This is a genomic window from Collimonas sp. (assembly GCF_035566375.1).
In the GTDB taxonomy this organism is placed as follows: Bacteria; Pseudomonadota; Gammaproteobacteria; order Burkholderiales; family Burkholderiaceae_D; genus Collimonas.
The window spans coordinates 1-57,671 of record NZ_DATMRK010000039.1; the positions used below are offsets into that span (position 1 = coordinate 1).

Annotated in this window: 47 protein-coding genes, 1 tRNA gene and 1 pseudogene (1 of these 49 running past the window's edge); 30 read left to right on the top strand and 19 right to left on the bottom strand. The window is 56.9% G+C overall.

What is annotated here, in order from left to right; translation table 11 throughout:
* From VNZ60_RS12510 to VNZ60_RS12520, 3 genes and pseudogenes are all read left to right on the top strand, one after another.
* Positions 1 to 172: pseudogene (locus VNZ60_RS12510) on the top strand (phosphomannomutase/phosphoglucomutase); the annotation flags it as partial.
* 197 nt (positions 173 to 369) lie between these two features.
* Entirely contained in the window at positions 370 to 1,380 is a 1,011-nt protein-coding gene (gene waaC / locus VNZ60_RS12515; protein WP_325659595.1) for a lipopolysaccharide heptosyltransferase I, read from the top strand.
* A 169-nt stretch (positions 1,381 to 1,549) separates the two neighbouring features.
* A complete protein-coding gene (locus VNZ60_RS12520; RefSeq protein WP_325659597.1) occupies positions 1,550 to 2,353 on the top strand; it encodes a sterol desaturase family protein in 804 nt (267 codons plus the stop codon).
* A gap of 140 nt (positions 2,354 to 2,493) precedes the next feature.
* Here VNZ60_RS12520 and VNZ60_RS12525 read toward each other — a convergent pair.
* From VNZ60_RS12525 to fdnG, 7 genes are all read right to left on the bottom strand, one after another.
* Positions 2,494 to 2,589, bottom strand: a tRNA-Sec gene (locus VNZ60_RS12525).
* 70 nt (positions 2,590 to 2,659) lie between these two features.
* Complete coding sequence (gene selB, locus VNZ60_RS12530; protein WP_325659599.1) at positions 2,660 to 4,618, bottom strand: selenocysteine-specific translation elongation factor; 1,959 nt, start codon at positions 4,616 to 4,618, stop codon at positions 2,660 to 2,662.
* A complete protein-coding gene (gene selA / locus VNZ60_RS12535; protein WP_325659601.1) occupies positions 4,615 to 6,090 on the bottom strand; it encodes an L-seryl-tRNA(Sec) selenium transferase in 1,476 nt (491 codons plus the stop codon). The genes selB and selA overlap by 4 nt, the downstream gene beginning before the upstream one ends.
* Positions 6,091 to 7,035 carry a formate dehydrogenase accessory protein FdhE gene (gene fdhE, locus VNZ60_RS12540; protein ID WP_325659603.1) on the bottom strand — a complete coding sequence of 315 codons (945 nt, stop codon included), beginning with the start codon at positions 7,033 to 7,035 and terminating at the stop codon, positions 6,091 to 6,093.
* Between the two features lie 21 nt (positions 7,036 to 7,056).
* Positions 7,057 to 7,698: a formate dehydrogenase subunit gamma gene (locus tag VNZ60_RS12545; protein ID WP_325659605.1), complete on the bottom strand. Its 642-nt coding sequence runs from the start codon at positions 7,696 to 7,698 to the stop codon at positions 7,057 to 7,059.
* Positions 7,695 to 8,657 (bottom strand): formate dehydrogenase subunit beta, encoded by a 963-nt coding sequence (fdxH, locus tag VNZ60_RS12550; RefSeq protein WP_325659607.1) that lies wholly within the window; start codon positions 8,655 to 8,657, stop codon positions 7,695 to 7,697. Before fdxH ends, VNZ60_RS12545 begins: the two co-directional genes overlap by 4 nt.
* A gap of 8 nt (positions 8,658 to 8,665) precedes the next feature.
* The gene (gene fdnG / locus VNZ60_RS12555) at positions 8,666 to 11,734 is read right to left on the bottom strand and encodes a formate dehydrogenase-N subunit alpha (protein WP_325659609.1); all 3,069 of its coding nucleotides are present in this window, start codon (positions 11,732 to 11,734) and stop codon (positions 8,666 to 8,668) included.
* 240 nt (positions 11,735 to 11,974) lie between these two features.
* On the opposite strand from fdnG, the gene VNZ60_RS12560 reads away from it, so the two are divergent.
* From VNZ60_RS12560 to VNZ60_RS12570, 3 genes are read left to right on the top strand one after another with little or no spacing between them, the layout of a single operon-like run.
* The gene (locus VNZ60_RS12560; protein ID WP_325659610.1) at positions 11,975 to 12,856 is read left to right on the top strand and encodes a Kdo hydroxylase KdoO; all 882 of its coding nucleotides are present in this window, start codon (positions 11,975 to 11,977) and stop codon (positions 12,854 to 12,856) included.
* Complete coding sequence (gene waaA, locus VNZ60_RS12565) at positions 12,853 to 14,175, top strand: lipid IV(A) 3-deoxy-D-manno-octulosonic acid transferase (RefSeq protein ID WP_325659612.1); 1,323 nt, start codon at positions 12,853 to 12,855, stop codon at positions 14,173 to 14,175. Before VNZ60_RS12560 ends, waaA begins: the two co-directional genes overlap by 4 nt.
* Before the next feature lie 11 nt (positions 14,176 to 14,186).
* A complete protein-coding gene (locus tag VNZ60_RS12570; protein ID WP_325659614.1) occupies positions 14,187 to 14,987 on the top strand; it encodes a YdcF family protein in 801 nt (266 codons plus the stop codon).
* An 87-nt stretch (positions 14,988 to 15,074) separates the two neighbouring features.
* On the opposite strand, the gene VNZ60_RS12575 is transcribed toward VNZ60_RS12570, so the two are convergent.
* The 3 genes from VNZ60_RS12575 to VNZ60_RS12585 are packed head-to-tail and all read right to left on the bottom strand — an operon-like array spanning position 15,075 to position 20,897.
* A complete protein-coding gene (locus VNZ60_RS12575; protein WP_325659615.1) occupies positions 15,075 to 16,529 on the bottom strand; it encodes an efflux transporter outer membrane subunit in 1,455 nt (484 codons plus the stop codon).
* Entirely contained in the window at positions 16,522 to 19,674 is a 3,153-nt protein-coding gene (locus VNZ60_RS12580) for an efflux RND transporter permease subunit (protein ID WP_325659617.1), read from the bottom strand. Before VNZ60_RS12580 ends, VNZ60_RS12575 begins: the two co-directional genes overlap by 8 nt.
* 11 nt (positions 19,675 to 19,685) lie before the next feature.
* Entirely contained in the window at positions 19,686 to 20,897 is a 1,212-nt protein-coding gene (locus VNZ60_RS12585; protein ID WP_325659619.1) for an efflux RND transporter periplasmic adaptor subunit, read from the bottom strand.
* Positions 20,898 to 21,133: 236 nt separating this feature from the next.
* On the opposite strand from VNZ60_RS12585, the gene VNZ60_RS12590 reads away from it, so the two are divergent.
* Complete coding sequence (locus tag VNZ60_RS12590; protein WP_325659620.1) at positions 21,134 to 21,778, top strand: TetR family transcriptional regulator; 645 nt, start codon at positions 21,134 to 21,136, stop codon at positions 21,776 to 21,778.
* A gap of 65 nt (positions 21,779 to 21,843) precedes the next feature.
* Here VNZ60_RS12590 and VNZ60_RS12595 read toward each other — a convergent pair whose 3' ends face one another.
* The 4 genes from VNZ60_RS12595 to VNZ60_RS12610 are packed head-to-tail and all read right to left on the bottom strand — an operon-like array spanning position 21,844 to position 24,907.
* Positions 21,844 to 23,145, bottom strand: a complete 1,302-nt coding sequence (locus VNZ60_RS12595) for a TolC family outer membrane protein (protein ID WP_325659621.1) — start codon at positions 23,143 to 23,145, stop codon at positions 21,844 to 21,846.
* 52 nt (positions 23,146 to 23,197) lie between these two features.
* On the bottom strand, positions 23,198 to 23,521 hold the full coding sequence (locus tag VNZ60_RS12600; protein ID WP_325659623.1) for a rhodanese-like domain-containing protein: 324 nt from the start codon (positions 23,519 to 23,521) through the stop codon (positions 23,198 to 23,200).
* A 7-nt stretch (positions 23,522 to 23,528) separates the two neighbouring features.
* Positions 23,529 to 24,194, bottom strand: coding sequence for a protein-L-isoaspartate O-methyltransferase family protein (locus tag VNZ60_RS12605; protein WP_325659625.1), 666 nt, complete (start codon positions 24,192 to 24,194; stop codon positions 23,529 to 23,531).
* A gap of 59 nt (positions 24,195 to 24,253) precedes the next feature.
* Complete coding sequence (locus tag VNZ60_RS12610; protein ID WP_325659626.1) at positions 24,254 to 24,907, bottom strand: TetR/AcrR family transcriptional regulator; 654 nt, start codon at positions 24,905 to 24,907, stop codon at positions 24,254 to 24,256.
* 253 nt (positions 24,908 to 25,160) lie between these two features.
* Here VNZ60_RS12610 and VNZ60_RS12615 point away from each other — a divergent pair, with 253 nt between their 5' ends.
* From VNZ60_RS12615 to recQ, 5 genes are all read left to right on the top strand, one after another.
* Positions 25,161 to 25,415 carry a YkgJ family cysteine cluster protein gene (locus VNZ60_RS12615; protein ID WP_325659709.1) on the top strand — a complete coding sequence of 85 codons (255 nt, stop codon included), beginning with the start codon at positions 25,161 to 25,163 and terminating at the stop codon, positions 25,413 to 25,415.
* A gap of 33 nt (positions 25,416 to 25,448) precedes the next feature.
* Entirely contained in the window at positions 25,449 to 26,021 is a 573-nt protein-coding gene (locus tag VNZ60_RS12620) for a DUF1439 domain-containing protein (RefSeq protein ID WP_325659628.1), read from the top strand.
* Between the two features lie 117 nt (positions 26,022 to 26,138).
* Positions 26,139 to 26,984: an undecaprenyl-diphosphate phosphatase gene (locus VNZ60_RS12625; protein ID WP_325659630.1), complete on the top strand. Its 846-nt coding sequence runs from the start codon at positions 26,139 to 26,141 to the stop codon at positions 26,982 to 26,984.
* A 97-nt stretch (positions 26,985 to 27,081) separates the two neighbouring features.
* The gene (locus VNZ60_RS12630; RefSeq protein ID WP_325659632.1) at positions 27,082 to 27,954 is read left to right on the top strand and encodes an undecaprenyl-diphosphate phosphatase; all 873 of its coding nucleotides are present in this window, start codon (positions 27,082 to 27,084) and stop codon (positions 27,952 to 27,954) included.
* A 24-nt stretch (positions 27,955 to 27,978) separates the two neighbouring features.
* Complete coding sequence (gene recQ / locus VNZ60_RS12635) at positions 27,979 to 29,811, top strand: DNA helicase RecQ (RefSeq protein WP_325659634.1); 1,833 nt, start codon at positions 27,979 to 27,981, stop codon at positions 29,809 to 29,811.
* Positions 29,812 to 29,879: 68 nt separating this feature from the next.
* Here recQ and VNZ60_RS12640 read toward each other — a convergent pair whose 3' ends face one another.
* The gene (locus VNZ60_RS12640) at positions 29,880 to 31,058 is read right to left on the bottom strand and encodes an FAD-dependent oxidoreductase (RefSeq protein ID WP_325659635.1); all 1,179 of its coding nucleotides are present in this window, start codon (positions 31,056 to 31,058) and stop codon (positions 29,880 to 29,882) included.
* Between the two features lie 294 nt (positions 31,059 to 31,352).
* Between VNZ60_RS12640 and VNZ60_RS12645 the strand changes: the two genes are divergently transcribed.
* Both VNZ60_RS12645 and VNZ60_RS12650 read left to right on the top strand, forming a co-directional pair.
* Positions 31,353 to 33,665, top strand: a complete 2,313-nt coding sequence (locus VNZ60_RS12645; RefSeq protein WP_325659637.1) for an NADP-dependent malic enzyme — start codon at positions 31,353 to 31,355, stop codon at positions 33,663 to 33,665.
* Between the two features lie 162 nt (positions 33,666 to 33,827).
* Positions 33,828 to 35,480 carry a 3-(methylthio)propionyl-CoA ligase gene (locus VNZ60_RS12650; RefSeq protein ID WP_325659639.1) on the top strand — a complete coding sequence of 551 codons (1,653 nt, stop codon included), beginning with the start codon at positions 33,828 to 33,830 and terminating at the stop codon, positions 35,478 to 35,480.
* 44 nt (positions 35,481 to 35,524) lie between these two features.
* On the opposite strand, the gene VNZ60_RS12655 is transcribed toward VNZ60_RS12650, so the two are convergent.
* Positions 35,525 to 36,439 (bottom strand): 5'-nucleotidase, encoded by a 915-nt coding sequence (locus VNZ60_RS12655; protein WP_325659641.1) that lies wholly within the window; start codon positions 36,437 to 36,439, stop codon positions 35,525 to 35,527.
* A 369-nt stretch (positions 36,440 to 36,808) separates the two neighbouring features.
* Here VNZ60_RS12655 and VNZ60_RS12660 point away from each other — a divergent pair, with 369 nt between their 5' ends.
* Positions 36,809 to 38,206, top strand: coding sequence for a collagen-like triple helix repeat-containing protein (locus VNZ60_RS12660; RefSeq protein WP_325659643.1), 1,398 nt, complete (start codon positions 36,809 to 36,811; stop codon positions 38,204 to 38,206).
* A 172-nt stretch (positions 38,207 to 38,378) separates the two neighbouring features.
* Here VNZ60_RS12660 and VNZ60_RS12665 read toward each other — a convergent pair whose 3' ends face one another.
* Positions 38,379 to 38,507, bottom strand: a complete 129-nt coding sequence (locus tag VNZ60_RS12665) for a hypothetical protein (protein WP_325659645.1) — start codon at positions 38,505 to 38,507, stop codon at positions 38,379 to 38,381.
* Between VNZ60_RS12665 and VNZ60_RS12670 the strand changes: the two genes are divergently transcribed.
* The 15 genes from VNZ60_RS12670 to VNZ60_RS12740 all read left to right on the top strand — a co-directional run bounded on the left by VNZ60_RS12670 (position 38,506) and on the right by VNZ60_RS12740 (position 54,786).
* On the top strand, positions 38,506 to 40,155 hold the full coding sequence (locus VNZ60_RS12670; RefSeq protein ID WP_325659647.1) for a ShlB/FhaC/HecB family hemolysin secretion/activation protein: 1,650 nt from the start codon (positions 38,506 to 38,508) through the stop codon (positions 40,153 to 40,155). The genes VNZ60_RS12665 and VNZ60_RS12670 overlap by 2 nt on opposite strands.
* A gap of 507 nt (positions 40,156 to 40,662) precedes the next feature.
* Positions 40,663 to 40,863, top strand: a complete 201-nt coding sequence (locus VNZ60_RS12675; RefSeq protein WP_325659649.1) for a Flp family type IVb pilin — start codon at positions 40,663 to 40,665, stop codon at positions 40,861 to 40,863.
* Between the two features lie 68 nt (positions 40,864 to 40,931).
* The gene (locus VNZ60_RS12680; protein ID WP_325659651.1) at positions 40,932 to 41,474 is read left to right on the top strand and encodes an A24 family peptidase; all 543 of its coding nucleotides are present in this window, start codon (positions 40,932 to 40,934) and stop codon (positions 41,472 to 41,474) included.
* Between the two features lie 79 nt (positions 41,475 to 41,553).
* Positions 41,554 to 42,033 carry a TadE/TadG family type IV pilus assembly protein gene (locus VNZ60_RS12685; RefSeq protein WP_325659653.1) on the top strand — a complete coding sequence of 160 codons (480 nt, stop codon included), beginning with the start codon at positions 41,554 to 41,556 and terminating at the stop codon, positions 42,031 to 42,033.
* A gap of 162 nt (positions 42,034 to 42,195) precedes the next feature.
* Positions 42,196 to 43,209, top strand: a complete 1,014-nt coding sequence (cpaB, locus tag VNZ60_RS12690; protein WP_325659655.1) for a Flp pilus assembly protein CpaB — start codon at positions 42,196 to 42,198, stop codon at positions 43,207 to 43,209.
* A 118-nt stretch (positions 43,210 to 43,327) separates the two neighbouring features.
* Entirely contained in the window at positions 43,328 to 44,572 is a 1,245-nt protein-coding gene (locus VNZ60_RS12695) for a type II and III secretion system protein family protein (RefSeq protein ID WP_325659657.1), read from the top strand.
* Positions 44,573 to 44,595: 23 nt separating this feature from the next.
* Entirely contained in the window at positions 44,596 to 45,897 is a 1,302-nt protein-coding gene (locus VNZ60_RS12700) for a CpaE/TadZ family protein (RefSeq protein WP_325659659.1), read from the top strand.
* Positions 45,898 to 46,022: 125 nt separating this feature from the next.
* Positions 46,023 to 47,378, top strand: a complete 1,356-nt coding sequence (locus VNZ60_RS12705; RefSeq protein WP_325659661.1) for a TadA family conjugal transfer-associated ATPase — start codon at positions 46,023 to 46,025, stop codon at positions 47,376 to 47,378.
* A 2-nt stretch (positions 47,379 to 47,380) separates the two neighbouring features.
* Positions 47,381 to 48,310 (top strand): type II secretion system F family protein, encoded by a 930-nt coding sequence (locus VNZ60_RS12710; RefSeq protein ID WP_325659663.1) that lies wholly within the window; start codon positions 47,381 to 47,383, stop codon positions 48,308 to 48,310.
* A 50-nt stretch (positions 48,311 to 48,360) separates the two neighbouring features.
* Positions 48,361 to 49,317: a type II secretion system F family protein gene (locus VNZ60_RS12715; RefSeq protein WP_325659665.1), complete on the top strand. Its 957-nt coding sequence runs from the start codon at positions 48,361 to 48,363 to the stop codon at positions 49,315 to 49,317.
* Positions 49,314 to 50,219, top strand: a complete 906-nt coding sequence (locus VNZ60_RS12720) for a tetratricopeptide repeat protein (RefSeq protein ID WP_325659667.1) — start codon at positions 49,314 to 49,316, stop codon at positions 50,217 to 50,219. Before VNZ60_RS12715 ends, VNZ60_RS12720 begins: the two co-directional genes overlap by 4 nt.
* A gap of 47 nt (positions 50,220 to 50,266) precedes the next feature.
* A complete protein-coding gene (locus VNZ60_RS12725) occupies positions 50,267 to 50,674 on the top strand; it encodes a DUF3613 domain-containing protein (RefSeq protein ID WP_325659669.1) in 408 nt (135 codons plus the stop codon).
* 67 nt (positions 50,675 to 50,741) lie between these two features.
* A complete protein-coding gene (locus tag VNZ60_RS12730) occupies positions 50,742 to 52,463 on the top strand; it encodes a pilus assembly protein TadG-related protein (RefSeq protein WP_325659671.1) in 1,722 nt (573 codons plus the stop codon).
* Between the two features lie 96 nt (positions 52,464 to 52,559).
* Entirely contained in the window at positions 52,560 to 53,927 is a 1,368-nt protein-coding gene (locus VNZ60_RS12735) for a sigma-54 dependent transcriptional regulator (protein WP_325659673.1), read from the top strand.
* A gap of 139 nt (positions 53,928 to 54,066) precedes the next feature.
* A complete protein-coding gene (locus VNZ60_RS12740) occupies positions 54,067 to 54,786 on the top strand; it encodes a DUF2968 domain-containing protein (protein WP_325659675.1) in 720 nt (239 codons plus the stop codon).
* A gap of 457 nt (positions 54,787 to 55,243) precedes the next feature.
* On the opposite strand, the gene VNZ60_RS12745 is transcribed toward VNZ60_RS12740, so the two are convergent.
* Positions 55,244 to 56,467: an SO2930 family diheme c-type cytochrome gene (locus tag VNZ60_RS12745; RefSeq protein ID WP_325659677.1), complete on the bottom strand. Its 1,224-nt coding sequence runs from the start codon at positions 56,465 to 56,467 to the stop codon at positions 55,244 to 55,246.
* 135 nt (positions 56,468 to 56,602) lie between these two features.
* Positions 56,603 to 57,671: the 3' portion of a parallel beta-helix domain-containing protein gene (locus VNZ60_RS12750; RefSeq protein ID WP_325659679.1), read on the bottom strand. Its footprint extends 497 nt past the window's final position; only the last 1,069 of its 1,566 coding nucleotides appear in the window; the start codon falls outside the window, past its right edge — the gene reads right to left on this strand; the stop codon is at positions 56,603 to 56,605.

Genomic DNA, 57,671 nt, shown 5'->3' on the forward strand with positions numbered 1-57,671 from the left:
CGGCTTGCGTGTCGAATATCCGGATGGATTTGGGCTGGCGCGCTCGTCGAATACAACGCCGGTTGTGGTGATGCGCTTTGAGGCTGAATCGGAAGCGGCGTTGGCGCGTATACAGGCAGAGTTCAAGCGCGTGATCCTGGCGGCGAAGCCGGACGCAAGCTTGCCGTTCTAGGCCTACGCAAACAAGAACAATATCGCATTACGATTGCCTTGAGTTTGGTAGGCTGTGATGCAATCCCGGCCTAGCGCGCTGGATTTATGAAAATAAATACCAACCGTTCCGACTGAATAGGCGCACAGTGCCGTATTGAGGGGCGCCGAAGTCCGCATACATCCTATTTTCTAACTATCTATTGAACTGAAATCAGCTTGAACATCCTTATCGTCCGCGTTTCGTCCCTAGGGGACGTGGTGCATAACATGCCGATGGTGTCCGATATTCGGCGTCATTATCCTGACGCCAATATCGACTGGGTGGTGGAGGAGGGCTACACCAGTTTGGTGCGACTCAATCCGGAGGTGCGCAGGATCATTCCAATCGCACTGCGACGATGGCGTGAAGACTTGTTCTCGATTGTGACCCGGCATGAATTTTCTCATTTCCGTCGCCAGCTTAAGCAGGATGCTTATGACATTATTTTTGATACCCAGGGCTTGTTGAAAACCAGCGTCGTCATGCGTATGGCACGTCTGGCACCGAATGGTAAACGGGTCGGTCTGGCAAACGCTACCGAGGGCTCCGGTTACGAGCCGCTATCGCGGATCTTTCATACGGTGAGTGTGGCGGTTGGCTTGCGCACGCCTGCGGTCTTGCGCGCGCGTCAGGTTGCCGCGCGCGCTTTGGGTTACAGCGTTGATGGTCCGGTTGATTTCAATTTGCAGATGCCGGAGATGGCTCACGAGCTGTCACCATCATGGTTGCCCTGCCAGCAATACGCGGTCTTTTTCCATGGCAGTGCTCGCGCAGAAAAACAGTGGCCATTTGAAAACTGGATCAGGATTGCGCAACAGTTAGCGGCGAATGGCATGCCCATATTGTTGCCATGGGGCAGTGCGGCCGAAAAACAGACCGCTGAAAAGCTGGCGGCGCAGATGAGCAATGCCCGGGTATTGCCTAAATTACCTTTGATGGAGGCGGTGATGCTGGCCCAGCGGGCATCGCTGGTGGTAGGCGTCGATACCGGTCTGACTCATATCGCCGCCGCCTTTAATCGACCAACCATTGAGTTGTACTGCGATTCGCCACGCTGGAAAACAGAAGGAGACTGGTCGGACCAAATTATCAATTTGGGTAATGAGGGGAGTTCGCCGACGGTCGAGGAGGTTGCGGTTGCGGTTGACGTGCTTCAGGGGCGACTAAGTCAAAGTAATATCGCCTAGTTTTTGCGAACCGATACCGTCGGCCGGGCGGGACTTTCTCCAGAAATGGATGCAGCTGTTAAGTAATTAATTATGGAGTCGGAAAGTGCCGCCGCCACGGGGGGGCTGAAGGTTTTTATCAAGGCGATAAATTGGGTTTCAACCTCCTTCGTAGATTAGCAGTCACAACATGTTTAGTGTTGAGTATGTTTCCGAGAGACTTCATTTGCTTTATGCGAATGCGAAGACGCAGGTTTGGATAAGTCTCGCTGCGGTACTCTGTATTTTGATTGCCGAAATCGTCATACTGGGTTACCGGAAATCGTCGACTGCAAACATCCTTAGCCAGGATAGATCGGCCAGAAAAGACTTGTTAAGCTACATTTTGGATGTGTCCGGAGTGCTTCGGATTATCGGGCACGTCATGACCCTCGGCGGTGGGTACTTGTTTGGGCAGTTAATTAACAAGAGTTTATTAAACATCAACCTCGCTGGCAGTCTTGCAAACCCGGCGGTTCAAATTGCTTTCTTTTTAATCGGTAAGAGTTTTTTCGATTACTGGCTGCACCGGTTCATGCACACGATCCCGGTGCTTTGGGAAATTCATAAGTACCATCACTCGACGGCAGAGATGAATATCGTTCCGGCCCACCGCGAAAGCGTGCTGGTCGCCCCGTGGTCGTCTCTGTATTTCGCAATACCGTTGGGTATTCTTGGCGCCCCGACCACCACCTTCCTGCTCCTTGGGTTCTTGATTGAGCTACATGCTTTACTGATCCATTCTCAGCTGAAGTTTACCTGGGGAAGAGTAGGAGAATATTTTCTCATTTCTCCGCTAGCGCACAGAACACACTACTCCATCGCCTTGGAGCACTGGGACAAAATTATGGATTCCTGTTTTCGTTTTGGGATCATTTCTTTGGCACTTATCACATGGATAATGTGCGCAAACCGATTAAGGTCGGTGTTGACGACGCCACCTATAACAACGTAAGTTGGGCAAGGGAGATGGTCTACTGCGTTAAATCGTTCGCATCGCAGCATCTAAAGCTGCTGAAGGCAACCGTTTAGGCTCACTCTCGGAAGAATCCATAGGTAAGTTCTGCGATTGAAGAACCTGTAGAGCAAATCGATTGGCGGAAGGCAGCAGGAGTCGAACCTACCCGGGAGTGACTGGCACCCCCCACCGGGTTTGAAGCCCGGCCGCATCACCGGATACGTATGCCTTCCTTGGTGCTGCCGTATTGTACCGTTCGCCGTGCTTTTTAAAAGTGCCAGTCTATCGTTCCTGTTTTTCGTCTCAGAATGAGACTACGTTACCGGCGCGTACTACGTGCGTGTCGCGAACGCGGCGGGTATAGCCCACCCGGTCGAAAAATTCCAGGATCTGAATTGCCCGCTTGCGCCCGAGTCCGGTAGCATCGCGCCAGCGTGCTGCGCTTATTCCGCTTGTTCCGCTTGCTCCAGAGGGCGCCGTGGCCTCATGTTCCCGCGTTTGTCCGGCCGCCAGGCTGGCAACCAGTTCGGCTAATTCACGCACGCAGTCACGGTGGTAAAACAGATCAGGCTCAATCTGGTATAGCAGACCTTGCCGCACCATCTTGCGCAATACTTGCCGTACCTGTTCTTCAGGCGCCGCCAGTGTTTGCGCCAGTTCGCGAACCCAGGGCGGATCGAAGCGTGCCGCGACCAGCACAGGCAGCAGCTGCTGCGCCAGTAGCTGCTCGCGGTCGGACAAGGTCACCACATGCCCGGCCAGGTGCAACCATGGTCCGCTGCGCAGGATCGCGCCGTCGCGGAGCAAAGAGTCGATGACCGCCAGCCACAAAGCCGCATCCAGCGTTGGCAGCGTCATGCGCCGCAGCCTTGCGGCGTCCACACCCTGTTCGTCCGGAAAGCGGGCATGGAAATCGCTCAGCGCAGTTGTCGCGCGTGCGCGAAGCGACTGCCATTGGGTGGACAGCATGACGAAGTTGTCTTGTTCCTGCGTACCGGTTGCAATCAATTGCACCTTATCGGGCAATTGCAATGCGGCCGCTGGCAATCCAGCCAATTGCGTCAATGCCGACAGTCGCAATCCGCCTGGCGTTGCGGCTTGCAGCAGCGCTGTGACGCCATGACCGTCCGCCATCTGCCCCAATGCATCAAGCCAGATTTTGCGCTCCGGAGTGCGGCGCTTGCGTGCCGGCGCGAATGGATCGAGTATGCGGCCGCCGCCGATCGTCATGTTGGCCTGGGCGTTACGGACGATAAAACGATCGCCGGGAATCGCGCAGAGCGGTGCATCAAACTGTAGCTGCACTCTGGCGCGGCCACCGGGAGCCAGTGTATTCCCCTCCAGCAGCGTGACATGTGCGAGCTGGTGCAAGCTGCCAAGATGCATATGCAAGGGTGAGCGGTTGCGCAACAATACTCCGGCATTGGCCGACAACTGCAGTTCCGCATCGAGCCGCGTCGTCGGCGTCATCGCACGTGGGTCTGCAGCCCAGTCGCCGCGCTGGATGGCGTCCTTGTCGATGCCGCTCAGGTTGAGCGCGCAACGTTGTCCGGCGTGGCCGCTGGCAGCCTGGCGGTTTTGCACATGCAAGCTGCGCACCCGTGCGATGGCGCCGGACGGCATCAATGCGACATGGTCACCGACCTCGACCCGGCCGGAGAACACGGTGCCGGTGACCACGGTGCCATGTCCCGCCAGCGTGAATACCCGGTCAATCGCCAGCCTGAACCAGCCGTCGCCGCGGTGCGCTGGATGGCGCTGTGCAACTTCATGCAGATAGCGTTGCAGCGCCGCGGTTCCGGCATCTTGCGGAACATGCGCCGCCACCGGGAAAACCGGTATGCCGGCCAACGTCGAGGAGGCCAGCAATTGCCGGATCTGGTCGTCGACTTCAGCGATACGCGCTGCGTCAACCCGGTCGATCTTGGTCAGCGCGACGGCGCCGGCGCTGATCCCCAGCCATTGCAGTATCTCCAGATGCTCGCGCGTCTGTGGCATGACGCCATCGTCGGCGGCGATCACCAGCAACGCAAAGTCGATGCCGGAGGCGCCCGCCACCATCGTATGCACCAGGCGCTCATGGCCGGGTACATCGATGAATCCCAGCACGTCGCCATTCTCCAGCGGCGTGTAGGCATAACCAAGTTCAATCGAAATGCCGCGCTCCTGCTCTTCCTTGAGGCGATCGGTATTGACGCCGGTCAGCGCTTTGATGAGCGTGGTCTTGCCGTGATCGATATGTCCAGCGGTGCCGACGATCATAGGATTATGGCGCGCAACTGCGCGCTGAACAGGGCTTCGTCGCGTTGCTCCAGGCAGCGGCAATCCAGCCATAGCGTGTCGTTGCCGATGCGTCCGATCACCGGACGCGGCAACTGGCGCAGAGCTTTTTCGAGTTTGTCCAGCGCGCGCCCATGACGTTTGCCGCCATTGGCAGCGTTGGTGACATTCGCGGCACTGCGGGTACGCACTGCCAGACCGTAGCTGGGCAACTGGTCAACAGGCAAGGCGCCGCTGCCGATCTGGCTGAACATGACCTCAGCCGTGACCGTATAGTGGCTACCCAGCACGCTTTGCAAGATGGGTAGCAGGCGTTCGGCCTGGCTGCGTATGGCGCGCTGATGACGGGTGAGCAGGCGCAATGTGGTCAGGCGCTCGCTCAGGAATTCCGGCGCCAGATAGAGTCGCAGCACCGGCTCCAGCGCTGCCAGGGTGAGCTTGCCGACACGCAGTGCGCGCTTCAGTGGATTTTTCTTGATGCGGCGTATCAGGTCGGCGCGGCCAACGATGAGGCCGGCTTGCGGACCGCCCAGCAGCTTGTCGCCGCTGAAGGTGACCAGGTCGGCGCCTTGCTCGATGGTTTGGCGCACCGTAGTCTCGCTCGGCAAACCCCACTGTGCCAGGTCAAGCAGCGTGCCGCTACCGAGATCGACCGTGACCGGGAGCCCATGCGGCCGCGCCAGCTGCGCCAATGTCTCGACGTCGACGCTGCTGGTGAAACCGCTGATGGCGTAATTGCTGCAATGAACCTTCATCAGCATCGCGCTGCGTGCCGTGATGGCATTGGCGTAATCGGCCGGATGAGTACGGTTGGTGCTGCCGACTTCCACCAGTTTTGCGCCGGCCCGCTGCATGATGTCGGGAATCCGGAAGGCGCCGCCGATTTCGACCAGCTCACCGCGCGAAACGATGACTTCCTTTTTCTGCGCCAGCGCATTCAACATCAGCAACACTGCCGCCGCGTTGTTGTTGACCACGGTCGCGGCTTCGGCGCCGGTCAGTTCGCACAGCACATCCTCGATCAGCTCGTCACGGTCGCCGCGACCGCCGCTGTCGAGGTCGAATTCGAGATTAGCGGGAGTGGTCAACGCACTGACTACCGCCTGCACCGCTTCATCCGGCAGCAAAGCGCGCCCGAGATTGGTGTGCAGGACGGTGCCGGTAAGGTTGAACAATGCACGCAAGTGCAGTCGGTTGGCGGCTGCCAGTTGCTTGTCAAGAATGGCGGCAAGCTGCGAATCATCGACATCTGCCAGTACCAATTTTCCGGCCACGGCATCGACTCTAAGCTGGTCCAGATGCTTGCGTAGCGCGCCGGTCAGCTGAGTGCGGCCGTACTGCGCGAGTAGAGGCTTGATTTCCTCCAGGTTCAGAACCCGGTCAACTGAGGGAATGTCACTGGCAGCAGCCATCGAGCTAGTGGGCGTCCCGGTCGGCGTGATTGCAGCAGCCATTCAATTCTCCATGGATTGCCAGAGCAGTGGATTACAGTGCCGGCGCAGGTAACTGGTTTCCCCCATCAGCAGGTCCAGGGTTACGCTGGCAAGGTCATCGGCTAGCGGTTCGACATAGGGATCTTTTTCCTGGTAGAAGATTTTCAGCCAGCTATGGCACTCGTCGCAGGTCTCTGCCTTGATGGCTGCCGAACCGCCTTCTATGGCCTGGTAAGCAATGCCTTTGGTGGAATCGCAATGGCTGCATTTGATGCGCACCATATGCCATTCGGCGGCGCACATGCTGCATTGCAAGTAACGATGCCCTTGCGATTGTCCATCCATCCGTACCACGCTGGCCACCGGCAGCGAACCGCAGCAGGGGCACAGGCCGGGCGTATCGAGCAGCGGCACGTCGCGTTCGCTGAAGCGGGTCACAAGATCGCAGCACACCACCTGCAAGGCCGCGCTGTAAATCGGCGCAGTGGCTGGATCGACGATCTCGTGATTGCCCCGCAGGATGGCTTCGGCCTGGCTGTCACGCTGATTCGCGCTGCTTTGCTGGATACGCGCTATCAGTTCGGTTACGGCTGCCGGCAGGTTGAGGCCGCCGCCGGCTGTTGCGATGTGTTCGAGCAATTGATCCAGCACAGAAGGCCAGTGCGGATTGCGCACCTGGTCTGTTGCCAGAATCAGCGGCATCAAATGCGCGTGCGCGAGGTTGATGCGGGCCTGGTCCTGGGCGTGGTCGTTTGGCGCGTCGGCAAGTTTGTTCAAGGCTTGCTGTTGCGCCTCTGCCAGCACCGCCATCAGTTTCAGGTATGCGCCGATCGCGTTGCCTGCCGCGAGTTGTTTCAGGCGTCGCGCGCGATTGATGAATACGCTGGCGCGCTCTGGCAGGCGAATCCGCGGAATCGCGTTGTGATCGAGTGCTTCGATTTCACCGGGTTCGAGAATGCGTTGCAAAGTAGCCCCTTCATTCGCCTGTCATTCGCCTGTCATTTTCCTGTACCACGCCGGGTGATGCTTGCGCGCCCAGGCGCGGCTGACCGTGCCGCGGGTCATGGCGCCCACCGTTCCCTTGATCCAGAGGGCGGCATAAATATGCACGATGATGCCAACGATAAGCAGGAAACCGCATAGCGCATGCAGCACTGCCGCCGCCCGGATCACGAATATCGGGAACATCCAGGAAAACCAGGCGCGCCAGATAACGATGCCGGATAGCAGTAATCCAATCATACAGGCGATCATCATCCAGAACAGCAACTTCTGGCCGCCGTTGTAGCGGCCCACCGGCGGCAGGTTTTGTTCGCGGTTGTTGACGACATCGCGCATCCCCTTTAGCCAGGCAATGTCATTTTTTTCGATCAGGTTATAGCGCCAGAAACCCAGCGCCAGCACCGCAAAACTGATAAACATCAGCAGGCCGATGAACGGATGCAGGATGCGTGTCCAGGTGCCGCCGCCCAGCACCAAGCTGAGCCAGAACATGGCCGGGTGGAACAGCGCCAGCCCGGACAGCGCCAACACCACGAAGGTGATGGCAACGATCCAGTGGTTGATGCGTTCCTTGGCGTTGTAACGTTCGATAGTGTCGTTCTTTGCGTCTGCTTCGGCGTGGTTCATGGCGGCAGGTCCTGCGAGTTGGTGTTGCGATCGGGCGACGTTACCGGCTCTGTAGCGCGCCGTTTGACGTCGGTCTCTTCCCGTTCCGCGGCCTCGTCTTCTGCCGAGACCTGGTTCGGGCCGACCTTGATGTAGTGGAAAAATCCCGCCAGCGCAGTCAAGGCGATGCCCGCCAGCGCCAGCGGCTTGGCGGCGCCTTTCCACAAACCGACCAGCGGGCTGATGCGTGGATTGTTCGGCAAACCATGATACAGCGACGGCTGGTCGGCATGGTGCAGCACATACATGACATGGGTGCCGCCGACGCCTTGCGGATCGTACAGGCCGGCCTTGTCGAAACCGCGTTCCTTGAGGTCGACGATACGCTCTTCTGCGTGCGCCTTCATGTCTTCCTTGGTGCCGAATACGATGGCGCCGGTAGGGCAGGTTTTTACGCAGGCCGGTTCCTGGCCCACCGCGACGCGATCCGAGCAGAGCGTGCATTTGTAGGCTTTGTTGTCCTTCTTGGAAATACGCGGTACGTCGAACGGGCAGCCGGTCACGCAATAGCCGCAGCCGATGCAGTTTTCCTCATGAAAATCGACGATACCGTTGTTGTATTGGACAATTGCGCCGGGCGAAGGGCAGGCCTTGAGGCAACCCGGGTCTGCGCAGTGCATGCAGCCGTCCTTACGGATCAGCCACTCGAGATTGCCGTTCGGATTTTCATATTCCGAAAAACGCATCACGGTCCACGAATGTTCGGTCAGGTTGGGCGGGTTATCCAGTACGCCGACATTGACGCCGACTTCGTCGCGCAGGTCGTTCCACTCCATGCAGGCGGTTTGACAGGCTTTGCAGCCGATGCATTTGGTGACGTCGATCAGCTTGGCAACGGTGCCGGTCACTGGCTCACGCACGCCAGGCGGCGGCGTGGTGGTGGCGGACACCCGCTTGATATCTAATGATTGCAGTGCCATGGCTGCTCCTATGCTTTCTCGACCTTGACCAGGAACGACTTGAATTCCGGGGTTTGCGAATTGCCGTCGCCGACACCAGGCGTTAGTGTGTTGGCCAGGTAGCCCGGTTTCGCCAGGCCTTTGAAACCCCAGTGGATCGGGATGCCGACGTGGTGCACAGGTTTACCCTCAATCATCATTTTCTTGAGGCGCTTGGTCACCACGGCCACGGCGACGATATAACCGCGCTTGGAGCTGACCCGGACGCGCTGGCCGGCGACTACGCCGATTTCCTTCGCCAGATCCTCGCCGATTTCAACAAACTGCTCGGGTTGGAGAATCGCGTTGAGGCGCGCATGCTTGGTCCAGTAATGGAAATGTTCGGTGAGCCGATAAGAGGTGCCGACATGCGGGAAGGCGTAGGCCTTGCCGAACATGGCGCGGTCGTAGGGAAACACGCGCGCACCCGGATTGCTGGTTGCCGCCGGATTCTTTGGAAACAGCGGGTTGTAGCCGAGCGGCGTTTCGAAAGGCTCGTAATGCACCGGGAACGGTCCTTCGGCCATGCCGGCGCGGGCAAAGAAACGCGCCACGCCTTCCGGGTTCATGATGAACGGCCCCATGCCGCCCTCTGGTGCTTCGTCCAGCTTGAAGTCGGGCACATCGACGCCGCTCCATTTCTGGCCGTTCCAGCCGATCACCTTGCGTTTTGCATCGAACGGTTTGCCGTTGAGGTCGCACGATGCACGGTTATACAGGATGCGGCGGTTGGCCGGCCACGCCCATGACCAGTTCAGGGTCTGGCCGATGCCGGTCGGATCCGAGTTGTCGCGGCGCGCCATCTGGTTGCCGGCTTCGGTCCAGCAGCCGGCGAAAATCCAGCAGCCGCAAGCGGTGCTGCCGTCATCGCGCAACTCGGCAAAACCGGCCACCTGCTCGTTTTTCTTGCGCACGATCTTGCTGGCGTCCTTGGGGTCGGCCAGGTCGCTCAGTGCGCGGCCGTTGTATTCCTTGGCCAGTTCGTCTGCGGTGGGGCTTTCCGGATTGGCGTAAGGCCATGCCAGGTTGATGATCGGATCGGGATATTTGCCGCCGTCCTTGGCGTACATCTTACGAATCTTCAGGAACAGCGTCGACATGATTTCCAGATCGCTGCGCGCTTCGCCCGGCGGCTCCGCGCCTTTCCAGTGCCATTGCAGCCAGCGGCCGGAATTGACCAACGAGCCGTCTTCTTCAGCAAAGCAGCTGGTCGGCAGGCGGAACACCTCGGTCTGTATCTGGCTCGGATCGACGTTGTTGAATTCACCGTGGTTCTGCCAGAACTCGGAGGTTTCGGTGGCCAGCGGATCCATGATGACCAGGAACTTCAGCTTGGCCAGGCTGGCGCCGATTTTTCGCTTGTCCGGCGCTGCCGCCAGCGGGTTGAAGCCCTGCGCGATGTAACCGTTGACCTTGCCCTGGTTCATCAGCTCGAACACCTGCAGCATGTCGTAAGGTTTGTCCAGCTTGGGCAGGTAATCGTAGCCCCAGTTGTTGTCTGCCTTGGCGGCGTCACCCCACCATGACTTCATCAGGCTGACATGGAATTTGCCGTAGTTCTGCCAGTAACTCAGCTGGTTCGGGCGCAACGGCTTGCTAGCGCGCGCGGCAATGTATTTGCCATAATCCTGTTCGGATTCCGAGGGCAGCGTCATGTAGCCCGGCAGCAGGTTGGTCATCAAGCCCAGATCGGTCAAGCCCTGGATGTTCGAGTGGCCGCGCAGCGCATTCATGCCACCGCCGGCGATACCGATATTGCCGAGCAGCAGCTGCACCATGGCGCCGGTGCGGATGATTTGCGAGCCGATCGAATGCTGGGTCCAGCCGAGTGCGTACAGGATGGTGCCGGCACGCGTCGGCGAGGCGGTGGACGCCAGCATCTCGCACACTTTCAGGAATTTTTCCTTGGGTGTGCCGCACACGCTCTCCACCATTTCCGGCGTATAGCGCTCGTAGTGCGTTTTCATCAGGTTGAAGACGCAACGCGGATGGGCCAGGGTAGGATCGGTTTTCACAAAGCCGTCGTCGCCCAGTTCGTAATCCCAGGTGGTCTTGCTGTAGTTGCGCTTGTCCGCGTTGTAACCCGAGAAAATCCCGTCGTCGAAGGTGAAATCCTCGCGCACGATGAAGCTGAAGTCGGTGTAGTTCTTGACGTACTCATGCTGGATCTGATCCTTTTCCAGCAGGTAACGGATTACACCGCCGAGGAAAATGATGTCGGTGCCGGTGCGGATCGGTGCGTAGAAATCCGCGACCGAGGCCGAACGTGTAAAGCGCGGATCGACCACGATCAGCTTTGCCTTGTTATGCGCCTTGGCTTCCGTCACCCACTTGAAGCCGCAGGGATGCGCTTCGGCAGCATTGCCGCCCATGATCAGTATCACGTCCGCGTTCTTGATGTCGACCCAATGGTTCGTCATCGCTCCACGGCCAAACGTCGGGGCAAGACCTGCCACCGTCGGGCCGTGTCAGACACGCGCCTGGTTGTCGAACGCCAGCAGCCCGAGGCTGCGCATGGTTTTGTGGGTCAGGTAGCCGACTTCATTGCTGCTGGCCGATGCTGCCAGCATGCCGGTCGTCAGCCAGCGGTTGACGGTCAGGCCCTCAGGCGTCTGTTCGACAAAATTGGCGTCCCGATCCTGTTTCATCAGGGTCGCAATACGGTTTAGCGCATCCTCCCACGACATGCGTTTCCATTCCTTGGCGCCGGGCGCCCGGTATTCGGGGAACTGGAGACGGCTGGGGCTGTGAATGAAATCCAGCAGCGCCGCGCCTTTAGGGCAAAGCGTGCCACGATTAACCGGATGATCCGGATCGCCCTCGATATGAATGATGCTGGCCTTGGCGTTTTTTGCGCCATCGCCGAGGCTGTACATCAGGACGCCGCAGCTGACCGAGCAGTAGGGGCAGGTGTTGCGGGTTTCAGTAGTGCGCGCCAGTTTATAACTGCGCACTTCCGCCAACGCCGGCGCCGGAGAAAATCCCATCAGCGCCAGGCTCGAACCTGCCAGGGTAGCGCCAGTCGTTTTAAGGAACTGGCGTCTTGACATGTGAACCATGGGTAGACCTCTCTTTGTGCATTAATGCCAAATCGTGTCGAAGCATGCCAATTTATTATAGGATGGATTATTGTTTGTCAACAGAGGGAAATGCCGCGGCCCGGGTGTGATCGGAGCTCTCTGAATCCTTGCCGATAGGATGCTTTTTAAATTGCTTAATTGGCAACTGCAATTCAGGCTGAATTCATCGCGATTGATGCTGAGGTTCACGCCGTCATTGCAACGCGGCATAATACGGCCATGGAACAACAAATTCTCGAAATCGATATTGCCGACTGGCAGATAAACACGCCGAATTCGGCCTGGATTTCCGCGCTTGAAGCCGGAAAAGTCCTGTATTTCCCACATCTCAGCTTTACCTTTAGCGCCGATGAAAAGCGCTTTCTGACGCCGGCAATCCGCGATCCCAAGAGCCGCAATATAAGCTTGGACGCCAATGGCAGATTGAAAGGTGCGCTAGGCGATGCGGCTGACCAGCTTGCTTTGGCAAACATGATCGGGCGCTTTCGTAAGCAAGCACAGCAACTGATCTATTCCTTGTTGCCTGCTTATGCCGACACGCGCAGCGAATTGCGCATGGCGCCGACCAGCTATCGGCCGATGCAGGTGGAAACCCGGTCCCAATCCTGGCGCGCCGATGATCGCCGCATGCACGTCGATGCTTTCCCTTCGCGTCCCAATTACGGCGAACGCATCTTGCGTGTGTTTGCCAATGTCAATCCGGACGGCGTGCCGCGCGTATGGCGGGTCGGTGAACCATTCGAAGATGTCGCGCAACGTTTCCTGCCTAGGGTAAAAGCGTATTCGCGCTGGCAGGCGCAGGCCTTGAACGCCTTGCATGTCACTAAGTCCCTGCGTAGCGAATACGACCATCTGATGCTGCAATTGCATGACGCCATGAAGTCTGATCTGGCCTATCAAAAAGACGGCCCGCAAGTGACGCAGCCATTTGCCGCCGGATCGGTATGGGTATGCTTTTCTGATCAGACGCCGCATGCGGTCATGTCGGGCCAGTACATGATGGAGCAAACCTTGCATCTGCCGGCCGCCAAGCAATACGATCCCGACGCCAGCCCGCTGGCGATTTTACGGCGTCTGACTGGCCGTGCGCTGACCGAATGAAGGCTGGATCGGGTTTTGATGCAGGGCGGGCCTGGCGCATCCGCTTGTTGTATTCCGCAGTATGGTGGCTGGCGATGCCCTTGGTATTGCTGCGCTTGTGGCGCCGTGGCAGTAAAGAGCCGGGTTACCGGCAGCATGTGCTGGAACGGATTGGTTTTTATGCGCCGCTAGCGCCGCCGCTGGCAGCGGGAAAATTCCTGTGGGTACATGCGGTCTCGGTCGGCGAAACGCGCGCTGCCGAGCCCCTGATCGCAGCCATGCTCGACGCCTACCCGGACCATGCCATCCTGTTGACGCATATGACCGCCACTGGCCGCGCCACCGGGCAAGCCTTGTTCGGTAAATCGCCGCGCGTGTTGCAGTGTTTTCTGCCCTACGATACCGGCTGGATGGTGGGGCGTTTCCTGCGTCATTTTTCACCTCGCCTGTGCGTGCTGATGGAAACCGAGGTATGGCCGAACCTGATCGTCCAGTGCGGACGCTACAAGGTGCCGGTGGCCTTGGTCAATGCGCGCCTATCAGAACGTTCGCTGCGTCGCGGCAAGCGTTTTTCTACGCTGATGACCGAGGCCGCCGGCGGCATGTCCTGTGTCGGCGCACAGACCGCAGCAGACGCCGGCCGTTTGCAGCAGCTCGGCGGCAGCAACGTGCAGGTTACCGGCAACCTTAAATTCGATGTCACGCCGGCCGCGGCTTTATTGGCTGTCGGCGCTGCAATGCGAGCGCAGATCGGTAAGCGCCCGGTGCTGCTCTGCGCCAGCACTCGTGATGGCGAAGAACAACTGATTCTTGAAGCTTGGTCGAAGCGTGGCGAGGCTCCGGCATATGCCAATTTGCTGATGATTATCGTGCCGCGCCATCCGCAACGCTTCGATCAAGTGGCGGAGTTGGCGGCAGCCAAGGGCTTGCCATCGTTGCGTCGTAGTCGTCTGGGCGGCGAGCCGGTGCCGCCGCAAGTGAAGATCTTGGTCGGCGATTCGATGGGCGAGATGTTCGCCTATTACGCTGCCTGCGACGTGGCGTTTATCGGCGGCAGCCTGCTACCGATGGGCGGACAAAACCTGATCGAAGCGTTTGCGGTCGGCAAGCCGGTATTGATCGGTCCTCATACTTTCAATTTTTCAGACATTACCGAGCAAGCCATTGCCGCCGGTGCGGCGCAACGGGTAAGTGACGTCGATAATATGCTGGATACCGCCCTGCAATTGTTGCAGGCCGATCAGCAACGCCAGACGATGGGCGAGCAAGCCAGCCAATTCGCGCAACAGCATCGTGGCGCTACCGCGCGCACCATGGCGCTGTTGGCGCCGTTTATCTAATCCTGTTGATCATGCATGCAACTTTTATCGTCACCAAACTGGTCAGTACGCTATTTCTTCTGCCGACCAATCTGATCTTGTTGTGCATCGCCGGCATGCTGCTGCGGCGTGTTTATCCACGCGTCGGCATGGCCGTCAGCCTGGCGTCGCTTCTGTTGCTGGCGGTCCTAAGCAGCAAGGCCGGCGCTCTGTTGCTGGTGACGCCGCTGGAGCAACGCGCACTGCCATTGGCGGCAGGCGCTGCCAACGGTGCACAGGCGATTGTCATATTGGGCGGCGGCAGATTGGAAAATGCGCCTGAATATAGCGACGACGACATTCCAAACTATTGGACTTTCGCGCGTTTGCGCTACGGCGCCAAATTACAGCGCCAGACCGGGTTGCCGATATTGGTGTCGGGCGGAATGCCTGAGGGTTCGAAAGTATCCGAAGCAGCAGTGATGGCAAACAGCTTGCGCGACGATTTTGCGACACCGGCAAAATGGCTCGAAGGGGCATCCGACGATACGGAACAGAATGCAAAATTCTCAGCCAGGATTCTGGTGCAAGCGGGCGTGAAAAAAATCATACTGGTGACCGATACCCTGCAGATGCCGCGAGCCCAGATGATGTTTGCTCATACTGGTCTGGATGTGGTGATTGCACCGACCATATTTTTTAGCCGGGACCGGATAACCTTTCTCAGTTTTCTGCCGTCGGGCGAGGGCTTGCGCCGTAGCGAGTATGCGCTGCATGAGTGGCTGGGCATACTTTGGTACAAAGCTCGCCATGGTGATTCGCGGCCAGCTGGCAATGCGCGGGTTGGTAGCTGATTCGCAGTTTGTTCTTGAAATAAAAACGCCGCACAAGTGCGGCGTTTTTTCATTTCACTGCGCAATTGAAACGCAGTCAAACTCAGGCTACGATTTTGCCGCCACGGTATTTTCATTCAAACCGCCACCCAGCGAACGATACAGATCGATCGCATTGTTCAGGCGCAATTGCCGCGTCTGAATCAATGATTGCTGCGCCGAGAACAAATCACGTTCTGCGTTCAAGCGGTCGGTCGAACTGGCGATGCCGTTCTTGTAACGCAGATCGGTCAATTTCACCCGTTGTTCCTGCGCTTTGACGAACGCATCCTGCGCTGACAGCTCCTCTTCTAGCGTGCTGCGAGCAACCAATGCATCGGCAACTTCCCTGAATGCGCTCTGTATGGTCTTTTCGTAGCTGGCAATCGCCAGATTCTTGCGGATTTCACTCAGCGACAGATTGGCGCGGTTGCGGCCACCCTCAAAAATCGGCAACGTCAGTTGCGGCACAAACGACCAGGTGCGGCTGCCTGCCGAGAACAGGCTGCCCAGCGATGTGCTGGCATTGCCGATCCCGGCCGTCAGCGAGATGGTAGGGAAGAAGGCAGCGCGGGCCGCACCGATGTTGGCGTTGGCAGAACGCAGTTGCTGTTCCGCTTCACGAATATCCGGGCGGCGATTCAACAGATCGGAAGGCAGGCCGGCCGGGATGTCGCTGACGATTTGCTCATCCGACAGCGATTGCGACGCCGGCAGCTCGCCCAACGGCTTGCCGACCAGCAGCGTCAAGGCATTGGTCGCCTGGCCGCGCTGGCGTACCAGCGACGCCAGCGATACCCGAGCCGATTGCACTAGCGTTTCGGAGTTGCGCAGATCGAGCTCCGACGATGCGCCGACATCAAAGCGCATCTTGTCCAGCTTGTAGCTGTCCAGCCGGCTATCCAGGGTTTGCTGCGCCAGACTTTGCTGCTCGGCGAGCGACTGTTCGGTCAGATAAGCTTGCGCAACTTGCGAAATCAGACTGATTTGCGCTGCCTGGCGTGCTTCTTCGGTCGCCAGGTAACTAGCTAGCGCAGCATCTTTCAAGCTGCGGACACGGCCGAAGAAATCCAGTTCGAACGATGTCATGTTCAAACCGACCTGGTAGGCCGTGCCGACAGCGGGTTGACCCGGAACCAATTGATCGGCAGCGGTGCGACCGCGCGTACGGCTGAAGTTGCCATTGAAATGCGGCAACGCATCGGACGCGGTGATGTCGTATTGCGCGCGCGCCTGCTCGATGTTCAAGGCGGCGGTGCGCAGATCGCGGTTGTTTTCAAGCGCCGAGGCAATCAGCGCCTGCAGCCGTTGATCCGGGAAAAACTGGCGCCAGCCGAGCGCCACTGCATCCAGTTGCGCCTGGCCATCGGCGGCAGCCGGGTAGCTGCCGGCCACCGGTGCTTCCGGCCGTACATAGGTCGGCGCCATGGAGCAACCCGACAGGACCCCTGCCAGCAGCAGGGCGCTGGTCAAGTGCTTGGGTAATAACGCCGTAATTGCCTTCGAATTTGCCAGGTTAAACATGCTGATTCTCCACATCTATTTTGTGACCGGCCGCATGCAGCTTGCGTTGGCGTTCGCTGCCCTTGAAGAGTCTGCGCACCACCACGAAGAACACCGGCACCAGGAATACCGCCAAGGCTGTCGCTGTGATCATGCCGCCCATCACACCGGTACCGATCGCACGCTGGCTGCCTGAGCCAGCGCCGGTCTTGATCGCCAGCGGCAGCACGCCCAGGATGAACGCGAACGAGGTCATCAGAATCGGACGGAACCGCAGATGCACCGCTTCCAGCGTCGCTTCGATCAGGCCCTTGCCTTGCGCTTGCAAGTCTTTCGCGAATTCGATAATCAAAATCGCATTCTTCGCCGACAAACCAACCACGGTAATCATCCCGACCTTGAAGTAGACGTCGTTAGGCATGCCGCGCAACGTAACCCCCAGCAGCGCGCCGAGAATCCCGAGCGGCACCACCAGCATCACTGCCAGCGGGATGGAAGTGCTTTCATACAGGGCTGCCAGCACCAGGAATACCGCCAGCAGCGACAATGCATACAGCATCGGCGCTTGCGAACCTGAGGTCTTTTCTTCCAGCGACTGGCCGGTCCATTCAAAGCCGAAGCCAGGCGGCAGTTTGGCAGTCAGCGCTTCCATTTCATCCATCGCTTCGCCGGTGCTGTGGCCAGGCGAGGCGCCACCGGAGATTTTCATCGCCGGATAGCCGTTGTAGCGCGTCAGTTGTACCGGTCCGTTGGTCCAGCGCGAGCTGGTGAATGACGAGAACGGCACCATGGTTCCTTGTGTGTTCTTGACATACAGCCTGGCCAGGTCTTCCGGTTGCAGCCGTTGCGGTGCATCGGCCTGTACGATCACCCGTTGCTGACGTCCCTGGTTCGGGAAGTCATTCACGTAGGACGAACCAAGCGCGGTCGACAGCGCGCTGTTGATCGCATTGAACGAGACGCCCAGGGCGTTGGCCTTGTCGCGGTCGATATCCAGTTGCAGCTGCGGCGCATCTTCCAGGCCTTCCGGGCGAACCCCCGCCAGGATCTTGCTTTGCGACGCCATGCCCAGCATCTGGTTGCGTGCTGCGGTCAATGCCGCATGTCCCACGCCGGCGCGGTCTTGCAGACGGAAAGTAAAGCCCGTTGCGTTACCCAGTTCAGGAATCGGCGGCGGGTTCAGCGGATAGATGATGGCGTCCTTGATTTGCGAGAACACACCAAATGCCTTGCCTGCAATCGCGTCGGCCGACTGATCCGGACCGCGTTCGCTCCAATCCTTGAGCGGGGTGAATACCAGGCCTGCATTCTGGCCGTTACCGGAGAAGCTGAAGCCGGTAATGGCCACCACATTGGCTACACCAGGCAATTTCTTGTAATAATTTTCGATTTGCTTGATGACTTCCAGGGTGCGGTTGGTGCTGGCGCCGGAAGGCAACTGTACGTTGGTGACGATGTAACCCTGATCTTCGGCCGGCAGGAACGATGCCGGCAAGCGCGCATACAGCAAGCCGACGCACACCAGGATCGCGCCATATATCAGCAGATAGCGGCCGGTCTTGCCCAGCATCTTGGCGATAAAGCCTTGATAACTGTTGGTGGTAGCGTTGAACTTGCGGTTGAACCAGCCGAAGAAGCCTTTTTTCTCATGGTGATGTCCAGCCTCCACCGGTTTCAAGATGGTGGCGCACAGCGCTGGCGTCAGGGTAAACGCCATCAATACCGAGAACACCATGGAAGCCACCATCGACAGCGAGAACTGGCGATAAATCGCGCCCACCGCGCCGCTGAAGAAAGCCATCGGGATGAACACGGCGATCAGCACCAGGGTGATACCGATCAGCGCGCCGGTAATCTGGCCCATCGCCTTGCGGGTTGCATCGCGTGGCGACAAACCTTCTTCGCTCATGATGCGTTCGACGTTTTCCACCACCACGATCGCATCGTCAATCAGGATACCGATTGCCAGCACCATGCCGAACATGGTCAGGACGTTGATCGAGAAGCCAAACAGCAGCAAGGTGGCGAAAGTACCCATCAGTGCGACCGGCACCACCACTGTCGGAATCAAGGTGTAGCGGATGTTTTGCAGGAATAGATACATCACCAGGAACACCAGGACGATCGCTTCGACCAAGGTCTTGACCACTTCTTCGATCGAGATCTTGACGAATTTCGAGGTGTCGTAAGGGATCGTGTAAGTAACGCCGGCCGGGAAATATTTGGACAGCTCAGCCATCTTGGCATGGACCGCGGTGGCGGTGCCCAGCGCATTGGCGGTTGGCGACAGTTGCACCCCGACGAAGGAGGTTGGCTTACCGTCGAGCCGGCCGGCGGTGGCATAAGACTGGCCGCCGATTTCGATACGGGCAACGTCGCGCAGACGCACCACCGAGCCGTCCGCATTAGCGCGCAGCTGGATATTGCCGAACTGTTCAACGGTATTCAGCTGGCCGGTGACAACCACGGTAGCGGAAATCTGCTGCGTACCAGGGCTAGGCAGGTCACCGATGGTGCCGCCTGCGACCAAGGCATTTTGCGCTGTGATTGCAGCCGTTACATCGGCTGGCGTCAGGTTGAGGCCAACCAGCCTGGCTGGATCAATCCAGATCCGCATCGCCCGTTCAGTACCGAACAACTGCGCCTGGCCAACGCCTGGCACACGTTTGATTTCGTTCACCACGTTGCGCGACAGATAATCGCCGAGTGCAATCGGGTCCAGCTTGCCGTCAGACGAAGACAGGCCGATAAACATCAGGAAGTTGCTACGCGACTTGGTGACTTGCACACCTTGTTGCGTGACTGCCGCAGGCAGCCGCGCCTCAACCCGTTTCAAGCGGTTCTGTACATCCACCGCTGCCAGATCGGCGTTGGTTTCCGGAGTAAAAGTGACGGTGATCGCCACTGAGCCGTTGGCCTGGCTTTGCGACTCGATATATTGCAAACCGTCGGCGCCGTTCATTTCCTGTTCGATCAGGCTGGTAACGCTATCGTCCAGGGTTTGTGCAGTTGCACCGGGATAGGTAGCGTTAACTACAATCGTTGGCGGCGCAATCGAGGGGTACTGGGCCACTGGTAATTGCGTGATGGACAATGCACCCCCGAGCAGGATGAATATGGCCAACACCCACGCAAATACGGGGCGATCGATGAAAAACTTGCCCATTGATAGGCTCCTTATTTAGCAGATGATGCAACTGATGCAGCAGCGGCGGCGCCGGCTGCGGCAGGCGCGGCGGCTGCAGCCGGACTCCACGGCGCCGGCTTGACTACAGCACCTGGCTTGACCTTTTGCATGCCTTCGACGATCACCTTGTCGCCGGCTTTCAAGCCGTCGCTGACGATCCATTTGTCGCCTTGTGCAACATCAGCCGTGACCGGGCGCACTGCCACTTTGTTGTCGGCGCCGACAACAAATACCGACGAACCGTTGAGGTCGCGCTGGACTGCTTGTTGCGGCACAGTCAGGGCAGAGGCATTGACAGCCTGTTCCAGCTTGGCGCGTACATACATGCCAGGCAACAAGCTGCGGTCAGGATTAGGAAACTCGGCGCGCAGGGTGACCGAACCGGTGGTAGCGTCGACCGTCAGATCGGAAAACAGCAACTTGCCGGTCTGCGGGTAAGTACGGCCATCTTCAGTCACCAAGGTGACTTTGGCCTGGCCTGCGCCGGCGCTTTCCAGTTGGCCGTTCTTCATTGCCTGCTGCAATTTGAGGATGTCAGTGCTGGACTGGGTCAGGTTGACGTAGATCGGATCGATTTGCTGCACGACTGCCAGCGGGGTCACTTCACCTTGGCCTACCAGTGCGCCCTCGGTAACCAAGGCCTTACCGATGCGGCCGGAAATTGGCGAGGTCACGGTCGCGTAACCGAGGTTGAGGCTGGCGGTTTGGCGTGCGGCCTTGGCCGATGCAACATCTGCCGCCGCCTGCTTCTGCACCGCAACCGTGTCGTCGTATTCCTGCTTGCTGACTGCGTTGACTTCCACCAGCGGTTTATAACGCTGTGCTTTCAGCGTTGCGGTAGTCAGATTTGCTTCGGCTCGGGCCAATGTAGCTTGCGCGCTATCGTAGGCGGCTCGCAACGGCGCCGGATCAATCTGATACAAAGTTTGACCCGCTTTTACATCGCTGCCTTCGCGGAAATCACGTTTAAGTACAATGCCGGCCGCGCGTGCGCCGACTTGGGCAATACGGGTAGCTTCCAGTCGACCTGGCAATTCCGTGGTGAGAGCCAGGCGTTCTGGCGCGATAGTGACAAATGAAACGCCGGCCGGAGGAGGCGCACCTTGAGCATCCGGCTTCTTGCCGCAGGCGGCAACCGCGGACAGCAGCGCGACAGCCAGGGTGATACGCGTGAGACGGTTGATAGAGCTAACTGAATTCATAAAATTCTCGCACGGTAATTGAGGAAAGACTGCAAATCTGACAGGTAACTCTGCTTCTGGAAATGACATAGGATATATAAGTTGTTGCTTTGTTGCACCGGATGCTTTGCCAGAAGGCGGGTGGAGCGGCCGGAATCCTGCTATTATACATACATGCATGAATGTATGTTTTTGTTGGTTAAATACATATGCTGCGAATGCGTAAAGTATCGTAACAGTTTGGAGGTTGGCTAAAAATGGCTAGAAGTACAAAAGAAGAAGCACTGGAAACGCGTGGCCGCATCCTTGACGCGGCAGCGGAGGTGTTTCATCAGCATGGCGTATCGCGCACCACGCTGGCCGACGTCGCCAGTGCCGCTGACGTAACGCGCGGCGCTATCTATTGGCACTTCAAGAACAAGAGCGATTTATTCGACGCCATGTGCGAACGGGTACGCTTGCCGATGGAAGCGATGATCGAAAAAACAGCCGACGAGAATGCGCATGATCCTTTGAATCAGTTTCGCAACCGATGTTTGTTTACTTTACAGGAAGCGACCTTGAATTTGGAGTCGCGCAAGATTTTTGAAATCGTTTTGCACAAGTGCGAACTGGTGGATCCGGAAGATCCTATTTTTATTCGCCAGCACGAATGTTTTTTGCAAGGCCGTACCGATATAGAACGTCTGCTGCGATTTGCGATTGCCAAAGGGCAGTTGCCGCGTGAACTGGATCCGATACTGGCTGCGTTCATGGTGCAAGGGCTGCTGTTCGGCGTCTTGAGCAACTGGACCTTCAGTCCGCACAGTTTTGATCTCGTCGAAAACGTCTCGAAAGTGGTCGACAACTGCATTCACATGTTCAAGACTTCACCGTTCATGCTGAAAAATAGTGAAGCATGAACGGCGTGTAGTTAAGCGCTGCTCAATTTCCCTCGTGCAGTTATCACGCAGTTATCACGCAGTTATCAGTAAGCTGCCGGCACCAGCAATGCGTTGATTTGCTGTAGATCCTCTTCTTTCAAGGTACCCACCGCTGACTTGAGTTTCAAGCTATTCATCAGTGTGTCATAACGTGCTTTGGCCAAATCCCTGCGGGTAGAGAACACTTGCTGCTGCGCGTTCAGCACATCGATATTGATGCGTACTCCCACCTGATATCCCAATCGATTGGATTCCAGCGATGACTGGCTGGAGATTTCCGCAGCCTCGAAAGCCTTGATCTGAGCCAGGCCGCTGCTCACCCCGAGATAGGCCTGGCGTGCATTCAACGCTGCGGTCCTGCGCGCATTCTCAAGATCCGAGCGCGCCTTGTCTTCCAACGCCACCGCCTGCCGCACGCCGCTGTTGACCGCGCCGCCTGCATACAGTGGAATAGTCCATTGCACGCCGATAGAATTGGACATCTGCGAGATGTTGAAAAAGGGGATGGGACTGCCGCTGACATCGGAATGCGCACGGCTGGCAACCAGGTCGACCGTCGGCAGATGGCCGGCACGGTTCCTCTTGATTTCGTATTTTGCGCTATCCAGTGCAATTTCCTGGCCGATCACACCGAAATTCTGCTGTTCGGCGCTACTCACCCAGTTTTCAATCGCAGCCGGTTGCGGCGCGCTCAGCTGGACTCCCGGACGCAATGTCGCCAGCGGCGCCGGCGGCTTGCCGATAATCTGTTGCAGCACATTGCGGGCGACTTCCAGATTATTGCTGGCCGCGATTTCCTGGGCGATCACCAGATCGTAGCTGGCTTGCGCCTCGTTGCTATCGGTAATGGTGGCGGTGCCGACTTCGAAGTTACGTTTGGCCGAAGCCAACTGCTCGGCAATCGCACTTTTCTGAGCTTGTAAAAATGTCAGAACGTCCTGCGCCGTCAGGGTGTCAAAGTAAGCCTGGCTGACGCGCAACATCAAATCCTGCTGGGCCTGCGCAAATCTCACTTCACCGGCAGCGACCGATAATTTGCTTTCCTGGTACTGCTGCCAATAAGCCGGACGGAACAGCGGCTGGGTAAGCTGCAAGCTGTAATTGTTGGTGATGGTTTTCCAGGATTCTCCGGCACGGCTGTAGTTGCCGCCGACGCCGACCGTCGGCAACAGGGCGGCGCGCCCCTGAACACTGGCTTCGTTGCTGGCGCTGAGCGCATAACGTGCGCTGGTGTACACCGGATCGTTGGCTAGCGCTTCCTGATACGTTTGAACCAGATCAACTGCGTGCGCATTCGCGGCCAGTAATGCACATCCAATCAGCGAAGCCATCAGGGTATTGCGCATTACACTCTCCGGAACGGTGGCGGCAGGTCAGTAGGCGATCGGTCTGGCTGGTCTAGTAGGTCGGCATAGCCGGATCGACCTGCTGAGCCCAGGCATGGACGCCACCGGTCAGGTTGCTGACCGCGGAAAAGCCGTGACGCTCGAGAAATGCAGCGACCTGCATGCTGCGCGCGCCGTGGTGGCAGATGCAGACGATCGCCTGATCCTCTTCCAGATCGTTGAGGTGCGCCGGCACCGTTTGCATAGGCATCAGCTGCGCGGCGCCTATGTGGCAAGTCTCGTATTCCCAAGGCTCGCGGACATCCAGCAACAAGGGCTTAGGACGTTGCGGATCGGCGATCCAGGCGGCCAGTTCTGAGGCTGTGAGATGTTGCATAGCTTGTTTAGAATTTGAAGTGGGAATGAACAGCAGCTTCGCGCAACACTTTGACGTCGGTTTCAAACAGATGAGCCGTGCTGTAGCTGCTGTCGGACGTACGGGTAATGATTTGTGCCGACATCACCGGTGCTTCGCCCAGGATGGCGATAATCCGCCCGCCGACATTGAGTTGCTTGAGGAAAGCATCCGGCAGGGTCAGCAGCGAACCGGAAATCACGATCACGTCGTAGGTCTTGATGGCGCTTTGATCCCAACCCTGGGCGCCGTTGCCAAGCACCACCTCGACGTTGGTGATGCCATAGGCAGCCAGATTCTTTTCAGCCAGCGCTTTCAGCTCGGGATCGATTTCAACCGTGGTGACATGCCTTGCCTTGTAGCACAGCAAGGCCGCCATGTAGCCGGAGCCGGCGCCGATTTCCAGCACTTGTTCATGTTTTTTTACGGCAGCTTCCTGGAGCAGGCGCGCTTCGACCTTGGGCGTCAGCATGGTTTCACCGTTGGCGCCAGGCAGAGGGATTTCGGTATCGGAAAACGCCAGGCTTTTGTAGGCGGCGGGGACGAATTCCTCGCGCCGCACTACCGCCAGCAATTCCAATATATCCAGGTCCAGCACGTTCCAAGGGCGAATTTGCTGTTCGATCATATTGAAGCGGGCTTGTTCGATATTCATGGTTATGGCTCGGTAGTGAAAATAAAGGGCTCATTCTATCAAAGGCCACCCTCAAAAACCTATTTAGAGCCGGCATGCGGCTGGCTGAGCAAGCCATGCAGGCAAAGGCCGATAAAACTGTCCAGGTAGCTGGTTGCATCAACCGCTTCCACATGGCAGGGGTTTAATGGTTGTTGCCACATCATCAGCATGATCACCGGCGCGATCAGCACATTGGCGGTCTGGCCAACGTCGATCGCGCGAAATTCGCCGCGCTCAACGCCACGCTGCAGCATGCGCACAATCATGGCTTCACCGCGTTTGCTGACTTCTTCGCGATGGAAGGCTGCCAGTTCCGGGAAATTGCCCGATTCGGCCATCATCAGTTTAGTAATGCCGGCCAGTTTGGTGGCGCCGATACGCTGCCACCAGCGCAGGACGATTTCGCGGAACAGATCGGCGCTGGAGCCGCTGTAGCCGTCAATGATGTCTTCTGCTTCATCCAGTACCGGCAGCATGTTTTCGCGCACTACCGCCTTGAACAATTCTTCCTTGTTCTCAAAATACAGATACAGCGTGCCCTTGGAGACGCCGGCCAGGGCTGCGACATCGCCCAGCCGGGTGGCGGCAAATCCCCGTTCGACAAACACATCCAGCGCGGCCGCCAGTAATTCCTGCGGACGTGCTTCTTTGCGTCTTGCCCAACGGGGTTTGGAGCTGAAAGGGCAGTTCATGAATGCTTGGCTTGCTTATTTGGGTTGCTTAATTACTGACTTAAGAGTCAGTAATGTAAGCGGCAACTGAAGGAGTGTCAAGAAAGGTCGGTCAGTGTATCGGAACTTGGCAGTACGGACGGTGATTGCAAGTAGAATCTGGCCTTCGGTTAAATCGGTATTGTTATCGATTCAGCATGCTTGTAAAAAACACATCGCACATGTTTTCAAAAAAACCATTAGTTAGTAAGGGCGGAGCGTGAGCGCCCAAAGCATCTCTTGCCGTCCGGATTGCGGCGCCTGCTGTACGGCGCCGTCAATTTCGTCGGCCATCCCTGGTATGCCCGACGGCAAGCCGGCGGGTGTCCGCTGCGTCCAGCTGGACCAGGCCAATCTTTGCCGGATTTTCGGCAGTCCCGATCGTCCCGCGGTTTGCGCCAGCCTGAAGCCGGCAGCGGATATGTGCGGCAGTTCTCGAGCGGATGCCATGCATTACCTGACGCAGCTGGAACGATTGACCGCTATATAGAGTCAGTCTGTTGACTGAACAAGGAAAAATCCCATGCATGCAAAAAAAATCACTCCCGGCAAGCTTGTGCTTGTCTTATTGGCATTGCTGAACACGCTATTGTTATCATCCTGCGCGGCCCTGATCGGACCGCGCGATGTCGAATTCCCGTTGGCCAAACTACAGCAATCGGTGGATAAGCGCCTGCCATTTTCCCAGCGTTATCTGGGCCTGTTCGAGATTACCGCCAACCAGGCCCAACTGAGTTTGCCGCCTGAGCAGAATCGCTTGTCGATGGCAACCGATGTAACAGTGACCATGCCGTTGCTAGGCAAATCGTGGAGCGGCAAGATGGCGATTTCGGGCGTGCTGATCCTGGACAACCCGCACAATGCGGTGATATTGCAAGAGCCGAAACTGGATCGCCTGATGCTTAACGGCCTGGACGATACCTACGCCGCGCAAGTTACGCAGATCGGCAATCTGCTGGCGCGTCAATTGCTGACCAACCTGCCGCTGTATACCTTCAAGCCGGAAGACCTGCGTTACGCCGGCGTCGCTTTTATGCCGACCAAAATCGGCACCAGGCCGGAAAACCTGGTGGTTACCTTTGAACCGGTAAAATAGCCCCTTGGTTTTAAGAAAACACTCGCAACACTACGACAGCCAGGGCGGTATGATTCGCCCCGGCGCTTGATTTCCTTGCTTTCCTTGCCGTCCTTGCTCTTTCTACTCCCTCACTACATGGATATTATTCTCGCGTTAAAAGTACTTATCATGGGCCTGGTCGAGGGATTCACCGAATTTCTGCCAATCTCATCGACAGGTCACTTGATTCTTGCCGGCAGCTTGCTGAATTTTACCGCCGACATCACGCGTGAAAAGGCTGAAGTGTTCGAGATCGCCATCCAGGCCGGCGCGATTTTCGCCGTGTGCTGGGAGTACCGCGCCCGCATCGCTGCAGTCTGGCGCGGCCTGCCTGACGACGCCAGGGCGCGCAAGCTGGTGGTCAATCTGATCATCGCTTTTGTGCCGGCGGCGATCCTGGGGCTGTTGTTCAGCAAGATGATCAAGGAAAAATTGTTTGCTCCTTTGCCGGTGGCGATTGCACTGATCATCGGCGGCTTCATCATCCTCTGGGTTGAGCGCCGCAACAATAATGGCAATCGGGTCGCCAGGGTCGAATCGGTGGATGACATGAGTGCGCTGGATGCATTGAAGATAGGTATTGCCCAGGCGTTTGCGCTGATTCCCGGCACCAGCCGTTCCGGCGCAACGATTATCGGCGGCATGATGTTTGGCCTGTCGCGCAAGGCGGCTACCGAATTCTCATTTTTTCTGGCAATTCCCACGCTGTTTGCCGCCACAATTTATTCCCTGTATAAGGATCGCGCATTGCTTTCGGCGGCCGATATCCCCTTGTTTTCGATCGGCACCGTAGCGGCATTTGTCTCGGCATTCCTGTGCGTGCGCTGGTTGCTGCGTTATATCAGCAGCCATGATTTCACCGTGTTTGCGTGGTATCGGATTGTGTTTGGACTGGTTGTGATCGTGACCGGTTATACCGGCTGGGTGGATTGGACTCACTGAGCTGGACTCACTGAGCACGCATCCGGCCCGCAGAAGAGTTATTAGAGTTATTTTTATTTTAAAAACCGTTTTATCCAATTTTGAGCAGGAGAATGCTGTGGCAAGTGTATGTTCCGCTGGTACCGATATCGGGTTTGCATCGCTAGACTATGTGCAGGTCGCGATCCTGGGCGTGATTCAGGGCATCTCTGAGTTATTGCCGATTTCTTCCACCGCGCATATGCGTATTGTTCCCGCGATACTTGGCTGGCACGATCCGGGTTCGGCATTTTCAGCGGCGATGCAATTGGCGGCGCTGGCCGCGGTGGTCAGCTACTTCTGGCGCGACGTGCGTGAAGTGACTGTCGGCAGCATCGCAGCAGTGCGCGAACGCAATTTCAGCAGTCCATCGTTCCGTCTCGGGGTGGCGATCATCCTGGCAACGATCCCGATCGGCATTGCCGGCCTGGCTCTTGCGCCTGTATTGAACGCCTGCGGCTCGCCGCTGCGCAGCCTGAGCGTGATTGGTTACGCTTGTATTGCCATGGGTGTGCTGCTGGCAATTGCCGAGCTGAGTTGCCGCCATCGCCGCACTGTCGGCGAGATGCGCCTGCGCGACGCCTTGATCGTCGGCCTGGCGCAGGTGGGGGCGTTGATTCCGGGTGTCTCGCGTTCCGGTTCGACCCTGACTGCCGCCTTGTTCCTCAATTTCAAGCGAGAAGAAGCCGCACGCTTTTCTTTCCTGCTCGGTCTGCCGGCGATCGCTTTGGCCGGCTTGAAAGAGCTGCTGGTGCTGTTCCATTTGCACATGCCGCTGGAGACCTGGATGTTGTTGATTTTCGGTCTGGTGGTTGCCAGCATTTCGGCTTTTGGCGCGATCTGGGGTTTGATGAAATTCCTGGAGAAATTCTCGACCTGGCCATTCATCGTGTATCGGATTGCCCTCGGGATTTTCCTTCTGGTCGCCGTGCACAACGGTTTTCTTAATTAATCAACGTCGGACCAAGTTTATTTAATGCCACATTCAGCCGCCGCAAGTTCCGATCCGCAAGCACTGCATATACTGCAAACGGTATTCGGTTATCCATCTTTTCGTGGCCAACAGGCTGAGATTGTCAGCCATGTAGCCAACGGCGGCGATGCGCTGGTGCTGATGCCGACCGGCGGCGGCAAGTCGCTGTGTTACCAGATCCCGGCATTGTTGCGAGACGGCGTCGGCGTGGTGGTGTCGCCGTTGATCGCGCTGATGCAGGATCAGGTCGACGCGCTGGCCGAAGTCGGGGTGCGCGCGGCCTTCTTGAATTCGACGCAAACTTATGAAGAGGCTTCCCAGATTGAACGCCGCGTACGCAACGGCGATCTCGATCTGGTGTATGTGGCGCCGGAGCGTTTGCTGACGCCGCGTTGCCTGGAGTTGCTGGAATCGTCGAAGATCGCTTTGTTCGCGATTGATGAAGCGCATTGCGTATCGCAATGGGGGCATGATTTCCGGCCGGAATACATCAAGCTATCGATCTTGCACGAGCGTTTTCCGCAAGTGCCGCGGATTGCGCTGACGGCCACCGCCGATCAGCAGACCCGCGAGGAAATTGCGTTGCGCTTGCAACTGGAGCAGGGCGCGCGCTTCGTTTCCTCCTTCGACCGCCCCAATATCCGCTATCAGATTGTTGAAAAAGCCAACGGCCGCAAGCAACTGCTCGATTTCATTCAAAGCGAGCATGTCGGCGACGCCGGCATCGTGTATTGCCTGTCGCGCAAGAAGGTCGAGGAAACCGCTGAATTCCTGGGGCAGCAAGGGATTCAAGCCTTGCCCTATCACGCCGGCATGGATTACGCGCAACGGACCAAGAATCAAGGCCGCTTCCTGCGCGAGGACGGCATCGTGATGGTGGCCACCATCGCTTTCGGCATGGGCATCGACAAGCCGGATGTGCGTTTTGTCGCGCATCTGGATTTGCCGAAGAGCATAGAGGGCTATTACCAGGAAACCGGTCGCGCCGGCCGTGATGGCGGCCCCGCCAATGCCTGGATGGCTTATGGCTTGCAAGACGTGGTGCAGCAGCGGCGCATGATCGATGAGTCCGAGGCGGGCGAAACCTTCAAGCGCGTGCTGGGCGTCAAGCTGGATGCGATGCTGGGGCTGTGCGAAACCCTGCATTGCCGCCGTGTGCGTTTGCTGGACTATTTCGGCCAGGGTTCCGAGCGTTGCGGCAATTGCGATACCTGCATGAGTCCGCCGGTGTCATTCGATGCGACAGTGGTGGTGCAAAAACTGCTGTCGACAATTTACCGGGTTGACCAGCGTTTCGGTGCGATGCATGTGATGGATGTCTTGCGCGGCATGGATTCCGACAAGATCAAGCAATGGCGTCACGATCAACTCTCGACTTTTGGCATCGGCAGCGATCGCAGCGAAGCCGAATGGCGGGCGATCTTGCGGCAATCGATTGCGCTCGGCCTGATCACGGTCGACCACGAAGCCTATAGCGCGCTGAAGCTGACCGATGCGGCGCGGCCGGTGTTGCGCGGCGAGCAGCCGGTGCAGTTGCGGCAGTACCAGAAACCGGTTAAGCAGAAACGTAGCGGCAGCAAACCCAAGGGTTATGTCGAAACCGATCTGTCGACGCTGGAACAGGCGATTTTCGAGAAGTTGCGCTGGTGGCGGGTCGAGACTGCACGCAAGCACAACGTGCCCGCTTACGTCATCTTCCACGACGCCACCATGCGTGAAATCGCCAAGGCGCAACCGGCTTCTCTGGACGACTTACGCGGCGTCAGCGGCGTCGGTGAAAAGAAGCTGGAGACTTATGGTGCGGAAATTGTGGAGCTGATTGCCGAGTTTGCGTGATGTTGTAGGTACGCCGCAGTGACGGCTTCAGCGGCGCTCATCAGCAGCGCCGCTAAACCATTATTCATTTAAACAGTAGTACCCAAGGCCGCCATCAAGGCTTGCCTGATTTTCGCTTCTTGCGGCGCTACCCCAAAACCCACCATCACGCCCTGGGCGTCAAAGAAACGGCAAATAGTGGTCGCGCCATCCTGTTCTGTTTCCCAGCGGCCGGCAGTCACGGCATGCAACGGCGGCGGCACCAGTGCCAGCGGATAGCTAGGGGTTTTGACGATCACCGGCGAATGTTTCAAATCAATCTCGGTATCTTCGCCGCTCAAGGTCTTGGCAATCGCGCGGGCAGCGGTCAGGATCGGCGCGATGTATGGCAGCGGGCTGGTGCGGCCTTCGCTGTCGACCCGATACTCGGCGCAATCGCCGAGTGCGTACACGTCGGCCGCGCTAGTGCGGCCATGTGCGTCAACCATGATGCCGCGGCCGGTAGCCAATTGCGCTGCTTGCGCCAGAGCCAGATCGGGACGCAGGCCGACGGCAGACAAGACCACATCGGCAATCACCACTTCGTCGTTCGATAAGGTGATCTTGATCGCGCCCTCGGCATGGTCGATGCTGCTGGCAGTAGCGCCAAGCTGCAGGCTTATGCCACGGCCGCTCAGCGCGGTTTGCAAACCTTGCGATAAAGCCGGCGCCGCCAGCGCTGCCAATGGCAAGGGGTTGGGGTCGATCAGCGTCACCGTGTGGCCATGCGCAGCGAGATCGTCGGCAAATTCGCAGCCGATCAGGCCGGCGCCGAGAATGGCAACCCGGGCCGAAGCTTGCTGATCGGGCAGCAGCTTGGCGCGGAAGGTAGCGTAATCGTCGATGTGGTTGACCGACAGCACGCGGTCGGCGGCGTCGCCGGCCAGGTTCAAGCGGATCGGCTGGGCGCCGACGGCGATCACCAGCTGCCGGTATTCGAAAGCGCCGTTGCTGGAGTCGACCACCTTGCCAGCGGTATCGATGCTGTTGACCCGGGTTTGGGTCATGATATTGGCGCCTATCTGTTCAGCCATTTGCACTGCGCTTTGCGAGACCAGTTGCGCCGCCAGTTTTTTTTGCGCGAAGGCGTTCGACAACATCGGCTTGGAATAGAAACCGCCATCGTCAGCCGTAATGATCAGCAACGCGGCTGTCTTGTCCAGCTTGCGTACTTCACGCGCCAGAGTATAGGCAGCCATGCCGGCGCCGATGATGATGATGGGTTTCATTGAATGTCCTGAAGGATGGTTGGCGGTGATGATGAATGCGCTATCTGATGTGGAGTGCGAGCCGGCGCAATTGCATTGCGCGGCTGTGCGGCGGCTAATTTTACAGTAAGGGCTATTGTCGGCATATTCGTCGGCATATTATCGATAGTTTTTATGTTTCACTTTATTAAATTAAATAGTTTTTATAAATAATTGTATGAAATCGTTATTCACGATGCGAAATTCGCATAGTTGGATGCATGCAGTCTGATAAAATCGAAGACTTTCACTTGTTAGCCTTGGGGACAGACGCATATGGATTCGATGATCGATAAAAAAGAAGAGCTTCGCCAACAATTGCGTCAAGCTGCGCTTGAGTATCACGAGTTTCCGACCCCGGGGAAAATCAGCGTCACACCAACCAAATTACTGACTAACCAGCGCGATCTGGCGCTGGCTTATTCGCCCGGTGTCGCTGCTGCATGCGAGGAAATCGTGGCCGATCCGGCCAATGCCTTCCGCTACACGGCGCGCGGCAACCTGGTCGCCGTCATCACCAACGGCACCGCCGTTCTTGGACTGGGCAATATCGGCCCGCTGGCGTCGAAGCCGGTGATGGAAGGCAAGGGCGTGCTGTTCAAGAAATTTGCCGGCATCGATGTCTTCGATATTGAAATCAACGAACACGACCCAGAGAAACTGTGCGACATCATCGCCTCGCTGGAGCCGACCTTCGGCGGCATCAACCTGGAAGACATCAAAGCTCCGGAGTGTTTTGAGATCGAGCGCAAACTGCGCGATCGCATGAAGATCCCGGTCTTTCATGACGATCAGCATGGCACTGCCATCATCGTCGGCGCCGCGATCCTGAACGGTCTGAAGGTAGTCGGCAAAGACATCAAGAACTGCAAGATGGTGGTCTCCGGCGCCGGCGCCGCCGCGCTGGCTTGCCTCGACCTGATCGTCGATCTCGGCTTCCCGATTGAAAATATTTTTGTGACCGATCTGGCCGGCGTGGTCTATAAGGGCCGCACCGAGCTGATGGATCCGGACAAGCTGCGCTTCGCGCGCGAAACCGATGCCCGCACGCTGGCCGAACTGATTCCTGGCGCCGATATTTTCCTCGGCCTGTCAGCTGGCGGCGTGCTCAAGCAAGACATGGTGAAGACGATGGGACCACGGCCGCTGGTGCTGGCGCTGGCTAATCCGACTCCTGAAATCCTGCCGGAAGAAGTCAAGGCGGTGCGTGACGACGCCGTCATGGCGACCGGCCGTTCGGACTATCCGAACCAGGTTAACAACGTCCTGTGCTTCCCCTACATTTTCCGCGGCGCCCTCGATTGCGGCGCTACCACCATCACGCGTGAGATGGAAATTGCGGTGGTGCATGCGATTGCCGAGCTGGCCCAAGCCGAACAATCGGACATCGTCGCCACTACCTACGGCATCACCAACCTGTCGTTCGGACCTGAATACATCATTCCAAAGCCGTTCGATCCGCGTCTGATGATCAAGATCGCGCCGGCAGTCGCCAAGGCCGCCGAGGCGTCCGGCGTGGCCAGCCGTCCGATCCAGGATATGGAAGCCTATATCGACAAGCTGCAGCAATTCGTTTATCGCAGCGGTACTTTCATGCGGCCGCTGTTCCAGGTCGCCAAGAAGACGCCGGCCGAGAAGAAGCGGATTGTGTATGCTGAGGGCGAAGAAGAGCGCGTCCTGCGCGCGGTGCAGGTAGTGGTCGATGAAAACCTGGCGCGGCCGATCCTGGTCGGCCGTCCGGCGGTGCTGCAACAGCGTATCGAACGTTTCGGCCTGCGTCTGAAAGCCGATGTCGATTTTGAAGTCATCAATCCGGATTTCGACGAGCGCTATCGCGATTACTGGCAAACTTTCCTGGCGATGACCAAGCGTCAGGGCGTGACCGAGCAGTACGCCAAGCTAGAAATGCGCCGCCGCCATACCCTGATCGGTTCGATGGCGATCCACAAGGGCCATGCCGACGGCATGATCTGCGGCACCTATGGCACCACCAACCTGCATCTGAACTATATCGACAAGGTGCTGGGCCGACGCGAAGGCGTAAATGTCTATGCAGCGATGAATGCGCTGATTCTGTCGAATCGTCAATTGGTGCTGGTCGATACCCATGTCAACGAAGATCCGACTGCCGAGCAACTGGCGGAGATCACCATCCTGGCGGCGGAAGAAATGCTGCGCTTCGGCATCAAGCCACGGGCAGCCTTGCTGTCGCATTCCAACTTCGGCACCAGCAACAGCGCTTCAGCGCAAAAAATGCGGAATGCCCTGGCGATCATCAAGGAGCGCGCGCCGGATCTGGAGGTCGACGGTGAAATGCACGGCGATACCGCGCTGGATGCCGAGTTGTTGAGAAAAGTGATGCCGGACTCAACTTTGAAGGGCGACGCCAACCTGCTGGTGATGCCTAATATCGACGCCGCCAACATCGCTTACAACCTGCTCAAGAATACCTCTGGCAACGGCGTTGCAGTTGGACCCATTTTGCTGGGTTGCGCCAAGCCCGTGCATATCCTGACGCCGTCGGCAACCGTGCGCCGTATCGTCAATATGACTGCGTTGTGCGTGGTGGATGCGATTTCGGCGCGCTAAAATCTAGCTATCAGCAGCCGGAAGAATAGAAGCCCTGTGTTACCGCCAGATGATCGGCGGTAACACAGGGCTTTTTGTTTTTGACACGCATGCCATCCCGGATTATCGTGAGTACGCTGTTTCATAAAAAAAGACGTATTCATTACAAAATCAGGAGATGCGATGTCACAGTACGCCAAGAGTCCCTTGATGGGACAGATGATGGGCCAGCCACTGCTCATCTCCAGCATCATCCAGCATGCCGATCGCCATTTTGGCAGCAATGCAATCGTTTCACGCCGGGTTGAAGGCGACCTGCATCGCTATACCTACCGCGATTGCCACAGACGCGCACGCCAGCTCGCAAATGTCTTGACCGGGCTTGGAGTCAAGATGGGCGAGCGGGTTGCCACGCTGGCCTGGAACGGCTATCGGCATATGGAGGCGTATTACGCGGTATCCGGTTCAGGGGCGGTGCTGCACACCATCAATCCGCGCTTGCATCCGGACTTGATCGGCTATATCGCCAACCACGCCGAAGACCAATACCTGCTGTTCGATGTCTGCTTCCTGCCGCTGGTCGAGGCGGTGGCGCCGCTGGCCAAGAGCATCAAAGGCTACATCGCCATGTGCGGCCCCGAGCATATGCCGCAAGACAGCAAGCTGCCGAATCTGTTGTGCTATGAAGCATTGCTGGAGGCCAGCCCGGATGACTACGACTGGCCGTTGTTTGATGAAAATTCTGCTTCCAGCCTGTGTTATACCTCGGGCACCACCGGCAATCCCAAAGGCGCGCTGTACTCGCATCGCTCGACCGTATTGCATTCCCTGGCGTCGACCATGCCGGACAGCATGAACATATCCGGGCGCGACGCCGTGCTGCCGGTGGTGCCGATGTTTCATGTCAACGCCTGGGGCTTGCCTTACTCGGTACCGCTCACCGGCGCCAAAATGGTGTTTCCTGGCCCCGCACTGGACGGCAAATCCCTGTATGAGTTGTTCGAGCAGGAGCAAGTCACGTTCTCAGCCGGCGTGCCGACCGTATGGCTTGGTTTGCTGGCGTATATGGATCAAAACAAGCTGAAATTCTCCAGCTTCAAGCGCACCATCATCGGCGGTTCCGCTTGTCCGCCGACGATGATGCAGAGCTTGCGCCATCGTTATGACGTCGAGGTGGTGCACGCCTGGGGCATGACGGAAATGTCGCCATTGGGCACCACTTGTACCTTGCAAACCAGGCATTTGTCCTTGCCGCTAGCGGAGCAGGAATTGCTGTTGCAAAAGCAGGGGCATGCGATCTATGGCGTCGACATGAAGATTGTCGACGACGCCGGTAATGCGTTGCCGTGGGATGGCGCAACTTACGGCAATCTGCTGGTCAAGGGGCCGTGGATTATCGATAGCTATTTCAAGAACGAGGGCGGGGCGGTGTTGCAGGACGGTTGGTTTCCCACCGGCGACGTGGCCACCATCGACGGCGACGGTTACATGCAGATAACCGATCGCAGCAAGGACGTGATCAAGTCCGGCGGTGAGTGGATCAGCAGCATAGCTCTGGAAAATATCGCGATGGCCCATCCGGCAGTGCAAATGGCCGCCTGTATCGGGATTTTTCATCCGAAGTGGGACGAGCGGCCGTTGCTGGTGGTAGTCCGCAAGCCAGGCACGGAGGTGAGTCGCGAGCAACTGCTGAAATTTTTTGAAGGCAAGATCGCCAAATGGTGGACCCCTGACGATGTCGCATTTGTCGACGCCTTGCCGCTGGGCGCCACCGGCAAACTGTTGAAAAACAAATTACGCGAACAGTTCAAAGGATATGTCTTGCCGACCGCTTGAAGTCCAGGGCCAGCGGGAGGGTGTGCGGATTCGTTCAAACCGATTTATTCAAATTCACGCGACTGTTTCCACGGCACCCGCCCGGTTTGCACTTTGTTGGCAGCGCGATCGCAATGATCGGGATGGTCGTCAAAAAACATGTGCGGCTTGAAGGCCGCCAGCACATCGGATTTGACGATGCCGCCCATGAAGAAGGTTTCGTCGATCGCCACATCCCAGGCGCGCAAGGTACGAATCACGCGTTCATGGGCCGGCGATGAACGCGCCGTGACCAGCGCTGTACGGATAGGGGCTGCGCGCCCGTCGGGGTTCTTGAAGTTATTCTGAATGTAGGACAAGGCCAGCAACAGCCGCGCAAACGGACCTTGCGGCAACGGCAGCAAGGCATTTTCGCGTTCGTGTTTTTCAAATGCTTCAATCCCCTCGGTCTGATATATCTTTTCCGACTCATCCGAAAAAATCACGGCGTCGCCGTCGAAGGCGATACGAATCTGCTCCAGTTCGTCCAGAGCGTTCTCGGGCTTCTGATACAGCAGCGCCGCCGCCGTGCCGGAATTGACGGCGGCTTGCACGTCGTCCTCATGCAAGGATAAAAACAGGCTGACATTGAAGGCTTGCAGATACGGCGCCAGTGAAGCGCCGCCAGACAGCACCGCGCGCGTGATGTCGAGATCGTAGTGCTTGATCGAGTTGAAGATGCGCATCGAGGTTTCGCTGGAATTGCGCGACATCACGACTACTTCTACGAAACGCTGGCCACTCAGGCGGTTCAGTTTCAGCAACGCTTTTACCAAGGCGAAACCGGCCCCGGGCTTGAGAATCTGATTTTCGTTGAGCAACTGGTGGCGCCGATATTCTTCCAGCCCCTGCTGCCGAAAGATCGCCTCTTCGGTTTCCAGATCAAATAGCGCACGGGATGAAATCCCGACTACCAGTAAATTTTCTAAAGACTGCGGCATGGTTGGTGGTCTTAAGGTCAATATCGAGAGCGCTCATTATAGGCGCTTGGTTAAGTCCCCCACTGGTCGCCAAGGAAGTGCATGTAAGTAGCTGTTTTTGCAATATTTTTCGTGTTGTTGAACGAGCTGTGTTCCTCGCCGTTACGTTACATGTTACGTATCAACGCCCGGCGTTACGTATCTGGATATTCTCCCGATTTACCATAGGGAGTTGCTGTTAGTCATTGATTATTAACATATTTATTTCTTTTTTATGGAAATTGACGAGCTGCGGAAATTGCTGTTGTGAGCCCGTTTCCGGCTGGCATGTTCTTTGCGGAAAGAGAGCAGGCATAGCTTTATCCGATTCATCAAAAAAGGAGATAGATCATGAAAGCATCGACACAAAGAGGGTTGCTTGCGGCATCCGTGTTACTGACAGCATTGCTTGCCGGCTGTAGCGGCGGCGGAGATTTACTTAGCCATTTGAACGGCGGCGGTAGCGCAACGAGTACTGGCCACGGCACTACGCCGACAACCCCAACTACACCAGACACACCGCCCCCTCCTATAGCGCCGGCCCCAGCCAACAACGCACTTTCGAATACCGGCGGCATCGTAGCGAGCGTAGGCACAGCGATAGACGGTGCTGGCAACACGATAGTCAGCCAGTTGCCATTATCTCCGGCTAGCAAGACCGCATTGAAGGGCGTGATTGACAATGCCAGCGGCATCGTCACCGTGCTGGGTGGCGGCCTGACCAACGGCCTGGGGCAAATTGGCACAGCGCAGGATCCGCTGGGTATCACGGCCGGTAGCGCCGGCGGGGTGGTGGCTCAGGTCGGCGCTACCGTGAGCAGCAGCGGTCAAGCGGTGAGCAGCCTCGGCAGCAGCGGCCCGCTTAGCGCCCTGGCGCCGGTGACCACGCCGGTTGGCGGCCTGCTCAGTACCGTAGGCGACGCCATCAGCGGCACCGTGGCGCCGACAGTTGCCACAGCATTGACCACCGGCCCGGTACAGCAAGTGACGCAGGCGGCGAGCACTGCGATCGTGCCTTTGAGCAGCACCTCCGGAACCTTGTTACAAACTGTCGGCAATACGACTGCGCTGAATCAGCCGTCCAATCTGTTACTGGCCGTGGCTGGCAATACCGTCGCTAACCTTGGTAACGGTCTGACTAATTCAGGCGTGCCTGTCGTCAGCAATGTCGGGCCGGTGGTGAGCAATACCGGTAATCTGTTGGGCGGCCTGGTCACCGACGGCGTGAGCAGCAGCGGCCAGCCGGTATTGGGAAATCAAACCGGCGGTATAGTGCAACCGGCTGACAATGCGCTGATTGGCGCCGTTACCGGACCGCTGGCGCCGGTGGTCGGCGTGGTGAACAACTTGAGCGGCAGCCTTAGCGGCGCGGCTGCCGGCGCCGGCAGCGGCCCTCTGGCTCCGGTCACCGGTCTGTTAGGCAGCTTGACTGGCGCAGTGGGCGGCGCCAGTGCTGGCGGTAGCGGTCCTTTGGCTCCAGTAACCGGCTTGCTGGGTGGTTTGAGCGGCGTGGCTGGCGCCGGCGGCAGCGCCGGTAATCCATTAGCCCCCGTGACTGGTTTATTGGGTAGTGTGGGTGGCGCAGTAACGCCAGGCACAAGCGGCGGCGCAAGCGGTCTGCTGGCCCCGGTGACCAATCTGGTAGCTGGCTTGACCTCCTCGGTTGCCACAGGAACTAGCGGTGGCTCAGGTGCTGCTCCAGTGACTGGATTGCTGGGCGGCTTGCTGGGTGGTTCAGGAAAAAAATAAGCGCTGGCGGCAGTTTGCAAAAGGCCTTGGTTGTTACCAGGGCCTTTTTGTTTGGGCGGACAACAAAACAGCGCAGGCAAAACAGTCAAGCCATTACAGAGATGGAGCGACAACGCACGCGGCAACAAAATAGTTGCACAGCATGAATTATTGCCGTAATTTAATAATAACTTCAGGTCCCGATTAATAGACAGCTTTTGCCGTCGATAACAAACGAGAGCCGTAGCTGCATGCCATTATCCAAATCGAAATGCTGCCGCGGCACTGCGGTGGTCATGATCAGTGCTGCTGGTTGGCTCATGACGTCATATCCTTTACCGGCCCATGCCGATGCGCGCAGTCCGCTGCAAGGCAATCCGGCCGACACATTGCCTAAGGCCGAGGCGCCGCCAAGCGCGCCGGTGACTATCAATATCGAGACCCAGGCGGTCGATCCGGCACTGCAAAAATTATTGGCAAGCCATCTGACGCCATCGGGTTTCCAGATCGCCGGCGTTAAAACCTTGCCGTTTGAGCAGATTGCCGCGCAGTTCGCGCCGCTGGCTAACCGCGATACCACCGTCGCCGAATTGCTGGCCGCCGCCAACAAGGTTACGCAGATGTACCAGGATCAGGGTTATCCGCTCTCCTTTGCCTTCATCCCGGCCCAGAGTTTCGAGAATAACGTGGTGGTGGTCACGGTGGTCGAGGGCTACGTCAAGAACGTCAGGATTGAAGGTAATCCTGGCGGCAGCGAAGAGCGCCTGAAGAGGGTGGCCGAACAGTTGCAGCAAGATCGGCCGTTACGCCGGACTACTTTTGAGCGGGTAGCCGGCATTCTGAGTTTGCAGCCAGGAGTCAAGATTGTCGCTAACGTGGCGCCGCCGACCACTACCGACGGCGCCGCCGATATGGTGCTGACGGTGAAACGACGGCCGATCACGGTCGGGGTCGGCGCCGATTACCGGCAACCTGGCATTCGCGGACTGCTGACCGCCAGCGCCAATGGCTTGACGCCGCTGGGCGAGCAAGTGACCGTCAGCACACTGCAACCGAGCGGACCGCAGGACGAAAAATATTATGCAATCAATTATGTCCAGCCGATCGGCAATGACGGCATGCTGGCCAGGCTGAACTGGTCCGACTATCGTGCCAAGCCGGAAAATTCGGCATTGGAAAACCTGCAATTCCAGGCGCGCTACCAGACCAAAACCGTGCGCGCCGGCGGCTCCCTCAGCTATCCGGTGATCCTCGATAACACGCACAACCTGACTGTCACCGGCGGCGCATATGCGGTTGAAAACGAGCAGGTGTACACCCGTTCGGTGCCGGCCACGCCGATGTCGATCCAACTCAGTTCCCAAGTGCGGGTATTGAGCGCGGAAGCGGCCTGGAGCGATGTCAAGACAGGGCCGGACAAACGGCAGCAGACGCGTCAGTTGAGTGTCGGTGTGTATAAGGGAGTGGACGGGCTCGGCGCCAAACGCGAGAACAGTAACGTCGATCTGGGCTTTACCAGAGTCACGCTGCAGGCGGCGCAATCGAATCAGCTGCCAGGGGGCTTTGGCGTCGCGCTGGCAGCCAGCACGCAATACAGCAGCAATATCTTGCCGACTTCAGAGCAGATCGGCTTCGGCGGGAAATTGTTTGGTCTTGGCTATCCGGCCGGTGAAGTCGCCGGTGATAAAGGCTGGGGCGTCTCGGCCGAAATCAATCGGCTGTTCCCCTTAAGTTATACCTATCTAAAATCGGTGCAGCCATATTTTCTGGTGGACCATTCCCGAGTGTACTCGAATGCAGGTCCTTTAATTCACGACACCCTGGGCTCTGTTGCGTTGGGCATACGCTTTTCGGACAGTCGCTACTACACCTTGGATTTGTCGCTGGCAAAACCGGTGGCTGACGTTCCGGTCAATTCAAGCTCGAGATCATGGCGTGTAAACGCGATGTATTCGTATCAGTTGGATTAACGCGTGCTTGAATTTTCATAGGCAGCGAATTGGCCGACTGTCTACCGCCGCGCAACTTCGGACGTTAAATTAACGGCGTGCTGCAGCCGGATGAGGCTAGCGGCTATGCGCAGCCATAAACGCCCCACCTTATGCGATCAAACATCAAAGAAAAACTGCATTTTTATGTTGAGAAAAACTATGAAAAATGTGTGCCGATAGTAGGTTTCTAATGCGCCATCGGACAATTTTTCCTTGTTTTGAATTAAGTTTTTTTCACGATATAAAACAATATTTCAAGCTGAATGTTACGTTCGCCTATGAAAAGCGATTTAGATTTTTTCTACTAATATTCTGTTTCTTAAGGGAAAAATTTATCTTGAGGTAATTTTTAATCGAGGCTATGCTGATACCGCGTAGTCTGAAGTCAGGGGGCGTTATTTCAGGAAAGTGTGAAATCGTTTTGCAGTGTATTGCAACGCAAAGAGCCGCTTCTTTAACGTGATGGTGCTTCTTCAGGAGAACACAATGAACGTCAAATTAATGAAATTTCTTCGGGACGAAGATGGTGTCACTGCTATCGAGTATGGGTTGATCGCGGGACTTGTGGCAGTGGCGGTGGTTGTTGGCGTCACACTTGTGGCTGGGAATAGCACCTCCGGTTTGGAAGGTATATTCACCAAGATCGGTACGAAATTAACCAATCTTGGCACGTCAATCGGCACATAAAAATAGAGATCAATCGGACGCCGTGAGCAGCCCAACTATTCTCAATATTTAGTTGGACGGAGCAAAAAATGCCGGATACAAGTTTTCTCTCGTTGCTATCGTTCCTGCTGTTTTGCTCCGTGATCTTTTTGTCTGATTATCTGTTCCGTCGCGTACCCAACAATTTTCTGCTGATCGCGATTGCTTTGCAGCTGATGTGTTTTTTCTTGCAGAGCAAGGGACTAAACGGTATTGGATGGTCGGGGGCGTTATTTGGCTTGGCCGGCGGGCTGGCGTTTTTTTTGCCGCTCTATGCGCTCAGAGCGATGGCCGCTGGCGATGTCAAGTTTTTTGCCGTGCTTGGTTTCTGCCTGGGCTTCGGAGCATTGCTGCCAATTTTTCTGATAGCTTCGTTGATTGCCGCTATGCACGCTCTAGTACTTTATTCGTCGCGGCTGGGAATAGCTTCAAATCTGCAATTGGTCGCGACGCGCATGACACGCTGGCGGCTTTTTCAGTGGGTACTGGAAAAGCGCGGTAATCGGATTGGTATTCCTTATGCCGCCTATCTGGCTTTGGCGGCAGGCTGGGTCGGACTCCAGAACGCGGGAATGGCGCCAGGTTTTACGTGAAGCATATTTGCACATGCATGCCAGCGACAGGTGTTGGCGATGCACTGGTCGTATCCAGCGGTAGAGATCGGGAGCAGGGATGTATAACAACTACAAATATGCGGCGCGTCCCGACATAGAGGATGGCAACAACGCCCAACGCGGTATTGCAGCAATAGAATTCGCATTGGTATTCCCGGTATTTTTCATACTGTTGTACGGGATCATTACCTATGTCCTGATTTTCCTGGCTCAGCAATCTTTGGCCCTCGCGGCAGAAGAAGGTGCGCGCGCCGCGCTGCGCTACACCACTGCGGATCGCGGCACGATTGCCTGCAATACTGCGACACAACTCGTTAAGTGGCTGGGCAGCGACGCCGGCGGTAATCCAATTGCTACTTGCCCCTTGCCGGTACCGGCAACCTGTGCTTTCCCGGCAGGCACGACTGCCCAATGCATTACGGTCAAAGTTATCTATCCATATGGCAGTAAGCCACTAGTGCCGTTGTTGCTGGGATCGCTAATGAATGTGGCGATACCCACCACGCTGGCAAGCTCGGCAACGGTACAGATTAATTGAAGTTGGTCGCGCTGGATTTGCGTCTTTGCCTGCTGAGTGCGTCAGTTATTGATTGCTCATGAATCAGTGAGCCAGCGGCCTGACGCCCTTTTGCTGATTTGAATTTGACATGGAAATCATTTTGAACAATCTTCCGGTTCGGATAGGCATCGGGTACACGCCATGAATAACCTGACAAAAATTGTTGCAGCAATACTGGTAGCGGCGGCGCTCGGCTTGGCGTTTGTAGCCTGGTGGCTAGGCAGCCGGCCGCCACCGACGATATCCGCAGCGCCGGCAGCCGTTGCCAAGACCTCCAAACAATACGAGGTGGTGGTAGCAGCGCATGAACTGACGGCGGGCAAGGCAATCGCCACTGACGACATCAGTCTGGTGACCTTGCCGATCAATCCCGCCGGTGCGTTTAGCCAGGCCAGTTCGGTGGTCGGAAAAATTCCCTTGATCAGCATCGGCATCGGTACCCCGATTACTGAAAGCGGTCTGGCGAGCGGCCTGGCAGTGAAACTGGCGGACGGCGAACGGGCGATAGCGATTCCTGTCGATGAAATTACCGGCGCCGGCAATCGAGTCCAGGCAGGCGATTATGTGGACGTGTTTTTCACGCTCAAGCAAGGCCAGGACATCGAAAAAACGCAGTCGCGTTTGCTGCTGTCGCGGGTGCAAGTTCTATCGTATGGCGCGGCTGTGATCGGTAGCGCTACCGCGGGCGGCAGCACGGGAGTGATGCCGAATCAGCAGACATCGCAACCGGGTCCGCAGGTGCAGTCGTCGCAGCAATCTCAGCAGGCCGCTCGCACCGCAGTGCTGGCAACACCGGTAGCCGATGTCAATCGGCTGCTGCTGGCAACCCAGAACGGCAAGTTGACGCTGGCATTGCGCAATCCCAGCGATGCAACAATCCCTGATCCGGCGCTGTTCCCCTCACCAGCCGTCGTACTCGTCGGCAAAAACGATCTGACGCGCGATCAGCAACTAGCATTGAAGCAAGCTGACAACCAGGCATTTGCCGGCATGGAGATGAATGGATTAGCTGGGGATGCCAAATCAGCGTCGGGCCGCAAGCCTTTTGCCAATAACGTAGCTGCCCAATCAGGGATGGGGCAGGCGCACGGCGCCAATACTCCCGGGACGGTAGAGGTAATTCGAGGCACGCAGCGGGAGTCGGTAGCTTTTTGACGCAAAGATTTTTTCAATGACCGGCTTATATCAAACACAGGATTGACCGCAACTCATGAAAATTCACGATCTAGTTCTGCCGATGTTACTGAGTGCAAGCGCAATCCCGGCATATTCCGTGGCTGCCACCACGGACATCACGCTCGGTATGCGTGAACAACAGAGCTTGCCGGTTGCAGGCACGCTGGAACGCATCGCCGTAGCCGATCCGGAAGTGGCGGACGTGTTGATGGTGCGCGGTTCAGGCGGTAAGAGCGGTAGTGTGATTCTGGTGGGGAAAAAGGCAGGCGCCACTACCGTGACCGCATGGGCCAAAGGCACGCCGGTCATTACCTGGAGAGTAACGGTGCAGGGCGACCTGCAAGCAGCGTTGGCAGGGAAGGGAGGCGCCCAAGTGCAGGTTCGCGGTGCTACCAGCGTGGTGAGCGGACAGTCGCCGTCGTTGCTGGAGCACGTCAAAAGCAGTGCCGCTGCTGTCGACGCGGCAGGTAAAGGCAAGGTGTTCGACATCTCGACCATCGACAGCAGCAGCGTTGTGCAGATCGATGTCAAGATTGTCGAGTTCAGTAAATCAGTATTGAAGGAAATCGGCTTTGATTTCGGGCTTCTCGTGAACCGTGGCAATTTCAGTTTTAATCTAGGCAGCAATCTTGCTTCTAAAGGCGGACTGTCGACGGCATCGGAAGCATTCGGTTTGTTGACCAAGTTCAGCCGCGGCAGTTACAGCTTGAGCAGTAACCTGCGCCTGATCGAAGGCAACGGCATGGCGCGTGTATTGGCAGAGCCGTCATTGACCGCGCTTTCCGGTCAGAGCGCAAGTTTCCTGGCTGGCGGCGAATTGCCTATTCCGCAGTCCGGCGGCCTTGGCACCACCACGGTTGACTACAAACCTTTCGGCATCGGCTTGACGGTGTCGCCTACCATACTGGCCAAGGGGCGGATTGCCTTGAAAGTCGCGCCGGAAGCCAGCGATATCGACTATAGCAACGCTATCATCAGCAATGGCATATCCATCCCGGCGATTACCACCCGGCGTGCCGACACCACGGTTGAGTTAGGCGATGGGGAAAGCTTCATCATCGGCGGCCTGGTTTCACGCACCACCAAATCCAACGTCAACAAAATTCCATTACTTGGCGATCTACCCATCATCGGCAGTTTTTTTCGCAACCTCAGTTATAGCCAGTCCGACAAAGAACTGGTAATCATAGTCACGCCACACGTGGTCCAGCCGATAGCCAAGAATGTGCCATTGCCGCTGCCAGGCGACAGCCAGGAGCGCCGCAATACGGCGAGTACCGCGTGGGGAAGTTATCTGCTTGGAGGAGCGAGCAGGGACGAGTTGCCGGGATTTTCGAAATAAGCGACTTACCTTTTTTGGATTACATGATGAATGCTCGTAACAAGGCTTTGAACGAACTGACGGCGCTAAGCCGTTTCGTATTTTGCTCGCGTAACAGCACGCAAGCGGAATGGCTGGGCGCCGCCCTTGGTAAATGGGGCAGCTTGCTACAGGAAAAAGCCGAGGTGGCGGAACTGGTGTCGCGCATAATCGAACTCAACCCCTTGCTGGTATTGCTGGATTTTTCCGGCGTCGAGCATGTGAACGATCAAGTCGGCGTCTTGTCGATTGACTCTCTCGGCACCACCGCACATGCGATTGAACTGGCGCGCGCATTGAGTAAAACACTGCCAGTCCTGCCCTTGGTGGCAGTCGGCTCCATAGAGTTTCCCGAAGGGACGATTGCCGCATTGCGCGCCGGCGTCAGCGATTTTATCGATGTCAGCGCTTCCGAAGATGAAGCACGCGATGTCGTGCAGCGGGTTCTGGCCAAAGCGGCGCGGGCGGCGGCTCCGGTCAGGCGCGGCCAGCTGGTGACTTTGCTCGGAGTGCGTGCGGGTATCGGCAGCAGTACGCTGGCGGTGCATCTGGCCGACATGATTCAACAACGCAATGCCGGCCATGGCGGCAAGCCGACTGCGAGCGATAGCCGGGTAGCGCTGCTCGATCTCGGCCTGCCTGCCGGCGACGGCAAGTTATACCTGAGCGCCAGCGGCAATTTCGATTTCGCCGAAGCCGTGCGCAATCTGCGCCGTCTTGACGAAACGCTGGTGCACACCGCGCTGCCACGCAGCCCTGGCGGCGTTACCGTGATTTCTCTGCCGCACAGCTTGAACGAGATGCGTACCGTGTCGCACCACGACGCGCTGGCCTTGCTGGATCGCTTGCGTTTGTATTTCGATATCCTGATCGCCGACCTGGGCGGTTTCACCAATCATGAATTCATTGCCAATCTGACCGGTGCCGCTGACCAGGTATGGCTGGTGACGGATCAAAGCGTCGGCGCGCTGGTATCCCTGGCAGGCACTTTGCAAGAGCTGAACGGCCGTCACCCTGACGATGGCAAGCGGCATCTGGTAGTGAACCGTTACGACGATCGCTTCGGCATGGCCGCCAGCCAGATTGCCGAACGCTTCAAGTTACCCTTGCTTGCCACTTTGCCCGAGCGCACGTTGAAGCTGACCGCCAGTGCCAATCGCGGCAAGCTGCTGCATGAAGTCGCACCGCACGATGCTTATGTAAGGGCGGTCGACGGCTTGATCGATGGCTTGCTTAGCCATGAAGAGCCGGCGCCGCACAAGCAGGGAGTGGGGCGTTGGCTTCCGAAGATTTTATTGCGGAAATGAGCAGCTCGATTTGAGCACGATGTAAGCGTGAAGCGCAGCGCTGTTTTGGAACCTGTTCAGGAAACTGGCAAGGCAGGCGGAAGACAGGAAAAGGCGGCCCCTGATAAAAGACGGGAGAAACAAACGTGAGTAACCAGATCGAATTTGCCGATGACGACCAAACGTTTTCCAACACGCAGGAATTCCAGGATATCAAGACGGCGGCCTACGATCATCTATTGACGCGGATCGAAGAACTGGGCGCAGAGTTCGGCCGCTGGTCGCGCAGCGCGATCCAGCAATTCGTCAATCTCGATGTCGACGGTTTTGTCCGCCTGCAGCGGATTCCCTTGAATGAAGCCGAGGTGCGTCAGATTGCCGACGCCCTGACCAAGGAACTGGCCGGATTGGGGCCGCTGGAAGATCTGCTGGCCGATATGACGGTCGAAGATATTCTGATCAATGGCTATAACGACGTGTTTGTTTCGCGCCACGGCATCTTGCAGCGCGAGACGCTGCGTTTTACCGATAACGCCCATCTGCTGCGTATCGTCAGGCGCATCCTGGCTCCGCTCGGGCGCCGTCTGGATGAATCGAATCCCATGGTCGACGCCCGCTTGCCGGACGGCGGCCGCCTGAACGTGGTGATTGAACCGTTGTCGGTAGACGGACCGATGGTGTCGATCCGCAAATTCCGCAAAGAGCCGCTGAAGCCCAGCGATCTGCTCAATCTGGGCACCATGAATGAAGAGATCTATGCGTTGCTGGAGAACGCGGTCAAGGCCCGTTGCAATATCCTGGTCTCAGGCGGCACCAGTTCCGGCAAGACTTCCTTGCTGAACGCCCTGGCATTTTTCATCCCGGAAAACGAACGCGTGGTGACAGTGGAAGATACCGCCGAACTGTCGCTCAATCACCCGCACGTGGTGCGTCTGGAATCGCGCTTGGGCGGTTTCGACGGCGCCGGTGCGGTCAGCATCCGCGACTTGATCCGCAACAGCCTGCGCATGCGCCCGGACCGGATTATCGTCGGCGAGGTGCGCGGCGCCGAGGTGCTGGAAATGCTGCAGGCGATGAATACCGGTCATGACGGATCGATGGGCACGATTCACGCCAATACACCGCGCGAATGCCTGTACCGGATTGAGATGCTGGCCGGGTTCGCCGGTTTCCAGGGCAGCGAAAGCAGCCTCAGGCGGCAAATTGCCGGCGCCCTTGATTTCATCGTGCAAATCGGCCGGCTTTCCAACGGCCGCCGCCGGATTGTCTCGATTACCGAAGTCACCGGCATGGGCGACAACATCATCACCATGCAAGAACTGTATCGGCACGAAAGCTATATCGGCGCGGACGGCGAAGAAGCGGACCGCTGGGTATCGCTGGGCATCTTCCCGCACGCACCCAAATTGCAACGGCAACGCCAGCTCGGCCAGCAAAGCGGCGCTAATCCGAATACCGGCGGCCACGGGCACAACACAGGCGGTTTGCCGGGAAGGCGTTAGTCATGCACATCGCTCTCTGGCTGCTTGCTGCGGCCTTATTGTTGACTGGCGCTGCGCTATGGCTGTGGCAGCGGGCACAGCAACGCACGCAGCAAGACGTCAGCGCCGCCTTCGTGAACCGGCAGATTCAAGGCATGCAGCAGAGCCAGGGGCAGCCACAGGAGGCGGGTCAAGCGCCGCCGCAATTACAACTGCAGATAGAAGCGTTGCGCGGGTTATTCTTGCGCGCCGGAATACAGCATCCCAGCGGCAAGCTGTATTGCCAGCTGGTTGCGCCAGGCATGGCCCTGGTCCTGCTGGCGTTGGTGCTGGGCGGCTGGATATCTGCACTGGGGACGCTGGTGTTGTACACCATGCTGGTGATTTTCTATTTTTGGCTAAGGACTTCCAAATTGCAGCGCGCCATGGTGCGGCAATTGCCAGGATTCCTGGATACTTTGGTGCGCCTGGTCACGATAGGAAATAGCATCGGTTCCGCGTTCCAGACCGGCATAACGGGCACTGAGGGGCCGCTCAAAGTGGTCCTGGATCGCGCCAACCGGCAGGTACAGGCGGGCGTTGATCTGGAGCACGCGCTACGTCAGCAAGCTGCGATTTTTCGTTTCAAAGAGCTGGATCTGGTGGCTGCCGTGATTGGCGTTTCGGCACGTTTTGGCGGACGCTCCGACCAGGTTCTGGAACGCATGGCCGCATTCATGCGCGACCTTGAGCATGCGCAAAATGAAATGGTCGCCTTATCCGCGGAAATTCGTTTGTCGGCCTGGATCATGGGTGTATTGCCGATCGCTATCGGCATGTTCCTGATCATTTTTAACAACGATATGTTTTCCGGTATGTGGCATGACCCGATCGGTAAAAAAATGATGATCGGCGCGGTCATGCTGGAGGTGTTGGGTGTCTACGGCTTGTATAGATTGGCGAAAACGATATAGCTGGATGGCCGGCGCCGGACCTTGGATGGAACAAATACGGAACAAATACGGTGAATACAACACAACATACGCTGATCATCCTGGCGATCCTGCTGATGGCGGCGGCCTTATTGCTGATGGGCGTTGCGCTGCTGGCAAGAGCGCGGCGGCTCAAGCGCAACCTGGCTACGATTGATCAGAAAATTGCGTCTCGTGACAAGCCGGCGGCTGCCTTGAACGCCGTTGCAAAACTGCCGAGCCGGCGCGAGCGCCTGGCTGCATTCAGTGCCAATTGGCTTGATACCCAATTGGGCCGTCAGCTGGTAGCTGAAGAAGACCGGCATCTGCTGGATCAGTGCGGTGTCAACGACATGCAGGGAAAAGCGCTTTTTTTTACGGCGCGCGTAGTGCTGGCGGTTGGCTTGCCGTTGTGTGGTTTGCTGCTGTTCGAGCGCGGCGGATGGATATCCCTGTTGCTGATCATATTTTTCGGCGTCGCCTTGGGTTATATGCTGCCCAAGTGGGTGATGCAGAGGGTAGCGCTCAAGCGCCGGCGCCAGGCTGCCGAAGAATTGCCCTTGCTTATCGATTTGCTGCGTTTGTTGCAAGGTGTGGGATTGTCGGTTGACCAGAGTCTGCATGTGATTGAAAACGAGTTCCGTAATGTTCTCAAGGTGCTCGGAGAAGAGCTGGCTATCGCCGGCCGTCAATACAGCACGGGGCGCAGCCGGGAGCAATCCATGCGACGTTTTTCCACCATATTCGACAACGAAGATTTGCACGCGGTGGCGCGCCTGCTGGTGCAGGTGGAACATCACGGTGGCGCGGTGCAAGAGCCGCTTATGCAGTTTAGTGAGCGGATTCGCGAGCAACGCAAGCTGGACATGAAGGAAAAGGTCGGGAAATTGACAGTAAAAATGACCGGAGTCATGGTCATGACCTTGCTGCCTGGACTATTGGTGATTACCGGCGGCGTGGGTTTTCTGGCGGTGATCCGGGCCCTGACAAAAATGGGAGCGAATATATGACTGATCTTCAGAAGCCGCCAAATGCCGAAAGGCATGCGCTGCAGCAGCTTGTTTTCGGGCGATGGGTGCTGCCACTCTCGATGATATTTGCTACAGGCTTGCTGGGAGGCTGTGCCAGCAACGCCGCCAAGGTATACGCGCAGCAAAACGAAGCGGCGCAACTGCGTCAAGAGGCAGAGGATAAGGCGCCGACGCCAGACAACAAAGGCATGTACCTGGGATTGATCCGGCAAATGCAGGAGCAGGGCATGTACTTTGCGTCGCTGGCGCATATCGACGCCTATGAACAGCAAAATGGCAGCACGCCTGAGTTGCAGCGTTTGCGCGCCGACGCATTGCGCGAAACGCGGCAGACTGCGGCAGCGGATGCAGCTTATCGGAAACTGCTGAATTCGTCCGAAGCGAGCAGCGCCTGGCACGGTTTGGGATTGTTGGCGGCGCAGAGCGGCGATTACCAGGTTGCCGCGACGGCGCTGCGGGAAGCTGCGAAGCGTGAACCCACCAATCCGGTGATGTTGAGCGATCTTGGTTACGCATTGTTGCGTAGCGGCGACGTCGCTGCCGCCCGGGTGCCGCTGGCGCAAGCCGCTGAACTGGCGCCGGATAACCGCAAGATGATAGGCAATCTGGCGCTGCTCTTGTTGGTTACCGGCGATGCCGAAAAAGCCCGTGCGGTAATGGATAAAGCGGCCTTGTCGGCGGAGAGCCGCGCGAAAGTATATGGCCTGGCAGCTGAAATCGGTCAGCGGCAGCCAGTTGCCGTTGCCTTGCAAAAAAACACAAGCGATGGGCAGGCAGCCATGAATCAATCTGCCGCATCAACGGTAAAAAATGCAAATCCGGCGCCGCTGCCGGCGACGCCGTTTCAATCCATGCTGGATCGTTTTGGCAATGGCGGCTGAATCTCAATCAGTGTCATGCAATTAAATTTTTGCTCAAGGGGTAGAAAATGAAAGCGCAAGAAATTCTCCGGCCGCACATCTTGCTTTTTGCTTCTGTGTTACTGGCGGCAATCGGCGCTTCAGGGGCGCGGGCGCAGAATGTATCGCCGCTCTCGGGCAAGTTAATGCCGGAGCCTGCGGCCGCAACAACTGCGGTCCCGGCACCGAAAGCAAAGGCTGCTGTTGCATCGGCTCCTGCCCCGCCGCTCGAAAATGCTGCCGTGGAGACGTCTCAGGAAAGCATACGTGTCGGCGACGTCACCCGCACTCTGCTGCAGGCACAAGCAGATGGCCGTGTCGCCGGGCCGCGCCTGCCAATGCTGGGAGTGACCGCCGATGCCAGCTGGCAGCGCTATCTGGATAGCTTCAGACATCCTCTGCCTGAATTCTTCGAAACCAAGATAAACAAGAACTGAAATTTTTCCGACGAACATGCCGAATCCGAGGCGAACTTATTCCCGAACTTATTCCCGAACTTATTCCATGTCTTCAACCATCAACAATTTGTCGTCTCATCGTGTCGCTCAAGGTAGGCGGCATGAACGGCCACGGCAACATGGTTCGGTGGCTGTGATGGCAGCGATTTTTCTGTCTGTGATCGTGGTCCTGTTGTCGTCCGTGGATATCGGCTACATGTTTTACATGAGGCGCGATTTGCAAAAAACTGCTGATCTGGCGGCGCTGGCAGGTGCTCAACAGCTCGGCACCACGCCACCGCCAGGCAACCCCGTCACATGTGCGCCAACCGACCAGGCGGTGCTGGCCGCGATTGGCAATGCGCAGGCAAACGGTTTCTCGACTGTCGCCCCGAATACGCTGTCAAATGCCATTACCGTAACTTGCGGTCTCTGGGATCCGGTTGCCAATCTGGCCTTGGCTCCCAGTTATTTCTCTACCCCCACTGCGGGAACGAGCCTGAATGCGGTGAAGGTGGTTGAGACACAGACCGTGCCGGCATTTTTTGGCTTGGGCGCGCGCACCATCACGGCTCAGGCGATTGCTTCGGCTAGTAGTCCAACTGCGGCGTTCTCTCTCGGGACTGGACTGCTCTCTTTGTGCGGTTCTAGTGGTTCGTTGTCGTCGCTTCTGGTGAGTAGTCTTTTAGGCAGCAATATTTGCTTGTCGGCAGCCTCGTATAGCGGATTGCTGGGAGCCCAAGTGTCCTTGTTGAATGTACTAAGCAAGCTGAATGCGAATGTCGGCAGCGTCAGTCAGGTAGCAGACACCAAGGTAACCTTGGCGCAACTGGTGAACGCGTCCACCAGTGGCTTGTCACCAACGCAGGTGGCAAGCGTAAGCAATGATCTGGGGAGCCTGACCACCGGAACATTGGGCGGCACCTTGTTGAGAATCGGCGATATTTTGGACCTGAGTGCTGCCAACGGTGTTGCCGCTCTGGATACGCAAGTCAATATTCTGGATTTGTTAAATGTCAGCACCTTGCAGGTCGCGAATAAGAATCATCTTGTGAGTTCAAATATAAACCTAAATCTCCCGGGATTGGGACAAGTGGTGTTGCAACTCAGTCTAATCGAGCCGCCGCAGATGGCCGTGGGCGGCGTCGGCGCAACGGCAACTTCAGCCCAATTGCGGCTGGCAATCAATGTTCAGGCATTGCCGTTACTTTCCGGATATCCTCCTGTGGCGCAACTCCCGATTTACGTTGATCTTGCGGCAGGCAAAGCTACACTCAACAGTTTGCAATGCAGGGCGCCGCAAAGCGCTACATTCGGGATAACGACAAGTACCGCGGGCATCTGTGTGGCAAAGGGACAAACCCTTGCCAGTTCGCCGCTTTCCTGCCCTGCCGATATGGCGTCGAACCCGTCGAATCGGATTGACGCGATTACCGGAGTACTTAATCTCGGCATCAACGTTACGCCGAGTACCACTTATCCCGCCGTTACCTTGTATCCGCCGCCATCTACTTCCAATACCGCGACTGTCGGCTCCAAATTGCAAGACATATTAGGCGGGACTATCCAGCCGCAGAAATTTTGGGTCGGCCTGGACGCTGATCCCTTGGGACTCTTAAGTGGGGCGCTGACTACTTTGTTAGGCGCTCTGGGAAATTTGTTAAATCCGGTTTTGTCTGGCGTCGGCGCGTTGCTTGATCAGCTGACGTCGCAGCTAGGACTGAACATCGGGCTAAGCACGCTCAACCTTTCCTCAATTAGTTGCGGCAACGTGAAACTGGTTTATTGAGCTATGCGATGAGATTGCTGTGATAGAAAAACGCGGTTTACGCCAAATCGCCAAGCCTGAGCGACTTTGAGCGACGGACACTGAGAAGAAATGACCATGCAAAACAAACCTTTGCAAGAAAGTCTCGACATCTACGTATGGGAAGGCAAGTCGGATATTGCCGACCGGATTTCGCAATGTCTGGCGAGTTTCGATATCGAGGTGATTCGTGCCGACGGCATGGCGTTGACGCGTGACCAGGTGTCTTCGCGGCTTTCGCTGGCGGTGATCTCGGTGACGGTGATCGAGCACTCAGAGTTTTCCGCCGACGACTGGCAAAAAGCGCATGGCATGCCGGTGATCTGGGTGGCAGAAGTGGGGCGCACCGCCAATCCGCGCGTGTATCCGGTCGAGTATTCGCATATCCTGATGCTCGACTTTACCTGCGCCGAATTGCGCAAGCTGGTGTTTCGCCTGGCGTCCGAGCTGCACGCAAATACCGGCGCCGATAACAAGCCGCAGCCGTTGATTGCGCAATCCGAAAGCATGCAGATGCTGGTGGCCGAGGCTGAAGCTTTTGCCGATTGCGAATCCAGCGTGCTGATCGTCGGCGAGACCGGGGTCGGCAAGGAACGCATCGCGCAGCTGTTGCACCAGCGTCACGGCCGTTATCGCCACGGGCCGTTTGTCGCCGTCAACTGTGGCGCGATTCCGGACGGTTTGTTCGAGTCGCTGTTTTTCGGTCACGCCAAGGGCGCGTTTACTGGCGCCTTGCTGGCGCACAAAGGTTATTTTGAACAGGCCGACGGCGGTACTCTGTTCCTCGACGAGATCGGCGATTTGCCTTTGTATCAGCAGGTCAAGTTGCTGCGCGTGCTGGAGCAAAGCACTGTCACCAGGCTCGGTTCGCAAACCGAGGTCAAGCTGGATTTCCGGCTGGTGGCGGCGACCAATCGCAATCTGCGTGAACAGGTGCAGCAAGACATGTTTCGCGCCGATTTGTATTACCGGCTGGCGGTGATCGAATTGCGCGTGCCCAATCTGGAAGAGCGCGGCAGAGTCGACAAGATCGCGATTTTCAGCACCTTGCTGGCGCAGACTTACGATCAGATCCCAGAGCCGCCGGACTGGTTGCTGGAACTGGTGGCAGCGGCAAAATTTGCGGGTAACGTGCGCGAGCTGCGCAATGTGGCCGAACGGGTCGGCATCATCTATCGCCAGTTAGGCGTCTGGGACCGGGTCCGCATCGATCGTGTGTTCGATAGATTGGGCACCATGGAGCCGGTGAATGTAGGCAATGATCTGACGGCCGTGCGAAAAAAATGGGATCTGGCGGAACGCAGCCGCATTCTCTCCGTATTGGACGCCAACGGCTGGCGGCGTCAGGATACCGCCCATGCGCTGGGCATCAGCCGCAAGGTATTGTGGGAAAAAATGCGTAAATTCCAGATTGCCGACACCGAAGCAATCGGCGAGGCAGAATAATTGGCAGGGCGAGGTGATAAAATAACAACAATGATGTTTTAAATAAAAACAGTGCCCAGCAACAACAGGATTGCAGATAAAATTGGCGGCAAGCTGTGGCTCATACCGATAAAATTAATGTTAGCGAAGGAATCAGGGGATGAAAGTAAATGTACGCAATGCAGTCCGTGGTCTAGGACTGGGAATGCTCATTGCCGGCTTGTCGATCAACGCTCTGGCGCAATCGTCTACTGCCAGCCCCGCGCCAGCAACTGCTGTACCAGCCTCGACCACCGCCGTTAAGCCTGCGCTTGGTAACACCACCAGCGCCACCAGCAGCCCCAGCGCCAACAGCACCATCAGCGAATTACAGCAATTGATGCAGAGCCAGGGCGTGAGCGAGTTGCGTACCACCTATAACGGTAACTACGGCGCCAGCCTGCTGTTCAAGTCGGATAGCCGTACTTATTTTGTCGCCTTGTTCCAGCAAAAGAATTTCTGGCGCGTTGTAAAAACCACGTCGGATACGCAGGCCGAACAAATCTACAAAAGTTTTGTCGGCCAGACCGAAAAACTGGCTGAGGTAGATATCCGCCGTATCAAGCTGGAGGCAGAAAAGACTTACACCGAACAGCTGATCGCGGCTCAGGAAACCCGTCTGAACGCCTTGCAAAACGATCTGGTGGTACAACAGCAGCAAGAACAAAACGTCACCGTTCAACAGGATCAGGCGCGTCAGCAAGCGCAGCTGCTAAGCACCAAACAACAAGCGGCGCGCGGCGAATTGCGGGGATTGCAAAACCGTATCCGTACGCTGGAAGCACAGCAAATCGTACTGGATAACAGCAATTTCGGCGATACCAAGAGCGGTAAAAAATAATTTAGCCGTATGGCAGTGCGGTGCCTGGCAACTGCTCTTGGCGCACGGTAGCAAACACATCGGGAGGCGTAAATCGACGCGTCCCGATTTTTTTTGCAGACATTCTTCTGCTGTGACGATTTACCTTTTTTAACCAGGCACTCACCTGGCACGGTTTGGGCGCAGCTCCCCACGCTGCTTCGTTCGCGCACAATTTTCACATATCCGGAATCGCCTTGTACTTCAGTATCAGGCTGATGAAGCTTTGGAGAATACGGGACAATTAAATCCACAAGGAAGAAAATGTCAGGGCAATCCAGGACAAAAGGAAGGGTACGGCGGGGTATTGCTGAAGGTAATTGCTAGTACTTATTATTTGGTATAAATGAAAAACGCCCCCATGCAGGGGCGTATTCATTTTGGTGCGAGAGCCGGAATCGCATTGAATCCCGACTCATCCAGTATCGACTTCAAAATCCTAAGGCTGGCACGCTGCCTGCGGCAGCTGTGTAATCCAAGCGCGAATCATCTCGTCGCCTTCGGTGTGATTCACATGGCGTCCGATGACAGGCATCACAGCCTCTGTATCGGTGTGGCTGATACGGTAAGCCAAGATGGATTCATCCGGCTTGCCAGGCTGGATATCGTATTGATACGGCAGTCCGGGACCAGCATAGGCCAGAGGCTTTTTACATACACCCCATTTGCCGGATGCGCTGACGTCATTCACCACATTGAAGCCTAAGAACAAGCCGCTTTGCAATGCTTGTCCCGTGGTGCTGTGGCAGTGGGCGCAGTTGACATCCAGATAGGCGCGAGCCCGCTCAGGCAGAGTTTGCGAGGCGTCACTCCAATCAGCATTTTTTGGCGAATTGTTCAGGCCAGGAAAGCCTGCCAGGATTTTGAGCTCATCCAGATTGACCAGCTGATTCTTCAAGCCACTCTCATATTGATACGATTTGTTCATATTCCGCGCTTTGGGACCGATAGGCAGGATGGCGTTGCCGCCAGCATTAGCAGTCGCGTGGCATTGTTGACAGGCTTGCGCGTTCGGCACGGAATATTTGAATTGTTCGCGCGTGTTGTCAGCGGCAACCAATTCCACTTGAACGTTAGCGCCTCCGGTTTTGAGCCTGGCATCTTTTTGATCGTCATTCCAGACATATGGCAGGCCGGCCCAACTACCGTCAGGTTGGCGTACCAAAACCCGCGTTTCTATCAAATGGTTTTTTGTGAGATCGACGCTTTCTCCCTGAATGGTCTGATGACCGTTGCGTTCAGCGCCGATAAAGGCAGGATCGCTGGAGACGGCTTTCGGATAGTAGAAGGTTTTCATGATCACCGAGCCAACGGGGAAATCGAAAGTGGTGTCGGCGTTATAGGTGATTTGTTTGCCGTCCGGTACATAGATGGCGCGGAATTTGTAGGTGTAGTCAGAGAACAGGCTTGAATTCAAATCATACGGTACTGCACCCGCATTCAATTTTAGGGTCTGCCCATCAGACAGCAAGAACTTCCAAGACGAAAGATTGGCTGGAGCTGTGTATTTGTCAAATACTTTGATCGACTCGGTATTGGCGGCGGATGAGTCACTTCCGCTCCCGCTCCCGTTTCCACCGCCGCAACTAATCAACAGGGTGGATGCAGCTAACAAAACGACGGAAAATATCAGGGGGCGTGCAAAGGTGTGTGTGGTTTTCATACGTATTCTCCGTACCAACGCAGGTACTGCGTGCGTGTGTTCTTTGGTTATTTTTTTAAAAAAATCGCCTGATTTGTCAGTGATTTTTCTGCATTTGATTCATGCCAAAGCGGTTCTTTATCGTGGCATGTAGTATCAAAAAACTGGCATGTCAGGAATTGCAGGCATGCTGACAGTGCAATTCATACGGGTAGGGAAAGGAAAGTTTGGCCCTTGCGCGCTTCCGGCTAACAATCCCAAAAGATTCAGATCCATGCTTTCATAAGACAGCAAGCCATCTAAAAATGGTGTGTCAAGGGTGTTGCCTTTGACGCAGATTGCGAACTCGGGCTTGAGCACGCCACCGCTGCCATCACTCGCAGTACCACTGCCCATGGCCGGATCGGGGTCGACAATACCGTCCCAAATGCCGTACGCCAGTTGTTCAGGTTGAGCGAATGATTTTAGTTGCGCAAACAAACCGTCCACGACAGGTTTGAGCAGTTTTGGATCGGCAAAAGCGCCACCGGGCGCATAGCCCGATTTGGAAATCGTGTTGGCGTGCGCATATACGCTATGCACATAGGGTTCGTACTTGGGGTCGTTATAGGCGATGCCGGTAGCCTGGAAGCTGATGGCCAGAATGCTGGTGGTTTTATGGTCTTCGATGCTGTTGTTCAGTATTTCGGTATTATCGGCAGCCAATACCATCACCGCGGTCCCCGGCGGAACGGCGGTCACATAGCCAGTGGCATTCGCCGCTACCGGGGTATTGTTGCGATAAATATGGTTGTTTTGCACCTTTGTATTCGCACCCTTTTTTATGACATAGGAGGTGCCTGGCAAGGAAAATACCAAGATGCCGCCGGTGTTGTCGTGGATGTCGTTGTCCTCGACGATGGCATTGTCAGAGTTCTCGATTTCGATGCCGGCCACATTCAGATAGGCTTCATTTTTTTGTACGCGAATATTCTCCGATTGCCCCACATACACTCCGGCATCGCGGGTGCCGACGATCTTGCTGTTTTTGACGATTACACCTTTGCAATTGACTGGATACAAGCCATAGGCCATTTGCGAAGTATGAATCGGATCGTTGGTCCATTCCGCCCGCAGGCCATCCATCGTCACGTTCGATGAAGCTGAAACAAACACGCCATTTCCGACCGCATCTTCCACCGCAAAATTCTTAAGCGTGATGCCTTTCACGTTAAAGGCTTGAAAG

Excerpts from the sequence above, each read along its gene's own strand:
- VNZ60_RS12730 (WP_325659671.1), top strand. The coding sequence starts at position 50,742 with ATGTCTTCAACCATCAACAATTTGTCGTCTCATCGTGTCGCTCAAGGT.
- VNZ60_RS12600 (WP_325659623.1), bottom strand. The coding sequence starts at position 23,521 with ATGCAACATCTCACAGCCTCAGAACTGGCCGCCTGGATCGCCGATCCG.
- VNZ60_RS12660 (WP_325659643.1), top strand. The coding sequence starts at position 36,809 with ATGAAAGCATCGACACAAAGAGGGTTGCTTGCGGCATCCGTGTTACTG.
- VNZ60_RS12575 (WP_325659615.1), bottom strand. The coding sequence starts at position 16,529 with ATGTTTAACCTGGCAAATTCGAAGGCAATTACGGCGTTATTACCCAAG.
- VNZ60_RS12655 (WP_325659641.1), bottom strand. The coding sequence starts at position 36,439 with ATGCCGCAGTCTTTAGAAAATTTACTGGTAGTCGGGATTTCATCCCGT.
- VNZ60_RS12700 (WP_325659659.1), top strand. The coding sequence starts at position 44,596 with ATGATGAATGCTCGTAACAAGGCTTTGAACGAACTGACGGCGCTAAGC.
- VNZ60_RS12610 (WP_325659626.1), bottom strand. The coding sequence starts at position 24,907 with ATGAACTGCCCTTTCAGCTCCAAACCCCGTTGGGCAAGACGCAAAGAA.
- VNZ60_RS12545 (WP_325659605.1), bottom strand. The coding sequence starts at position 7,698 with ATGAACCACGCCGAAGCAGACGCAAAGAACGACACTATCGAACGTTAC.
- VNZ60_RS12570 (WP_325659614.1), top strand. The coding sequence starts at position 14,187 with ATGCATGCAACTTTTATCGTCACCAAACTGGTCAGTACGCTATTTCTT.
- VNZ60_RS12590 (WP_325659620.1), top strand. The coding sequence starts at position 21,134 with ATGGCTAGAAGTACAAAAGAAGAAGCACTGGAAACGCGTGGCCGCATC.
- VNZ60_RS12605 (WP_325659625.1), bottom strand. The coding sequence starts at position 24,194 with ATGAATATCGAACAAGCCCGCTTCAATATGATCGAACAGCAAATTCGC.
- fdxH (WP_325659607.1), bottom strand. The coding sequence starts at position 8,657 with ATGGCACTGCAATCATTAGATATCAAGCGGGTGTCCGCCACCACCACG.
- VNZ60_RS12725 (WP_325659669.1), top strand. The coding sequence starts at position 50,267 with ATGAAAGCGCAAGAAATTCTCCGGCCGCACATCTTGCTTTTTGCTTCT.
- VNZ60_RS12620 (WP_325659628.1), top strand. The coding sequence starts at position 25,449 with ATGCATGCAAAAAAAATCACTCCCGGCAAGCTTGTGCTTGTCTTATTG.
- VNZ60_RS12640 (WP_325659635.1), bottom strand. The coding sequence starts at position 31,058 with ATGAAACCCATCATCATCATCGGCGCCGGCATGGCTGCCTATACTCTG.
- VNZ60_RS12720 (WP_325659667.1), top strand. The coding sequence starts at position 49,314 with ATGACTGATCTTCAGAAGCCGCCAAATGCCGAAAGGCATGCGCTGCAG.
- selA (WP_325659601.1), bottom strand. The coding sequence starts at position 6,090 with ATGGCTGCTGCAATCACGCCGACCGGGACGCCCACTAGCTCGATGGCT.
- VNZ60_RS12735 (WP_325659673.1), top strand. The coding sequence starts at position 52,560 with ATGCAAAACAAACCTTTGCAAGAAAGTCTCGACATCTACGTATGGGAA.
- recQ (WP_325659634.1), top strand. The coding sequence starts at position 27,979 with ATGCCACATTCAGCCGCCGCAAGTTCCGATCCGCAAGCACTGCATATA.
- VNZ60_RS12560 (WP_325659610.1), top strand. The coding sequence starts at position 11,975 with ATGGAACAACAAATTCTCGAAATCGATATTGCCGACTGGCAGATAAAC.
- VNZ60_RS12520 (WP_325659597.1), top strand. The coding sequence starts at position 1,550 with ATGTTTAGTGTTGAGTATGTTTCCGAGAGACTTCATTTGCTTTATGCG.
- VNZ60_RS12580 (WP_325659617.1), bottom strand. The coding sequence starts at position 19,674 with ATGGGCAAGTTTTTCATCGATCGCCCCGTATTTGCGTGGGTGTTGGCC.
- waaA (WP_325659612.1), top strand. The coding sequence starts at position 12,853 with ATGAAGGCTGGATCGGGTTTTGATGCAGGGCGGGCCTGGCGCATCCGC.
- VNZ60_RS12710 (WP_325659663.1), top strand. The coding sequence starts at position 47,381 with ATGCACATCGCTCTCTGGCTGCTTGCTGCGGCCTTATTGTTGACTGGC.
- VNZ60_RS12585 (WP_325659619.1), bottom strand. The coding sequence starts at position 20,897 with ATGAATTCAGTTAGCTCTATCAACCGTCTCACGCGTATCACCCTGGCT.
- VNZ60_RS12680 (WP_325659651.1), top strand. The coding sequence starts at position 40,932 with ATGCCGGATACAAGTTTTCTCTCGTTGCTATCGTTCCTGCTGTTTTGC.
- VNZ60_RS12625 (WP_325659630.1), top strand. The coding sequence starts at position 26,139 with ATGGATATTATTCTCGCGTTAAAAGTACTTATCATGGGCCTGGTCGAG.
- VNZ60_RS12685 (WP_325659653.1), top strand. The coding sequence starts at position 41,554 with ATGTATAACAACTACAAATATGCGGCGCGTCCCGACATAGAGGATGGC.
- VNZ60_RS12595 (WP_325659621.1), bottom strand. The coding sequence starts at position 23,145 with ATGCGCAATACCCTGATGGCTTCGCTGATTGGATGTGCATTACTGGCC.
- VNZ60_RS12740 (WP_325659675.1), top strand. The coding sequence starts at position 54,067 with ATGAAAGTAAATGTACGCAATGCAGTCCGTGGTCTAGGACTGGGAATG.
- selB (WP_325659599.1), bottom strand. The coding sequence starts at position 4,618 with ATGATCGTCGGCACCGCTGGACATATCGATCACGGCAAGACCACGCTC.
- VNZ60_RS12645 (WP_325659637.1), top strand. The coding sequence starts at position 31,353 with ATGGATTCGATGATCGATAAAAAAGAAGAGCTTCGCCAACAATTGCGT.
- VNZ60_RS12670 (WP_325659647.1), top strand. The coding sequence starts at position 38,506 with ATGACGTCATATCCTTTACCGGCCCATGCCGATGCGCGCAGTCCGCTG.
- VNZ60_RS12665 (WP_325659645.1), bottom strand. The coding sequence starts at position 38,507 with ATGAGCCAACCAGCAGCACTGATCATGACCACCGCAGTGCCGCGGCAG.
- cpaB (WP_325659655.1), top strand. The coding sequence starts at position 42,196 with ATGAATAACCTGACAAAAATTGTTGCAGCAATACTGGTAGCGGCGGCG.
- VNZ60_RS12650 (WP_325659639.1), top strand. The coding sequence starts at position 33,828 with ATGTCACAGTACGCCAAGAGTCCCTTGATGGGACAGATGATGGGCCAG.
- VNZ60_RS12745 (WP_325659677.1), bottom strand. The coding sequence starts at position 56,467 with ATGAAAACCACACACACCTTTGCACGCCCCCTGATATTTTCCGTCGTT.
- VNZ60_RS12675 (WP_325659649.1), top strand. The coding sequence starts at position 40,663 with ATGAACGTCAAATTAATGAAATTTCTTCGGGACGAAGATGGTGTCACT.